This is a genomic window from Streptococcus sp. HMSC078H12, from assembly GCF_001814615.1.
Lineage (GTDB): Bacteria > Bacillota > Bacilli > Lactobacillales > Streptococcaceae > Streptococcus > Streptococcus salivarius_F.
The window spans coordinates 134,569-182,725 of the sequence record NZ_KV817339.1 but is presented as its reverse complement, the minus strand read 5'-3'; the positions used below and the strand labels follow the sequence as shown (position 1 = coordinate 182,725).

The window sequence follows — 48,157 nt, the reverse complement described above, 5'->3', positions numbered from 1 at the left end:
CTTTTCCATGATAATTCTCCTTTCATTTTAAACTTTTTACATACTGCAAAATAAGGGCTGTCATGAGAGTTTATGAAAAGTGAGTATTGGGTAGAGTCCCTAAGGTTGTGGGGCAACCTTTTTTATGACAATCCTTATTTCTCCAAGTCTCCTCAGTTTTTGTATTATGAGACTGTTCAAGGCAAACATGAGTCCTGATGAAATGATTCTAGGAAAACGAGAGTCGTTTAGAATTTTCCTCCTTTCTAAGCACGGAAGATCTCGTTTATTTTGGGTTTCTAAGACACAAAAAACTAGAGCTTACTAGTATGGGCGTCCCCTCTAGAGCTCTAGTTTGAAATGATGCTGTATTTTTAGAAATGAGCCCTAGTTTGATGGTTCAAAGTGACTCAGGAATGGTCATCCTACTATGATTCTTATTTAGACATTAAGCGACTAATGTCAATCTTTTAGATAATCCCCCAAGTGTCCTTTAAAGCAAGATTAAAACGCTTACATGTTCACCTAGCTTCATTATAATCCTTTTTTAAGAATAAACAATAGAAACTAACAGAAATACCTAAAATGTTAAATAATTGACATGATTTTATTGCAAATAAGGATTTTTCAGAGCTAGTGTCAGAGTTTAAGGGTGTATAGGAAAAAATAGAAGCAACAAAAACCCTTTCAATAACCATTGAAAGGGTTGATACTTAGTCAATGCGAAATGATTATCTGGAATTCCATATCTTAAACGGAGAATTAAATCTCTGTAGATTTACCATTTTTATCAAAGGAATAAGTCTTACCATTAATAGTTCGAATGGTATTAGTTAGGAGTTCCCCAGTATTATCATCAAAATAGCGATTGCCATTGTAATCTAAAATAAATTGCCCTTTGACTTGTTTACCTTGCTCATCAAAGTAGTAGTGTTTGCCATCTATGATTTGATCAAAGACCAGTGCTTTGCCGTCAGCACCAAAGTAGTAGGTATTCCCCCGCCAGTTGATGAATTGATTGGTTACGGCAGCACCTGTGTCGGCATCGAAGTAATAATAAGCGTAAGGTTCTGATTTAACAACTTCAGCAGCCGTTGTACCCCTGTGTCGATCATAGTCTTCAGCCTCAGGACTGAGTACTTTGTCTTTAGCGAGATACCCTGAAGTGTAATAGATGGCTCTAAAATTTTCAAAATAGTAGAGTTTGCCATCAATATTTTGGAGATAAAGAAGCTTTTCGCTCTTGTCGTTAATGTAACACCAGTGTCCATTACCAACTTCGACGAGACCAGCTTTATAGACTGCAGCCCCTGTTTTCTTGTCATAATATGGCCCTGTACCAAAGAAATTAAAGTCCCCTCTTCGAGCTGAACCATTTTCTCTGAAATAATATTCCTTCCCATCTATGATTTTCTTACCAGTTAGAGGCTTGCCCTCGCTATCAAAATAGTACAAATCATCATCAATCTCTATGAATTGATTTCGAGGGACTGCATGTGGTGCACCGGTCTCTTTGTCATAATAGTAGCCATTGACAATTGTATTTCTGGCTTGTCGGTGAGTTTTTGGATTAAAGTAAACCTTAATCCCATTAATGGTGTGTTCACCTGAAAGAAGATTGCCTTGATCGTCAGCATAATACCAGTAGCCACCGTCAGTGAAGTAACCCCCTTTGATGAGGGCGCCATTATCTTTGTCATAGTAGTGAATCCCACTATCACTTACATCTCCTGACTCAGTAACAAACTTCCCTTTGACTTGCTTACCATTTGACTTATCAAAGTAGACATCGACACCATCAATAGTGTGCGCACCTTTGAGAATGATTCCGTCAGCATCAGCATAGTACCAATTATCATTAAAATTAAAGTATTGCTGTTTAAGGAGGGCGCCATTATCTTTGTCATAGAATTTAACAGTATTTAGCCCATAATTTGGATTTTCTGCATTACCGTATTCGTTGATGAAAACTCCCTTGGCTTGTTTACCAGTGGTTGTATCAAAATAGACCTCAACACCATCAATAGTTTGTTGCCCTTTGAGAATGGTTCCTGTTGATCCAATATGGTACCAGTCATCATTCACTTGAACATAACGATTAGTGCCCAAATCTGTTTTGGCACCGGTATGTTGGTCGTAATAATAGCCATTCTCAGCAAAGTTACCCTTAACCTGTTTACCACGATAATCTTCGAAGTAAACACGTTCACCGTTGATAGTATGTTCACCTGTTACGGCTTTTCCTTCTTTATCAACATAATACCAATCTTGACCGACTTGGACATAGCTGTTAGTTACGGGGGCTCCGCTTCTAGCATCATAATATTTGCCATTAGATGCAAAGTTTCCCTTAACTTGGACGCCTGTAGTATCGTCAAAATAATACTCTATACCATCAATAACGGTAGCACCCTTGATAGCTTTGTTGTAGGTTCCGATGTAGTAGCTCTTATCACCTACTGTTACCAAACGATTAGTGACAAGGTCTCCATCGTTGATGTCATGGAAATTATTATCGTCATCAAAGCCACCTTTGACTTGCTTACCATCCTTGTCGAAGTAGACTTGAGCGCCATTAATAACTTTACGACCTTTTACAAAAGCTCCGTCGCTACCAACATAGTACCAATTTCCTTTTATATTGACGTAGTGGTTAGTACCAAAATCTTTTAGAATACCATCTTGATCATAGTAGTGACCAGTACTTGAAAAAACATCAAACAGTTGTCGACCGTCTTGAGGGTCGAAGTAGACGTGTTTGCCTTCGATGGTTTGCTCTCCTAAGGTAGGCGTACCTTCAGCGTTAAGGTAATAACGCTCTTTTCTTTGCGTTTGCTTATTGTAGGCTACAAGGTATTGGTTTGTGACTAAAGCACCACTATCGTCACCATAGTAATATAACTTCTTAGGATTAGTAGCATCTTTTACAAAATGGTTTCGAACCTGTTTACCACTTTCTTTTTCAAAATAGACTTTCTTTCCATCTATGATCTGAGGACCCTTGACGATAGCTCCATCACTTCCAGCATAGTACCAATCCTCTCCAATTTGGAAGTAGTTATTTGTGCCGAAATCTACCTGTTCACCTTTCTCATTATAGTATCGGTTGTCTCTCCCAAAGGCATTTTTGAGCATAGCCCCCGTACTGCCTGGCTGCCAATTATCATTGAAATAGACATGGACACCATTAATAACGTGAGGGCCCTTTAGGGCGTAGCCATTTTCATCAATATAGTAGGTGTCATCTTTGTTGGTGACATAGCTATTTGTGACCAAGGCTCCTTTTTCATTATCATAATATTTTCTATCTTCGGCAAATTCACCTCGGGCTTGGGCACCAGTTTTGTAGAAGTAGACCTTAATACCATCAACAGTCTGAGGGCCTACGAGGTCCTTTCCGTTAGCATCTCTATAGTGCCAGCGTCCGTAGTCTCCAAGATAGTATTCTCCACCAGTAATATTGGTTTCACTGGATGTAGCAGGAGTATTCGAATTAGCTTCACTTGTCGCTGTAGAAGTGGCAGTTGATGTTGAAGCAGTAGTGCTTGTAGTGTTTGGACTTTCGCTAGCAGCTTGACTCTGACTCCCTGCTTTTGAGGCTGAGTCACTAGTCGCTTCAGAAGTCGCAAGAAGAGAATTTGCTGTTTCTGTACTGTTTGATGAGACATTTTCAGTCGTAGAAGCAGCACTTGTTTCTGATAGGCCTACAGCACTTGAAGAATGAGTCTCGACCAAATCAGCAGTCGTTTCGACACTCGCAGTCGTAACTGTTGTCGTATCGAGATTTGTAGGTTTATCTGTGGTGACCTCTTCAGCAAAGGCAGGTCTTGCAATCAGAGCAAAACTAGCTAAAACAGTTGCACAAGATAGGGAAACAAGACGCTTTTTAGACGTCAACCTAAAGAAATTAGAATTCACTTTCATAACCCTCCTCCTTTTCTTAATTATTATTATAAATGTTATTATTTTTTAATCAAGAGATTATAAAAGATTTAGACAAAAAGAATGAATACCTTTACATTTTTAATGTTTAAGAGGGAGAAAAAACGAAAAAAGAAGTCGAAACCCGACTTCCTTTTATCTTTATATTTTTTAATTATCCGATAAGTTTACCGTTACCGTCAGCGTCAAATTGGTAGGTCTTACCTTTAATTGTGAGAATGGCGTTTGACACACGAGCGCCAGAGTTGGCATCGTAGTAGTGAGGAACACCGTTGACTTCGATAAGCTCACCTTTGGCCTGTTTACCAGATTTGTAAAGGTAAACCACTTGGTCATCAATAACAGCTTCACCAGATTCTGGGCGGATGGCATTACCATCGTCACCGAAGTAGTACCAATCACCTTGAAGGTAGATATAACGGTTCTTAACGGCTTCGCCAGTGTTTTCGTCGAAGTAGTAGCGCTGTGTTACCTTGTCATTAGTACCAACCCCATAGACAGGTGCGTATTTAGAGTTGTTAACAAAGGAGATAGCTTCCCCTTTAACTTGTTTCCCATATTGGATGTATTTTGATGCACCACTAGCAGTAAAGTAGTAGAGCTTGCCATCAATAGTTTGAAGGCCCATCACCTTGTCACCTTTGTCATCAAGGTAGAACCAGTCACCTAATTTACGTTGAACAAAGCCTTTGTGAGTGACCTTGTCACCAGTTTGGCCGTCGTAGTAGTTGCCGTAAGTAGATGCTTCTGAGTAGTAGCCTGCAAAGTCACCCTTAATTTGGAAACCGTGGTAGGGATGGAAGAAAACTTCCTGTCCGTTGATGGTTTGTGCCCCTGTAACAGGTTTTCCGTCGTTGCCAAGGTAGTACCAGTTACCATTGAATTCGACATAACGGTTAGTCCAAAGGTCACCAGAATCAACGTCGTAGTAGCGGTCCAAGAAACCATTTGATTTAGCTAGGCCACCTTTAACTTGTTGACCATTATCACGGAAGTAAACGTTTTGACCATCAATGGTTTGAGCACCTTTGAGGTTTTCACCATTGGCATCTTTATAGTACCAATTGCCTTGGTCATCACTGTAATAATGACCAGTTGAAGTGCTTGCGTCAGTATTAGTGGCTTGGGCCTCAACTGCGTTCGTTGCTACAGCAGGTTGGTCAGGTGTTTGTTCTTGGCTAACAGTCACTTTAGTAAGAGTTGTGGCTGCGTCAGTGTTGACACTTGCTGCCTCTTCTGAAGTGTTAGCAGTCGCTTCTGTCGCTGGCGTGGCATCGACAACTTTTGTCTCAACGAGATCAGCTGTTGTCTTGACATTGGTGGTTGTCGTAGCTCTAGTGTCGAGGTTGGCAGTGCTGTCAGCTGTAGCTTCCTCGGCAAGGGCAGGTTTAGCGATAAAGGCAAAACCAGCAAGAGCAGTTGCGCATGAGAGCGCAAGAAGACGATGTTTGGACGTCTGTCCAGCAAAATTAGAATGTACTTTCATAATTTTCCTCCTTTTTCCTAAGTTTTATTATAACTGAATGGGTCTGACTTTCCTAGGTTTTTCTGCCAATTTGCGTCAGAATGCAAGAAAATTTAGAAGATTCTTTCAGAAATCTAGAGGATGGAGTAGGTTCCTCTCAAATAATCTCTCTGTGCTTTAATATTCGCTCGCTATAGACAGGATCCAGTCTTAGTCAGATGAAAAAATAGAGTCATTCTATCTAAAATTTTCTTTTCAGAATTGTCTTTTTTGGGTCTGCTTCTCTCATAGTTTTGCTATCTCTTAAGCTTAATTGAAGCTTACTTTAATGATGAAAATCCTTTAAGGATAAGCGCTTGAAGGAGTTTGAGAAGCAAAAAAACTCTATTTAGGACCTTACATATGGTGTAAGGTCTCATTTTTACTAATCAAAGTTAATAATAGGAAGCGTCCGGCAGAGATTTATGAAAAGAAGATGACTTTTTCCTATTTGTAATTTATCTGAATATATCATAGAGTAGAGATAACAACAGAAAAAAGGATGATTGATATAGATGGAAAATAAGGTACGTTTTAAACTACACAAGGTTAAGAAAAACTGGGTAACTATCGGGGTGACCACTCTCTCAATGGTTGCCTTGGCAGGTGGAAGCCTTCTAGCTCAAGGAAAAGTAGAGGCCGATGAGACAAGCACGCCAAATGGTGATGGCTTGCAGCAACTGAGTGAGGATGGGACTGCCAGTCTAGTGACGACAACAACTGTTACTGAGCAAGCTAGTGCTCAAGCAAGTGTGTCAGCAGTAGCAACAGCCAGCGTAAGTTACGAAACAAGCTTCCAGGCGGCGACAAGTGCAGTCAGCCAAGAGGCAACTGTCCAAGCACAAACTAGTCCAGTTGCCAGTCAAGAAGTGGCAGTATCTTCACAAACTCAAGCTAGTGGCCAAGAGACACAGACTACTGAACAGGTGTCACAAGGTCAGACATCAACTCAAGTAGCTGGGCAAACAAGTGCTCAGTCTACTCCAAGTGTGACAGAACAAGCAAGACCTAGAGTATTGACCAATGCAGCACCATCAATTGCCACACGCACTGCTGATAGCACTATTCGTATCAATGCCAACCGCAACACTAACATTACGATTACGGCCAGCGGTACAACACCCAATGTGACCATCATCACAGGGCCAAATACGCCTAAGCCAAATGTGACGGTGACAAGTCCAAATGGAACTACACCCAATGTGACCATTGTAACGCAGCCAAATCAACCAAACAAACCTGTTCAACCAAGTCAACCGTCTCAACCTAATAAGCCGGTCCAACCAAGTCAGCCAAGTTTTGATTATAAACCAGTAGCTTCAAATTTGAAGACTATCGATGGCAAGCAGTATTATGTTGAAAATGGTGTTGTGAAAAAGAACACAGCGATTGAACTTGATGGTCGCCTTTATTATTTCGATGAAACTGGGGCGATGGTAGATCAAAGTAAACCTTTGTATCGTGCCGATGCCATTCCAAATAACTCTATCTATGCGGTTTATAACCAGGCCTATGATACGTCAAGTAAGAGTTTTGAACACTTGGATAATTTCTTGACGGCTGATAGCTGGTACCGTCCAAAACAGATCTTGAAGGACGGGAAAAATTGGACAGCTTCAACTGAGAAAGATTATCGTCCCCTTTTGATGACTTGGTGGCCAGACAAGGTGACACAGGTTAACTACCTCAACTATATGAGCCAACAAGGCTTTAGTGATAAGACCTATACGACTGACATGATGAGCTATGATTTGGCAGCTGCTGCCGAAACGGTTCAACGAGGAATCGAGGAACGTATTGGTCGTGAGGGCAATACCACTTGGCTTCGCCAGTTGATGTCAGATTTCATCAAAACACAGCCTGGCTGGAACTCAGAGAGTGAGGACAATCTCTTAGTTGGTAAAGACCACTTGCAAGGAGGAGCTCTTACCTTCCTCAATAATAGTACGACCAGTCATGCCAATTCAGACTTCCGCCTCATGAACCGCACACCGACTAACCAAACGGGGACACGCAAATACCATATTGACCGTTCAAATGGTGGTTACGAGTTGCTCTTGGCTAACGATATCGACAACTCTAACCCAGCTGTTCAGGCCGAGCAACTAAACTGGCTCCACTACATCATGAATATTGGTTCTATCCTTGGCAATGATCCAAGTGCCAACTTTGACGGTGTTCGTATCGATGCGGTGGACAATGTGGATGCGGACCTCTTGCAGATTGCTTCTGATTACTTCAAGGAAAAATACCGTGTCGCAGACAATGAAGCCAACGCCATTGCTCACTTGTCAATTCTTGAAGCTTGGTCTTACAACGATCATCAATACAACAAGGATACCAAGGGTGCTCAGTTGTCTATCGACAATCCACTACGTGAAACGCTTTTGACGACTTTCTTGCGTAAGAGCAATTACCGTGGTAGCTTGGAGCGAGTGATTACTAACTCTCTTAACAATCGTTCAAGTGAGCAGAAACACACGCCACGTGATGCCAATTATATTTTCGTGCGTGCCCATGATAGTGAAGTGCAAGCTGTTTTGGCTAATATCATCAGTAAGCAGATTAATCCAAAAACAGATGGTTTCACCTTCACCATGGACGAGCTCAAACAGGCCTTCGAAATCTACAATGCGGACATGCGCAAGGCTGATAAACAGTACACCCAGTACAATATCCCAGCTGCCTATGCCACAATGTTGACCAATAAAGACAGTATCACTCGTGTTTACTACGGTGATCTCTTTACCGACGATGGGCAATACATGGCTCAAAAATCACCATACTATAATGCCATCGATGCCCTGCTCCGTGCTCGTATTAAATATGTAGCAGGTGGTCAAGACATGAAGGTCACTAAGCTCAATGGCTATGAAATCATGTCATCTGTGCGTTATGGTAAGGGGGCAGAAGAAGCCAACCAGCTTGGTACTGCCGAAACACGCAACCAAGGAATGCTCGTCCTTACAGCCAACCGTCCAGATATGAAGTTGGCAGCTAATGACCGTCTAGTGGTCAATATGGGAGCCGCCCACAAAAATCAGGCTTACCGCCCATTGCTTCTCAGCAAATCGACAGGTCTTGCGACCTACCTCAAGGATTCTGATGTGCCAGCTGGATTGGTTCGCTATACGGATAATCAAGGGAACTTGACCTTCACGGCAGACGATATTGCTGGTCATTCAACCGTTGAAGTTTCAGGTTATTTGGCAGTTTGGGTGCCAGTAGGTGCTTCTGAAAACCAAGATGCCCGCACCAAGGCTTCGACAACTAAGAAGGGTGAGCAGGTCTTTGAATCATCAGCAGCTCTTGACTCACAGGTCATTTACGAAGGTTTCTCAAACTTCCAAGATTTCGTTAAGACACCAAGTCAGTACACCAACCGTGTCATTGCTCAAAATGCCAAACGCTTCAAAGAGTGGGGAATCACTTCCTTTGAATTTGCGCCACAGTACGTGTCTAGCCAAGACGGCACTTTCTTGGATTCTATCATTGAAAATGGGTACGCCTTCGAGGACCGCTACGATATTGCCATGAGTAAGAACAACAAATACGGTTCACTCAAAGACCTCATGGATGCCCTTCGTGCCCTTCACGCTGAAGGTATCTCAGCCATTGCTGACTGGGTTCCAGACCAAATTTACAACCTTCCTGGAAAAGAAGTGGTAACAGCTTCACGTACCAACAGCTACGGCACACCACGTCCAAATGCCGAAATCTACAATAGTCTCTATGCAGCTAAAACACGTACCTTTGGAAATGACTTCCAAGGCAAGTACGGTGGTGCCTTCCTTGATGAATTGAAGGCAAAATACCCAGCTATCTTTGAGCGCGTGCAGATTTCAAACGGCCGTAAATTGACAACCAATGAGAAAATCACGCAATGGTCAGCCAAGTATTTCAATGGAAGCAATATCCAAGGCACAGGAGCTCGCTATGTCTTGCAAGATAACGCCACAAACCAATACTTCAACCTGAAAGCAGGTCAAACCTTCCTTCCTAAACAAATGACAGAAATCACAGCAACTGGTTTCCGTAGGGTGGGAGATAAGGTCCAATACCTATCAACGAGTGGTTACCTTGCTAAGAATACCTTCATTCAAATCGGTGCCAACCAGTGGTATTACTTTGATAAGAATGGCAACATGGTCACAGGTGAACAGGTCATTGATGGTAAGAAATACTTCTTCCTAGACAATGGGCTTCAGCTACGTCATGTCCTTCGCCAAGGCAGTGATGGTCACGTCTATTACTACGATCCTAAAGGGGTTAAGGCCTTTAACGGATTCTACGACTTTGCAGGTCCTCGCCAAGACGTTCGCTATTTTGATGGCAACGGTCAAATGTATCGTGGTCTCCACGACATGTATGGCACAACCTTCTATTTCGATGAAAAGACTGGTATTCAAGCCAAAGACAAGTTCATCCGCTTTGCGGACGGACGCACACGTTACTTCATTCCAGATACAGGAAATCTCGCAGTCAACCGTTTTGCGCAAAATCCTGAAAACAAGGCTTGGTATTACCTCGATAGCAACGGTTATGCCGTGACAGGCCTTCAAACTATTAACGGTAAGCAATATTACTTTGACAATGAAGGTCGTCAGGTTAAAGGACACTTTGTCACTATCAATAACCAACGTTACTTCCTTGATGGCGATAGTGGTGAAATTGCCCGTTCACGTTTTGTGACGGAAAACAACAAGTGGTACTATGTCGATGGCAATGGTAAGTTGGTTAAAGGTGCTCAAGTCATTAATGGTAATCACTATTATTTCAACAATGATTATAGCCAAGTCAAGGGTGCCTGGGCCAACGGCCGTTACTATGATGGTGATTCAGGTCAGGCCGTAAGCAACCGCTTTGTCCAAGTTGGTGCCAACAAATGGGCTTACCTCAACCAAAATGGTCAAAAGGTAGTTGGTCTCCAACATATCAATGGTAAACTTTACTACTTTGAAGGCAATGGTGTTCAAGCCAAGGGTAAACTCCTGACTTACAGAGGCAAGAAATACTACTTTGATGCCAACAGTGGTGAAGCCGTGACCAATCGCTTTATCCAAATTTCTCGTGGTGTTTGGTATTACTTTAACGCCTCAGGCCAAGCCGTAACTGGTGAACAAGTCATCAACGGCCAACACCTCTACTTTGACGCTTCTGGCTGTCAGATCAAAGGCCGTTACGTCTGGGTTAAAGGCCAACGCCGTTACTATGACGCCAATACTGGAGCTTGGGTCAGAAAACGATAAGTAGGCAGAGAAAATGTATTTTTGGGACTATCCCAGAAGCTTATAGATTGAAAATCAGCAGCTTTCCACATAATTTCAAAACTTTTAAGTACTTGAAGTATTTTCTTTCAAGTACTTTTCTTTTATCATTTCCCTCGAAATGTCTAGTGGATTGTAAGTAAACAATGAGTTTGATTAATAGATTCCTCAATATACCGTTTACTTTCGTTTTAAACTATACTCAGTCCTCTAATGATGGGGGAGCTAAAACGGCTAAACATCGGAATTTCTGTGTAAAGTTAACAAAATCCGAACGTTTTTTTAGTACCGTTTTCTAACATATAAAGGCTATAGGTATATATCTTAGACTTGCTTCTTCAAATGAATTATGGGGAGAAGGTTAGTCTTATGAGACTAGAGTTATGCATCTGTAATTGTATTCGCTTCCAAAATCCCTTAACATAGTATAGAGAAATAAAGTTATATTGAAAGGTGTATGTTATGGAAAAGAAAGTTGGATTTAAGTTACACAAGGTCAAGAAAAACTGGGTGACTATCGGAGTTAGCACGCTGTCGATGGTTGCACTTGCGGGTGGAGCTCTTTTAGCAGATCAATCGGCACAAGCAGATGAAGTGTCACTTCCTAATGGTGACGGTTTTGAACAAACAGATGCAGGCATTGAGTCAAGTGCTTCATTGATTAATGAAAGCTATTCGCCAACCTTGACGGAAGATGCTGGCCATTTGTCAGCGGTGTCATCTAACTATGGCAGTCAAACAAGCTCAGGCTACGAGTCTTCATCATCTGTCTCAACAGGAGGCTCATCACAGACTGTGGTAGGTGGTGGATCTGGTCAAGTCAGCTCGTCACAATCTTCTCAAGTAGTAGGAACACAAACCTCTAATTCATCACAAACGGGTTCTGCTTACCAATCAAGTAGCAGTTCGGCATCAGTAAGTGCTAGTGCGTCAAGTTCTTCAAGCTCATCAAGTTCAGCTTGGTATTCTTACTCGTCTTCATCATCATGGTCATCATCATCGTCAGCTAGCGGTTTTGCGACAATTACGACAAGTTCGTCTGACTCAAACGGCATTCATTGGAATGGTGGTCGAAACACGACAATCACCATCACAGCCTCAGGAACTACGCCGAATGTTACTATCGTTTCGAATTCTAATAAACTGTTTCCAAACGTATCGGTAGGGCATTCGAATGGTTCAAATGCTAATGTCACTATCATTTCACAAGGTAACCAGCAAAATAACTCAGGTTACCAAATCATCACAGGTGAGACTAAACCAAGTGTTGATTCGAACAATGCTAAGTCTTCATTTGTCCGTGTAGGCGAAAATCAATGGTATTATTACGATCAATATGGTCAAAAGGTCAAAGGCGAAAAGGTTATCGATGGAAAGGCTTATTACTTCCTTGAAAATGGTCTTCAAGCTCGTGACTCACTTGTTAAAGGTAGCGATGGTTACACCTATTACTATGATAAAAATGGTGTGAAAGCTATCAACGGCTTCTACGATTTTGCTGGTTACCGTAAAGATGTCCGCTACTTTGATTGTTACGGACACATGGCTACTGGTCTCCTTGAAATGGGGAGCACAACCTTCTACTTTGATACACAAACAGGTATCCAAGCTAAAGACAAGTTTATTCGCTTCTCAGATGGTCGTATCCGTTACTTCATCCCTGATACTGGTAATATGGCTGTAAATACCTTTGTTCAAAATAAAGAAAACCAAGCTTGGTACTACATAGATGAACATGGTTACGCTGTGACAGGAAAACGTATCATCAATGGTAAAGAATACTGCTTTGACTCAGAAGGCCGTCAAATCAAAGGTCAGATGATGCAACAAGGCAACAAGCAATACTACATTTCTGCCCAAACAGGTGAAATGGCTGTGTCACGCTTTATCTTTGAAAACAACAACTGGTATTATGCGGATGCTTTTGGTTACCTCGTTCAAGGTGCAAAAGTGATTGATGGAAAACTTTATTATTTCAATAAAGACCACAGTCAATTAAAAGGTGGCTGGGCTGAAGGACGTTACTATGACGCTGTCACTGGTCAAGCAGTCATCAACCAATTCATTCAAATTGCGGCTAACCAATGGGCGTACCTTAACCAAGATGGTCACAAAGTGACAGGTCTTCAAAATATTAACAATAAAGTTTACTACTTTGGTAGCAATGGTGCTCAAGTCAAAGGTAAGTTGCTCACTGTCCAAGGTAAAAAATGTTACTTTGATGCCCACACTGGTGAGCAAGTGGTAAACCGCTTTGTTGAAGCTGGACGTGGCTGCTGGTATTACTTCAACGCAGCAGGTCAAGCAGTGACTGGAAAACAGGTCATCAATGGCAAACAGCTTTACTTTGACGGTTCAGGTCGTCAAGTTAAAGGACGTTATGTTTATGTTGGTGGTAAACGCCTCTTCTGCGATGCCAAAACTGGTGAATTGAGACAGCGTCGTTAATTAATATGTACTTTAAAATCTAGAGCGAATTTTTCCTTTTCCTATCTAAATTATTATTTTCCTATCATAACTCTAGATGATTAAATAGACGAAAAAGCCAGCATTAGCTGGTTTTTGAGTTGTTTTAGAGAAACTGTCAGTGTACACCCAGATGCTTTTTCACGCTTAAATCCTAATAATTTTGTCCCTCTCATATTCAAAAGAAGGAGTCACAGTCGTGTTATAATGGGTATTATATCTGTATGTAGGAAAAAAGAGGTAAAGGTAGTTATGGGGAACCATCTTCGTTAAGCTCTAGGTGTAACTGACTTCTTAAAGGAGAGAAATTATGGTTATCTTGGCTTGGATTATCATTGTCATATTATTTCTTTTAATTTCGAATTATTACTTTTATAAAACAGACTTCAGAAAACGAAAATACCCATTACTCTATGCCATTATTGAAACCATAGCTGATTTGTTCACTAGGTAATATCTCTAACCCAAGCCTTTATTTCATCTTAGAAATGAAGGTTTTTTTATTTAAAAATAAATTAATATTGTAGGATGATTCTATCGTCTAAAAAAGTCTAAATCCTAAGGATTTTAGCTGGTTTTATGTTATCCTTAGTGCATTTGTTCACAAGGGGTATTTATTAGGCAGATTATTAAAGGACGTTTTCTGAGAAAACGAAGGTAGATACATTAAACTGATATTACAGTTGTGTAATTGTATTCCCTTGTCAAATAGCTTATGATAGAAGTAATATAAGGGAAAAAGGTAAATATTATGGAACAAAAAGTACGCTTTAAAATGCATAAAGTGAAGAAGAATTGGGTGACTATTGGGGTGACAGCACTCTCAATGGTTACTGTTGCTGGTGGAACTTTGTTGGCGGATCAACAGGTTCAGGCCGATGAGCAAAATCCTGCGAATCAGTCAGGTGATAGCAGTCAGAATCTGCTTCAAGAAACGCCAGCTACAACTAATGATGCAGCAACTACAGTAGCACCAACTATCTCAGCAGATGCTAATACTGCGAGCGTGGCTATTCCTGTCGCAGATGCGACTAGCACGACAACCGATGTTACAGATAGGGCAGCGGCACCTGCTGCAAACGCAGCGACAGTGGAAACTAACTCAGGTCAAGCAGCACCAAGTACAAATGTGCAAGCAGCTGCAGCTGATACGAGTGCCACAACAACTGATACAAATACAAATACTAACGCTGCAGTAACTGGAACGGATCGTGCAACAGCTACTACAGACCGTGCAGCAACAACTGATACGGCAAATACAGAAGCTCGTACACGTAGTCGTCGTGCCTTGGCAGAAACTCGTGAAGCCAATACCGATACAGCGACTGGTATCCAATGGATTAACGGCAAACAATACTATGTCAATAGTGACGGTAGTGTGCGTAAGAACTTCGTCTTTGAGCAAGATGGGAAGTCATATTACTTTGATGCTGAAACAGGAGCTCTTGCGACCAAGTCACAAGATGAATTTTCAACAGAACCTATCAAGGCAACTGTGGATTTTTCATCTGGAAATCAGCTCTACAAAAACGATAACAAATCTTTGGACCAACTCGACACCTTCATCACAGCAGATGCTTGGTACCGTCCAAAGAGTATTCTTAAGGATGGTAAGACTTGGACAGCTTCAACTGAAGCGGACAAACGTCCACTCTTGATGGTTTGGTGGCCTGACAAATCAACTCAGGTTAACTACCTAAACTACATGCAAAATCAAGGTCTTGGTGCGGGATCATTTTCAACCAACTCTAGCCAGGAAAGTCTAAATCTAGCTGCTAAAGCTGTTCAGACTAAGATTGAAGAACGTATTGCGCGTGAAGGCAATACCAACTGGTTGCGTACAAGTATCGACCAGTTCATCAAGACTCAGCCTGGTTGGAATAGTAGCACTGAAAATAGTTCATACGACCACTTGCAAGGTGGACAGTTGCTCTTTAACAACAGTAAGGGTGATACTGGTAACCGTACTAGCTACGCCAACTCTGACTATCGTTTGCTTAACCGCACACCGACTAATCAGACGGGTACACGTAAGTACTTCAAGGACAATTCTATCGGTGGTCTTGAGTTCTTGCTTGCCAACGATATTGATAACTCAAACCCAGCTGTTCAGGCGGAACAACTTAACTGGCTCCACTTTATGATGAATATCGGAAGTATCATGGCCAACGATCCAACAGCCAACTTTGACGGTTTGCGTGTCGATGCCTTGGACAATGTGGATGCCGACCTTCTCCAAATCGCTTCAGATTACTTCAAAGCAGCCTATGGTGTTGACAAGTCTGAAGCCAATGCGATCAAACACTTGTCATACTTGGAAGCGTGGTCTGCCAACGACCCATATTACAACAAGGACACTAAGGGGGCACAACTGCCGATTGATAATGCCCTTCGTAATGCTCTTACCAACCTTTTGATGCGTGATAAAAATACACGTATGCAGCTTGGGGACATGACTGCTTTTATGAATAGTAGTTTGAATCCACGAGGTGCTAACGATAAGAACGGTGAACGTATGGCCAACTATATTTTCACCCGTGCCCACGATACTGAAGCGCAAACCATTATCCAACGTATCATCCGTGATCGTATCAACCCAAGTCTGTTTGGTTACAATTTCACCCGTGATGAAATCAAGAAGGCCTTCGAGATTTACAATGCGGATATCAATACAGCTCACAAGACTTATGCGTCATACAACTTGCCATCTGTCTATGCTCTCATGTTGACCAACAAGGACTCTGTAACACGTGTTTATTACGGAGACCTCTACCGTGAAAATGGTCACTACATGGCTAAGAAGACACCGTACTTTGATGCTATCGACACCCTCTTGCGTGCTCGTATCAAGTATGTAGCTGGTGGTCAAGACATGGAAGTTAAGAAAGTCGGAAATGACGGACTCTTGACATCTGTTCGTTATGGTAAAGGTGCCAATAACAGAACTGATTGGGGAACTTCGGAAACCCGTACGCAAGGTATGGGTGTCATCATGACCAATAACTATGATTTCCGATTGGGTAGCAATGAAACCGTAACGATGAACATGGGTAGAGCTCACCGTAATCAGCTTTATCGCCCATTGCTTTTGACGACAAAGGATGGTATAGCAACCTACCTCAACGATTCTGATGTGCCTAAAAACCTTCTTAAACGCACCGACTGGAACGGGAACTTGACTTTCAATGCCAACGATGTTTTTGGTGTGGAAAATGTCCAAGTCTCAGGTTACCTCGGTGTCTGGGTACCAGTCGGAGCTAAGGCTAATCAAGACGCACGTACACAGCCAAGTAACCGTACAAATAGTGACGGTCAAGTTTACAAGTCTTCAGCAGCCCTTGATTCTCAAGTTATGTATGAAGCCTTCTCAAACTTCCAAGCCTTTGCGGACGATCAACCAGAACTTTACATGAACCGTGTCTTGGCTAAAAACACTGACTTGCTCAAAGCTTGGGGAATCACGTCAGTCGGACTTCCACCACAGTATGTTTCAAGTAAGGATGGTACCTTCCTTGACTCAACAATTGATAATGGTTATGCCTTTGATGACCGTTACGATATGGCCTTGAGTCAAAATAATAAATACGGATCACTTGAGGACCTCCTTAACGTCCTTCGTGCCCTCCACAAAGACGGTATTCAAGCTATTGCTGACTGGGTGCCAGACCAAATCTATAACCTCCCAGGAAAAGAAGTGGTAAATGCGACACGTGTTAACGGTTATGGTAACCACCAAATAGGCTACCAAATCATTGACCAAGCCTATGTGGCTAATACCCGTACAGATGGTACAGACTATCAAGGTAAATACGGTGGTGCTTTCCTTGATGAGCTTAAAGCTAAGTACCCATCTATTTTCAACCGAGTGCAAATCTCAAATGGTAAGCAGTTGCCTACGAATGAAAAGATTACCAAGTGGTCTGCTAAGTACTTCAACGGAACTAACATCCTTGGACGAGGCATCAACTATGTCCTTCGTGATGATAAGACCAACCAGTACTTTAATACTTCAGCCAACGGCCAACTCTTGCCAACACCACTTCGTGACACTGGTGCCATCACAAGCACTCAAGTCTTCCAACGTCGTGGACAAGACGTTTACTTCCTTCGTGATAACCAAACCGTTAAGAATGAATTTGTTCAAGACGGAAACGGTAACTGGTATTACTTCGGTGGTGACGGTAAGATGACCAAGGGTGCCCAAAACATCAATAACAAGGATTACTATTTCTTTGACAATGGTATCCAATTGCGTAACGCCCTTCGTCGTGCTAGCAACGGCTATACCTACTATTACGGTCTAGACGGCGCAATGGTTAAGAATGCCTTCGTTGATTTTGATGACAAACATAAGCAGGTTCGTGCCTTTACGACTCAAGGAACAATGGTAGTGGGTAACCTTCATTGGAGTGGCCACCATTTCTACTTTGACCGTGAAACTGGTATCCAGGCTAAGGATCGCGTTGTTCGTACAGATGATGGCAAATTGCATTACTATGTTGCTGAAACTGGCGACATGGGACGTAACGTTTTTGCGACAGACAGCAGCACAGGTAAACGTTATTACTTTGACGCTGACGGTAATACTGTGACTGGTTCACGTGTCATTGATGGTAAGACTTATTACTTTAACCAAGATGGTAGTGTCGGTACGGCCTACAGCAATCGTGCAGATTCTATTATCTTTGAAAATGGTAAGGCTCGCTACATCACACCAGCAGGGGAAATCGGACGTAGCATCTTTGTCTATAACCCAGCAACTAAGGCTTGGAACTACTTTGATAAAGAAGGTAACCGTGTCACAGGACGTCAATACATTGATGGTCACCTCTATTACTTCAAGGAAGATGGTAGCCAAGCTAAGGGCGAAATTATTGAAGAAAATGGCATCAAGTATTACTATGAGCCAGGCTCAGGTATTCTCGCTAGCGGACGCTACCTCCAAGTAGGTGATGACCAGTGGATGTACTTCAAACAAGACGGTTCACTGGCTATCGGCCAAGTTCGTGCTGATCATGGATACCTTAAGTACTTTGATAAAAATGGTATCCAAGTTAAGGGGAAAACTGTTGTCGAAGATGGTAAGACTTATTACTATGATGCCCACAGTGGAGCTCTTGTCACAAGCAGCTTTGCTGAGATTGCACCAAACCAATGGTCTTACTTCAATACTGATGGCCAAGCCCTTAAAGGCAAGTGGACTATCAATGGCAAGGAATGCTACTTTGACGAAAATGGTATCCAATACAAAGGCAAGGCCATTAAGGTCGGCAGTCGTTACAAGTACTATGACGAAAACGACGGTCAACCTGTAACCAACCGCTTTGCTCAAATCGAGCCTAACGTCTGGGCTTACTTCGGAGCAGATGGTTATGCCGTAACAGGCGAACAAGTCATCAATGGCCAACACCTTTACTTTGACCAATCAGGTCGCCAAGTTAAAGGAGCCTACGTCACAGTCAATGGCCAACGCCGTTATTACGATGCCAACACTGGCGAATATGTCCCAGGAAGATAAGCAGTAGTAGGCCCAGTGACTGTCCAGAGAACACAGAGACGAGAATGAGGGAAAATTCTCAAGAAAAAAGATCGTGAAAACGGTCTTTTTTTGTATCTCTATTTCGATTTTTTCGAAATAGTCTTGACAGTAGTCTATGAAAAGCGTAGAATATTTTTCAAAAAAAGAAAATAGGTGTGCTCACCAAGATAGCATTTCTTTCCGAATTCGATGATAGTATAAATCAAATGTTTACCTTGAGAAAAGCAGGATCTATTTAGGGAGTGTTCTAGTTGACAAAAAGTAATAATATCCAAATTGAAGATATCTTAAACAATATCTATAATCTGATTCTAAATCCAGAAACAACTGAAGAAGAGAGAAACTTGCTCGTAACGTTTAAAAACGAAATAGAAGTTGGAAAGAAGGATAATGGTGAACTTCTTGCAGAGTTACGCAGAGCTATTCAAGTTCTAGCTGTCGACAATCTTTCTAAAGGGATTTCACTGAGTTCAGGATTGAGTGAATTGAGTAAGACACTCACAGAATTCCAAAATGAATCAGAACGTAACGCTAATCTAGCAATAGGATTGTCATCAATCGCCATGTTTTTGAGATGATTTATCTGTTTGTGATGCTTAATAATTAAAATGACAAAAAAGATCGTGAAAACGGTCTTTTTTGTGCTCCTATTTAGATTATTTTCGAAATAGTCTTGACAGTGCTTTCAGAAAAGCGTAGAATCTATTTCGAAAAGTATGGAAATAGGTATTCTGACTCAAGTCGTATTGATGCTCCGTTTCAATGAAAGGATAAATCAAATGGAAACATTCCTTTTTATGACAATTCTTACCATGTTAGTTATCGCCGTAATTGGTTTTATCATTCTGAAGAAAAGATGGCAATTTTCAATCAAGCTCTTCTTAGTAGGTCTGATTGGTTTTGCCTTACCTGTCATGATGATTGAAGGACCTATCAATGCTGTGGCTCTTTCTGGTCTTGCTCACTCTTCTAAATGGTTGCCCATTCTTTATGGAGGATTTATGGCTGGCCTTGTTGAAGAAACAACACGCTATTTGGTTTTTAAGATTCTCGAAAAGAAAAGAAGTTTGATGACGTCTGATATTGTAGCCTACGGTTTTGGACATGGTCTTAGTGAATTTATCTTGATTGGAGTGATGGGCTTACTCACTAACATAATTGTTTTACAGGCCATCCATTCAGGTCAGGCCAGTCAGTTACCTTCACTTCTAGTAGGTCAGGTCAAACAATTAACAGGCTTTGCTGTTGTTATGTCTCTCTTTGAAAGACTAGTTGCCTTACTACTACAAGTCTTGCTTACAGCTTGGGATTTTCTAGCAGTCACTAAGCATAAGCTCTCATTCTATTTTGTGGCGATATTACTTCATGCTACCATCGATTTTTTGGCAGGTGCTTATCAACAAGGAATAGTTAGCAATCTCTTACTAATCGAAGCCATTTTAGCTATTTATGTTCTAGGTGTAGGACTCCTGACAAGCAAAATTTGGAAGAAGGAGGGAAGTCATGGGATTATCAGAAACACTTAAAGCTATCTCTGCCCCTGTGAGGAGAGAAATTTTAGACTATCTAAAGTCTGGGCCCAAGTCTGCAGGTGAAATCAGCCAGCAGTTTGACTTGGCTCCCGCAACAGTTTCTCATCATTTGTCTACCTTGAGAAAAGCAGGACTTATTGAAGAAGAAAAGCAGAAGAATTTTATTTACTATAGTTTGAACTTGACTGTTTTTGAAGAAATTCTAACCTGGATTCAGTCACTTGGAGGAAAAGAAGATGAAAAATAATATGCAAAGAGTCATTGGCAATCTAGTAATACTCACACCGGTTATTGTCGGACTAGTCTTTTACAATCAACTCCCAAACCGGGTGGCTATCCATTTTAATGTGGAAGAACAAGCCAATGGTTTTATGGATCGTAATCTAGCAATAGTTTTCCTTCCCTTTATTGCTCTTGTCATTTATAATCTCTTATTTTCATCTTTTAAACAAATAACCATTTCATTCTTAAAAGAGTTTATGTTATGGCTTATTCCGTTTTCTGCAGTCATCATTCAAGGTCTCATATTGACTTTTGCCTTAGGAGGCCAAATTCAAGTTCGATTGACTGTCATTTGGTTAGTGGCACTCATTTTTCTAGTGATTGGAAATTATCTTCCTAAAAGTATTGGTCTAGCTACTAAAAATCACAGTGAGAGCAGTAACTCAGTAGCGAGAAAGTTAGGTTATCTAATGGTTGCAATGAGTCTTGCCTTGTTAATCAGTCTATGCTTTAACCCCTATACTACAATTATTATTTTAGGTATTTTTGTAGTTCTCATCTGGAGTGTCTTGTTACCCAATTTTCGCAGTTTAAGAAAGTAATCGTCTGATTACTTTTTTTGTACGTCTGTGTCATAGATTGGACCATATATGGCAGAAGGATATTTTTAGTCTTGAATTTGATATGCTAGATGTGTATAATGATGTCACAGCGAACTATTAAAAGAGGTCGTTGCTCATGACAACACAAACAATTACCCAATTTAATTCACTTGCTCGACCTAATCTTGCTACAGGTTATAGGAGGTAATCTAGATGACAAAAAGCAATAACACGCAAATTACGGATATCTTAAACAATATCTATAATCTGATTGTAAATCCAGAAACAACTGAAAAAGAGAGAAAGTTGCTCGTAACGTTTAAAAATGAAATCGAAGTTGGAAAGAAGGATAATGATGAACTTCTTGCAGAATTATGCAGAGCTATTCAAGTTCTAGCAGTCAGCAATCTTTCTAAAGGCAAATCACTGAGTTCTGGAGTAAGTGACTTGAGTAAGACGCTCACAGAATTCCAAGAAAAATCAGAGCGTAACATTAATCTAGCAAGAGGATTAGCATCAATCTGCTTGTCATTTAGATGATCTTTTATGTTTTTTATCTTGAGTGTCATGATATTTAATTTTAGCAGTGTAAGAAAATACATAGAAGTAATCGACTGATTACTTCTTTTTGTCTCCCAAAAACATCTTGCTAAAACCAGTGTTCTAATGATATAATACAAGTATATTAATCTAATTTTCTAAGGAGTATTTATGAAAAAGCGTAAGAAAATTATTCTTGGTTCCATAACGGGAGCTTTGGCCTTGGCTCTTGCTGGAGGCGGTTTTTGGGCCTATAAAACCTTTGTCCCACAAGAGACACCGATTGACAAGAATGCTACGGTAGCCTCAAATTTTTATCAGGCTGTCAACAAGGAATGGCTCCTAAAAGCAAAAATTCCTGTTGATTCTCCAAGCATTGATAGTTTTTATACATTAGATGAAGATGTAAAAGGGAAGCTAAAGAAGGATATCAAAAATTTAGGGGAAGGAAAGGAATCTTCAGACATTACGGGAATGTCTGAGTTTATCACTTTTTACAAGGCTGCTAGTGATTACAAGCAGCGTGAGAAAGATGGACTAGAACCTCTCAAACCTTATCTAAAAGAAATTGAGGATATCAAGGATCTAAATGATTTGGCCAATAAATCTGCTAGCTTGACTGATAAGGGTATTCCTCTTCCATTTGGTTATGACGTAGGAACTAACGCAGAGAATACCAGCCAAAAACAAATCCAATTGAGTCCCCCAAGTATCTTATTGCCAGATGTGTCTATTTATAAAGACGAGGCCAGCAAGAAACAATATTTAACTCCAATCGAAACAGCCACGAAAAAAGCCTTGGAAAAGCTTGGATATAGTGAAAAAAATAGTAAACGCATTGTCAAAGAAGCACTGGAGTTCGACGAAATCATTGCTAAGTACAGTCTCAGTAACGAAGAGATGTCTGAGAGTAAGAATTTGGTTCATCCTAAAACTGCAGAAGAGATTAATGCCTACTCAGGTTCCTTCAAATTATATGATGTCATCAAAGGCATTATGGGACGTGATTTAGAAACCATCAATGTCCCTAATACCAAGTATTTTGAGAATTATAGTAAGGTCGTTAATCAGGACAATTTTTCTAAAATAAAATCATGGATGTTGGTGCAAGAAGCTATGGCAGCGTCAAATTCTCTAACAGAAGATTACCGCTTAAATTTTCAATCGATTAGCATGGCTATTATGGGCACACAGAAGCCAATTTCTAAGGAAGATACGGTTTACGAGATGAGTGTCAATCTGTTTAGCGATGTCATGAGTGTCTATTATGGACGTAAATACTTTGGTGAGGAAGCCAAGACGGATGTGACAGGCATGATTGATAAAATCAAAAATGTCTATCGTGGCCGTCTCCAACAGAATGATTGGTTGACGGAAGAAACACGTAACAAGGCCATCGAAAAGTTGGATAAAATGAAGGTTTTTGTAGGTTATCAGGAAGATGTGGATCCTGGAACCAAAGAATTACATCTTGAACCTAACAAGTCCTTCTTTGAGTTGTCAGAAGACATTGCCCAGTTCGGAAAACGTTATACCATTGACCATTTTGATGAGCCTATTGATAAGAATAAATGGTCTGGTTCTGCTTTTGATATCAATGCCTATTACAACCCAGAAAGCAATAGCATCAACTTCCCAGCTGGCATTTTGCAAGCGCCGTTTTATGACAAGAACCAAAGTACTGAAAAGAACTATGGTGGTATCGGTGTCGTGATTGGACATGAAATTACCCATGCCTTTGACTCCAATGGTGCCGACTATGATGAGAACGGCGACATGCACAATTGGTGGACAAAAGCTGATAGCAAAGCTTTTGACAAGAGAATCAAAGCCTTTGAAGACCAGTGGAATGGTTTGGAAATTTACGGGACTAAGGTAAATGGAAAACTCACAGTCACTGAGAATGTCGCAGATGCTGGCGGTCTCTCATCCACACTACAAGTTCTCAAAACAGATATGACAAAACCTAACCTCAAGGATTACTTTGAGAACTACGCAGATATCTGGAAACAAAAGGCCAGCCTACAGTACAATAAATATACCATGGTACAAGACGTCCACGCACCAAATGAGTTGCGTGTAAACCAACAACTTAAAAACCTTCCTGAGTTTTATGAGGCCTACCCTCAGATTAAGGAAGGAGACGCCATGTATCTAGCACCAAGCAAACGCATTAGTTTGTGGTAAGATGTGTTGATATTTTGTAAATCAACAAGAAGAGAATTTGGAATGGAAACATCCCAGGTTCTCTTTTTATGTTGTCACTTTGGAGAATCATTTTCTAGTGTTATAATGTTGCTATTAAGGAAAGGATTCAAGAATGAAGCATAAAAGGAATCTGATAGAAGATAATAAAAGAGGTGAGAATCAGAGCTTTCTCTATTTCCTACACGAGGAGAAAAAATTTGACGTAAAGGCACTTGATGATTTGTGTCACTACATCATAGAATTGGATACAATCAGTCTCGAGCAGTTGAGAGATATCCATTATATTGAAAATCAAATACTACGCCATCTCGTGTATCATTTTGATGATAATGATCTAAGTAAGATTACAAATCTCCCTTTTGACTATTGGGAGTATATAGAACCCTTTGAGCGTTTGGTGGCATGTTTGTATGAGGGTGGTGGCAAGAAATGACAATTATCCAGGCCATAATAAAAACTTGCTCGAGCGTTTAAACCAGCAGTATGGCTATGCTAAGGATGTCAAGGAATATTTTGATTTGAAGTAGATTTATGAAAGAGATTTTGCAGGTAGCTTTACTAGGTTTTAGAAAACAAAAAGAAAACACCAGAAAAAATGATTTCTGGTGTTTTTGAATACATTTTGGCAAAAATGAAGTGTTTTTCAAATGGTTGCTGTTTTTAAATTATTGTTGAATATTAATCCTTTTTCTCTGTAGCTACGCCATTTTCGTCAATAATATAGGTTTTTCCATCTTTTTCAAGCGTAGTGTTAGTGGTAATTGGAGAACCTTTTGACTCTGGACTAACTGATATCGGCTTTTCAAAATGATAAAGTTTACCATCAAACTCTGCCCATTCGCCACTCAAAGGAGTAGTCATATAAATTTCAGGGTTGAAATAATAAAGTCTATTATCTTCTAACCGAATGACACCTGTTTTTACAACTCCATTTTCATCAGAGATACAGAAACCATTCCAAGAGGTCGAGGTGTCTGTAGCTGTATTCCTTAGAAGTCGTCCTTTAGGGCCCAAAAGATAGGTCTTTTCATTGATAGTTTTTAGATATGTTCGGTCTTCAGCTCCCCATGGTGGGCTAATATAGTAGGTTTCATTATTGTGATTAACCCACCCGAACTGTAGATGACCGTCCTTATCAGCATAATAGTATTTGTAGTTGCCGTCAATATCATTAGCAAGCATACTACCGTCTTTTTTGAAGAAATAATCGAAACCACCTATCTTGTATGTATCATTTCGAACTTGGTAGCCATCTTCTTTAAAATAAACACGTTTACCGTCAATAGTTGCCCAACCAAATATCTGGCTTCCATCCTCGCCAAAATAAGTATATTTTTTAGAAAAGTAATCGCCTGTTTCATGGAATTTATTTACGAACATAGCACCAGTATCTTCATCGAAGAAATAGTACTTTCCATCAAGCAGAAGTTGTTTTCCTTTGGCTTGTTTTCCAGTTGGATCAAAGTAGTATTTTTGATGATTAATAATTTGAAGTCCAGTGGCTAACTGTCCATTTTCTTTAATATAAGCCCAATCACCATCTTTATCTTGAATAAATTGTCCAGGTTTGTTCATCGTTACATAACCATTTTGGTCAATGATATAACGAATACCATTAAGTTCAAGTGTTCGGTTAGTCCACATAGCTCCGCTGTCTCTATCGAAATAATGTGTTTGACCGTCAATTTCGACAAGTCTTCCCTTAGCTTGTTTGCCCTCTTTATCAAAGTATAGAGTGACATTATCTATTGAATGGAGTCCGGTGACAGCTTTTCCCTCGTTATCAAAGTAGTACCAATTCCATGCATCATCGTGTTCGAAACGATTTGTTAGTTTAGTTTCGGTCGCTACTCCTTTATCATCAATGAGGTAGGCTTTTTTATTGTAAACTAAGGTCTTGGAAACTGTGAGAGGGGAAGTTTCGGAAAGCGAACTTGTTCTATTGAAAGCATAGAATTTATTGTCACTTTGAATTACAGTTTCTTCAATTTTAGTTAAATCTGTGTTTTCTGGAAGTAGATGTCCGATGTAAAAATCATTGTTTTCATCAAGATAGTATAGATTACTATAATTATCACCAATAATACGTTTAATCTTATCGGTCTTTGTTCGTACTCCGTGGTCAATAATGTCTACTTCTTCCCTGACGGTATCGGTATAACTTCTTCCACCATTCTTGTAAGTTCTGTTTATGCTAGGCTCTAAGTGGTATAGCTTACCATCAATCGTTTTCCAAGTAGGTGTTGTAACTGTAAACATTTTGGGGATATTGCTATTATCAAAATATCTATTATTTTCAAAATAATAGAGTTTACCATTATTTGCAGTGCTAACACCAGTAAGTAAAACCCCATCCTTATCTGTACCTACGATGCCAGAGTAGACTGCATCATAATCCAGTTCCTGACGTTTGAGTAAAGGTCCGAGATAGTTTTTTAGAAGTTTGCCTTCAAAATAGTAATAGTCCTTGCCACCTTTTTTGACTATATCAGTGACTGGTGAACCAGAATTTGAAAAATAGTAGTCATCACCATTAATATGATGTTCTCCGGTTAGTACTTGGCCAAATTTATTGGAGCGATAGCTAGTATTTAAAGTTCCAACAAAGACACGTAATGACTGAATATAAAAGGCATCTTTTACCAATTTTCCATGATTATCAAAGAGGTAGTTTTGTCCTTTGAAGATAGTAAGATCATTTTCAACTCGACCATTATAATCAAAATAATAAAGTTGATCGCCAACTCGATGCCATCCATAGTAACGTCGACCATCAGAACCATAATATTCGTTATACGTTTTAGCAAATGGTTCCTGTCTTCTGATTTCAATAGACCAAGTATGCCAATAGTTGGTTTTTACAGCACCTGAATAGTGACTAAAATAGTAATGGGAGCCGTCAATGATTCTTTCCCCATTTTTCGCTTGACGACCTTCTTTGTCAAAGTAAAGAGTTACTCCATCTACATTTTGCCATCCTTTTAGTTTCTCTCCTGTTGCGGTGTAATAGTACCAGTTGCCTGAGGAATCTTCTTGGAAATGGCCACCAGAAACAAGTGGACGTTGAGGAAGTTTCTGTTCAGTTTCAATCAAAAGTCCATTAGCTTCTGCGTGGTAAGTTTTTCCATTGATAGTAATGTCGGTATTTATGACCTTATGACCACTATCCTTATCGAAGTAATAGGGTTCGATACCTATTGTAACGATTTCACCCTTAGCCTGAACACCGTCTGGGTAGAAATACATATCGAAGCCATCTATAGACTGTTCGCCTGTGACAAGTTTTCCTTCTTTATCGCTATAGTACCAGTTTCCATCGTCATCTGACCAAAAACGGTCACGAACCATTTGGCCACTATCTTTTTGAAAATAATAGGAATTTCCATCTAGGACGACAAAGGCATCTTTAGCTTGGACACCATTAGGGTAAAAGTAGAGTGGTATATTGTCAATAACTTGTTTACCTATAAGTGCTTTCCCATCTTGGCCTAAGTAGTACCAATTTCCATTCTTATCAGATGCAAAAGCATTGCGAGTAAGTTGTCCGCTATCTTTCTCAAAGTGATATGTTGCTCCGTTAACTTGACGGGTGTCTCCTTTGACTTGCTTACCATCGGCATCGAAGTAGACATTCACATTATCAATATTTTGCATACCAGTAAGTGCTTTCCCATCCTTAATATAGTACCAGTTGCCCTGATCATCGCTAGTGTAATGACCGCCGGATATTACGGGACTTTCTTCTACTTCATGGGCTGTATTTGTTTCAGAATGTGATGTTTCAGAGCTTACGACTTCACTGCTAGTAACAGTAGAGACTTCCGAACGAAGAGCTTGTTGAGAGTTAATTTCAGAAGTACTTGTTTCTGGAACAGTTGCTTCAGTGGTACTTAGGTCAGATTCAGTAGAAGTAGTTTCAGTGATGTTTTCTCTTGTATTGGGGGCGTCGAAAGATTTGTTTTCTTCTGGTTTAGTAATAACTTCATTAGTTGACGAGCTTACGACATCAATTGCGTTTTCTTGGATGCTGTTTTCAACAGTTGGTTCTGAGGTGGGGTGAGTCTGTTCAGCTGCGGACACATAGCCCAAGCTTGCAAAACTAAGTCCTAGAGCTAGACCAGTTACTGCAATGGTTACCCATTGTTTTTTTACTTTGTGAAGTATAAAATATACTTTCTTTTCCATGATAATGCTCCTTTCATTAAACTAAACAATAGTAGTAAGGATAAAGTTAACTTATGAGTGAAGTTAAATTAGTATTACAGAATTCTTGTTTACGTATTAAGTTTATCACCACATTCTAATAAAATCAAAGGATTATGTAAACGTTTTCGTCTTTTATAGAAATCTCTCTCCAACTCTTTTCTAAACAAAAGGGATAGGTTATGGAATGATAATTTTTCATTGTGTTTCTTCTTAAAGAGTGTTAGTGATGTATTTGCTTTAAGTTAGCAGCGGATAGATCCTTGAGTAGGGTATTTTTGATATTCATAATATGCTATCCACTGATTTTAGAACGCCACCAAAAAAGCCACTGGCATACAAAAACCAATGGCTTTCAACAATTTATTTTTTCTTCCCTAGGACAAAATAGCGGCTAGGGATTTGTTGTGTCAAGCTGACTGCGATGGCGATGGTAAATGAGGCCAGGAAACAAGCACGTAGGAAGCTGAGGCCGAGGTCTGCATTTCCAATCAAGAGGAAGTAGACCGCACGGTAGAAGCTCATCCCTGGGATGAGTGGGAACATGCTTGAGGCTAGGAAGACTGTAGCTGGACATCTACGGTAGTGAGCCAAAAAGCGTGAGGTGATAGTAACTAATAGGGCTGGGAAGAGGATGGCGAGGACCTCGTGATGGGTATTGTTCCAAATCAAGAGGTAGAGGAGCCATGAGCCGGCACCTAGGGTCCCAAGGTCTAGGAAGTATTTCTTAGGCACTCGGTAAAGCACGGAGAAGGCTGCTGTCCCTAGTCCTGCCATGAAGGTCTGAATCGAGACCCCCAGCCATGAGGTTGACGGTGTTGAGAACATGCCTGATAACTGTTCCGCAAAGGGGAGGATGGAAATCATGGCAAGAACACCGACAGAGATAGATAGACAAGTGGAGACCCCTGACAACATCAGGGCTAGACCGCTATAGTAGTTATTCTGCGTGAATTCTCGAATGGCATTTACAAAGTAGGCCCCAGGAATCAAAATCATCAAGGTGCCCAGAATAATCACGCTACGATGTTGCCCGATACCCAAATAATAGAGAATGTTAGCTAATAAAGCGGCAATGGCACTAGAAAGGATAATCTGCAAGAAACTGGTATGAATAAAACGGGAAAAGAGTTGCATGCCAATCCCTACAAAAACTCCCGATATAGCCGCAGCAGTTCCATCAATCCAGCTACTTCCAAGGGCTAGCGAGAAGCTCCCTGCACCAATGACACAGGCTGTAATATCCTCTAAAGGACGATAGAAAGTCTTCTGCTCAATGGTTTTCAGCTTTTGGAAAATGCTAGATACAGGCTGATTTGGCTGTTCTGCCAGTTCACGAGACAGGCGGTTTACTTCCTCTAGTTTACCTAGATGGATAGACGGGACTGAGGTAGCTAGGACACGAGACTCTTTAAGACCTGAGCGGTTGAGTCCAGAAATCATGACTCCTCGATTGACCACATAAGTGGAGAAGTCTCTGATACCAAGAGACTTGGCCATGTGTCCCATGGTGTCCTCGATACGGTAAATCTCAGCACCGCTCTCCATAAGGACACGGCCTGCCTGAAGGACGGCATCCATTTCATTTTTGGTTTCTATTTCTGTCTCTCTTGGAAAATCGATGGTCATTTGAACCTCCTTAGCGCTTAATTCGTCATTCCATTATAAGGCTTGAATGGTGGTTTTTCAATAGCTTTGGCGACTAAAATAGGACTTTCTATGAGATTTTTCTTCTACTTAATGATAGGGGGCAGGAAAATGGAGGGCTTGCCTTTTGCCTTGCTATTGGTAGAGGCAAATGCTACAATTAAATTATAAAATGTATGCGTTTACATATTTTTACGCTACCTTTCTCAAAAAGCGTTTAAGTCCTTTATTTATAGGGGTCTTAGCAATTAAAGAAGGGAATAAATGTAAGTGCAAATAGATGATACCTTTGAAAAGGAGACAATTCCATGAAAAAAATTATCAATAAACCTGAAAATGTTGTGACAGAGATGCTAGATGGTTTGGCTTATGTTCACAGTGATTTGGTGCATCGTGTTGACGGCTTTGACATCATTGTAAGAAATGAGCAGGCTGCTGGTCAGGTTGGTCTCATTTCTGGTGGTGGAAGTGGTCACGAGCCAGCTCATGCAGGTTTTGTAGGTGATGGTATGCTTTCTGCAGCCATAGCAGGTGCTGTCTTCACGTCACCAACGCCAGATCAGATTTTGGAAGCTATCAAGGAAGCGGACCAAGGAGCTGGTGTCTTCATGGTTGTTAAAAATTATTCTGGCGACATCATGAATTTTGAGATGGCTCAAGAATTGGCTGAAATGGAAGGCATCGAGGTTGCTAGTGTTGTTGTAGACGATGATATTGCTGTGGAAAATAGCCTCTATACACAAGGTCGTCGTGGGGTTGCAGGTACTATTTTCGTTCACAAAATCCTAGGTCATGCGGCTCGTGAAGGTAAGTCTCTGGCTGAAATCAAAGACTTGGCTGACAAGATCGTTCCTAACATCCACACCATTGGTTTGGCCCTTAGCGGTGCAACGGTTCCTGAGGTTGGTAAGCCTGGTTTTGTCCTAGCTGAGGATGAAATCGAGTACGGTATTGGTATCCATGGTGAACCAGGTTATCGCAAGGAGTCTATGCAGCCATCTCGCCAGTTAGCTGAAGAATTGACAGGGAAACTCCTTGAAGCCTTTGAGGCTAAGGCAGGTGAACGCTATGCCCTTCTCATCAATGGTATGGGTGCGACACCTCTCATGGAGCAGTATGTCTTTACTAACGATGTAGCAAGCATTCTTGGAGATGCTGGACTTGATGTAGCCTTTAAAAAATTAGGTAACTACATGACATCGATTGATATGGCAGGTCTCTCATTGACGCTCATGAAGATTGCAGAAGACGCTTGGCTTGAGGCCCTTGAGAGTCCTGTTAAGACCATTGCTTGGTAGTCTGACATGAAAACTAGAAATTAGGTATATTATGGATAAAACAGTTGCAGTAAAATGGATGCAATGCTTTGATCAAAGGGTTGAAGCAGAAAAAGACCACTTGTCTGAATTAGACGGTCCTATTGGAGATGGTGATCATGGTGCTAACTTGGCACGTGGTATGGCGGCAGCCATTGAGGCTATTAACAGTACTGAACCACAAAGTACGGCAGAAGTTTTTAAGGCAGTGTCTATGGCCTTGATTAGTAAGGTTGGTGGTGCTTCAGGTCCGCTTTATGGGTCTGCATTTATGGGCATGATGAAGGCTGAACAAGCTGGTCAAGATTTGGCAGGAGTGCTTGAGGCAGGTCTCGAGATGATTAAAAAACGTGGTCATGCACAAGTTGGTGAAAAGACCATGGTGGATGTTTGGCACCCAGTTGTTGAAGCTGTCAAACAAGGTCAATTAACCAATGACCTTATTGATCAAGCTGTTCTTTCAACCAAGGAAGTTGTGGCTACCAAGGGGCGTGCCTCTTATGTAGGTGAGCGTTCTATTGGTCACATTGATCCAGGCTCTTATTCGTCTGGTCTACTCTTCAAAGCCTTGCTAGAAGCGGAGGGCTAGGATATGCCAGAACTTGGAATTGTGATTGTGTCCCACTCTGCGGATATTGCTAAAGGTTTGGTGAGCCTGATTCGTGAAGTCGCTCCAGATATCCCTTTGACGGCTACAGGTGGTCTGGAAGATGGTGGCTTGGGATCTAGTTTTGACCATGTCCAAGTGGCTGTGGAAAGTCAGCCCGCCAACCGACTCTTGGCCTTTTACGACCTAGGCAGTTCCCGTATGAATTTGGAAATGCTTGAGGAATTTTCAGACAAGGAAATCCTTATTCAACAGGTACCTCTCATTGAGGGGGCTTATGCGGCTGCAGCCTTGCTTCAGGCAGGAGCGAGTGAGGTTGAAATCTTATCTCAGATTAATGAATTGACTATTCAAAAATAGAATAAAGGAAAATTATGACAAATCAAATTAAGTATAACTGGGCTAGTCTTGGAACTGGCGTTATCGCCAACGAATTGGCACACGCCTTGGAAGCTCTTGGTGGGAAACTCTATTCCGTTGCCAATCGTACCTATGACAAGGGTGTAGCCTTCGCTGAAAAATATGGCATTGAAAAGGTTTATGAAGAGATTGACCAAGTCTTTGAAGATCCTGAAGTGGATATTATCTACATCTCAACGCCTCACAATACGCATATTAATTACCTTCGCAAGGCCTTAGCAGCTGGCAAGCACGTCCTCTGTGAAAAATCCATCACCCTAAATAGTGAGGAATTGGCAGAAGCTATTCAACTGGCCGAAGAAAATCATGTCAAACTGGCAGAAGCCATGACCATTTTCCATATGCCTATCTATCGAAAACTCTCTGAAATCGTGGAAAGTGGTAAGTTGGGACCTCTTAAGGTTATCCAGATGAACTTCGGTTCTTATAAAGAATATGACATGACCAACCGCTTTTTCAATCGTAATCTGGCTGGTGGTGCCCTACTTGATATCGGTGTCTATGCACTTTCCTTTGTACGTTGGTTCATGACGTCGCAACCGACAGAGATGGTTTCACAGGTTAAATTAGCTCCAACTGGTGTTGATGAACAAGCGGGTATTCTCCTTACCAATGCAGAAGGGGAAATGGCAACGGTGACGCTAAGTCTTCACGCCAAACAGCCTAAACGTGGTACTATCGCCTATGACAAGGGCTATATCGAACTTTATGAATACCCACGTGGGCAAAAGGCGGTCATCACCTATACGGAAGATGGCTCACAAGAAGTCATCGAAGCAGGAGAAACCGCTAAAGCCCTCCAGTATGAGGTCCTCGATATGGAAGCAGCTGTTGCAGGCCAGGATAATCATACTTACCTCAATTACAGCCGAGATGTCATGGATCTCATGACACAACTCCGTAAAGACTGGGGTTTGACCTACCCAGAAGAAGAGTAGGAGTTTTGAAAACAGAGAAAAAATTAGACTTATGTACTGACTCCAAATAGATATGCTGTCAATTAAAGTGAGTTTTTAGCTCTATATTCCATAGAACTAAGGTCGTTTAATTGATTCTATATAAATACATTTATGTCAAAGGAGAAAGACTATGAGAAATTTTGCAAGTCCGTCGCGTTACATTCAAGGTGAAAATGCCTTATTTGAAAATGCAAAAACCATTTTGGAACTAGGAAGTCATCCTGTACTATTGTGTGATTCAGTAGTTTATGACATTGTGGGTCAACGTTTCGAAGAATACCTCGTTCAAAATGGACTTACAGTTGTTCCAGTCTTCTTTAATGGTGAAGCTTCAGATAATGAAATTAATCGTGTGGTAAGTTTGGCCAAAGAAAAGGGCTGTAATTTAGTCATTGGTTTAGGTGGTGGTAAGACTATTGATAGTGCTAAAGCCATCGCAGATCTTCTAAAATCACCAGTAGTGATTGCTCCTACCATTGCATCTACAGATGCTCCGGTTTCAGCCTTGTCTGTTATCTATACGGACGAAGGTGCCTTTGAACGCTACATCTTCTATTCTAAGAACCCAGAATTAGTTTTGGTTGATAGTAAGGTTATCTCTCAAGCGCCAAAACGCTTGCTTGCTTCTGGTATCGCAGATGGCTTAGCAACTTGGGTAGAAGCTCGAGCAGTTATGCAAGCAAATGGTAAAACCATGCTAGGCAAACACCAAACACTTGCTGGTGTTGCCATTGCTGAACGCTGTGAAGAAATCCTTTTTGCAGATGGTTTACAAGCCATGGCTGCCTGTGAAGCAAAAGTGGTAACGCCTGCCCTTGAAAACATCATTGAAGCCAATACCCTTCTCAGTGGTATCGGATTTGAAAGTGGTGGCTTGGCTGCGGCTCACGCCATCCATAATGGTTTCACAGCCCTCACTGGCGATATTCACCATTTGACTCATGGTGAAAAAGTAGCTTACGGAACTCTTGTACAATTGTTCCTAGAAAATCGTCCAAAAGAAGTTTTGGATAAATACATTCGTTTCTATCAACAAATTGGCATGCCAACCACTCTTAAAGAAATGCATCTTGAAAATGCAAGCTACGAAGATCTTCTCAAGGTTGGTCAACAAGCAACAATCGAAGGAGAGACTATTCATCAAATGCCATTTGAAGTGAAAGCTTCTGATATTGCTCAAGCCATCGTTGCTGTAGATGCTTATGTTCATGGATTAGCCTAAGTGAATTTGGTCTTTTGTAGGGGAAGTGCCACTATTCCCGTATAGGAATATTATCCCCCTCTGGCACTTATCCAAACAGGATAGACAAATTCTTATAGGAAAGGGTTCAGTTCTGTATTAGATAGGACTAAGCCCTTTTTATGATATGGTTTTAAGTCGGAAAAAAACACCCCAAGAGTTAGCTAAAATTACTGACTCTTGGGGTGTTAATCGAATTTAAAGATTTGTTAACTTCTATTATTTAAAACTGAAGCCCTCATAAACAAGCTCAGCTTTTGGATTATTTGCTTTAAAGGTTTTAGCAAATGCTTCCATCATTTTTACTGGACCACACATAAAGACCGTTGTGTCATCAGTGAGAGGATAGTCAGTGAAGTCTAGATAACCATCTACTTGGCTATTAATAGTGTGAAGTTTGAAATTTTTATTTTTCGCAGCATATGCAGTCAACATCTCCAGATAGACAGCATTCTGTTCACCTGTATAGGCGTAGTAGAAGTCGACATCCTTATCAAGGACTGGATTTTCACGGATATAGGAAATGAAAGGGGTGATGCCGATACCACCTGCAATCCAAACTTGCTTGTCACGACCTTGATTTAGCAACATGTGACCATAGGCACGGTCGATTGCTACAGGACTTCCGACTCTGAGCTTCTTGTAGATTTGTTTGGTATGATCACCTGAGGCCTTAACGGTAAAATAGATAATATTACCATGTCCACCTGAGATAGAGAAAGGGTGAGGTGCCTTTTCAAAACCGGCTTGAAGGATCTTAATAAAGGCAAATTGACCAAACTGATAATCCATTGGACGTGTTAGCCTAATGGCTATTTCTGTTGTATCATGGTTAATATGTTTTAATCCTACAATCTTCCCACGATTTTTAAAACCAATAATTTGGTAGAGGAAGATGATATAAAAACCTGAGCTTAAACCAAGAACAGCGAAGACCCCCACTACAAAGGATAAGAGACTTGGCTTAGTCAATACTTGTCCTAAAATTAAGTAGACGTGGGAGAGACCAAAAATATAGGCCAAGTAGACCAAACGATGAAGCCAACGCCAAGTTTCATATTTGAGACGTTTACCAAGAAAGGCCAGAATCACAATAGTCAAGAAAGTATAAATACCAAGGTTTCCTAACTGGGCAGCCAGACGGGAACCCCATAGACTCCCCATACCGATGTTGTGGAAGACTAGAAGAACAACTGATAAGATGGCAAGAAACTTGTGGACAGCGTACATGCTTTCAATCCCGTTAAAGAGTTTTTCTAAAACTCGTGATCGGGTTGCCAACATAAAAGTCCATGATAGGGTAGTTAAAGCTAAACCAGGTGCGACAAAGTTTGTCATACCTGCTGCTTGCCAAGCATAGACCGTCAGCCCCAGACTTGCAATTAGTAGGAGAATTCCTTTATATGATTTCATGTAACCTTCTTTCTATACTGAAATATTACTAATTAGTTGTAAATGATATTGTTACATTATATCTTATAAAAGATTTCCTGTCAAAAATAATTAATTTTTTGAAGATACAAGCTGATATTGGTATAGTAATCAAGGTATCCGAGAATGTTTGAAAAGACAAAATGATTTTCAAGAAATCCTGATTTAACAGTCATTTCACTTGTGTAAGCGTTTTAAAAAGTGTATAATATAGGTAGAAAGATAGGAAAAGGAGATGGCTAGTGGCTAGTATAACAATTGAAGCGAGCAAGGTAGCTAGAAAGAGTCCTATTCGCGTAGACAGTAGTCTTGTGGGGACAGTTTCTGGAGTGGAAGACGTGAGCGTTTCCCTACCATCGTCAAAAGCTCGTTTGAGTGTCGGAAAATTGGGTTACAAGTCTAACACTATTACGGTGGAGGATGGGCAAATTGTCCGTGTTACTAGCAATTTTCTAAATCGCTTTATAGCGATAGCGCCATTGTTACTTTATCTTGTTGGAGGTCGTTATCTCCCACTTGTTGCTGTCCTATCTACTATAATTTTGCTTTTTAGCTTACCTTTTCTCAAGATAGAAATCGTAGGCTGATTAGAATCGGGAGTGGCTTAGCCCTCTGTTTGATACCTTTAACTCACTTTTTCATAATAATGCTAGGCCACTCCCTTTTCATTGGGAACGGGTCGAGACGAAAGAGTGGGTTATCAAAAAGGGAACTCGATAGAGTTTCCCTTTTTTCTTTTTCCAGCTAAATTACATTCTAAAAGACCTCAGTTGCTAAAACTGAGGTCTTTGATGTTTCTAGTGATTTATTACTTACGATACAATTTGTCGTATTGATAGTAAGGGTCGAAGGTCACATTGATACCAAGCTTACGGAGAACATTTTTATCTTCATCAGTAAGGATGATAGTTGAGTGGGCTTCAGAACCCTTGAGGTTACCAAGTTCCTCCATGGCACGCGCCGCATCCGCATTGTTGGCAGCTGTGATAGCCAAAGCAATGAGGATTTCGTTTGAGTGGAGGCGAGGGTTACGGCTACCCAAATGGTCAATTTTCAGACCTTGGATAGGTTTAACCACTTCAGGCTCGATAAGTTTAGTATCCTTATCAATACTTGCAGAAGTCTTGATAGCGTTGATCAAAGCAGCCGCAGTTGGACCAAAGAGATCTGAATTTTTACCAGTGACGATTTGACCATTTGGCAATTCAAGTGCAAGAGCAGAACCACCTGTTTCTTCAGCCTTAGCGCGTGCTGCAACGACCACTTGGCGATCTTCAGGAGTAATGCCAAGATCGTTCATGAGCAACTCAATCTTCTTGACAGCGGTCTCAGGAACACGTTCATTTTTGAAATCAAGTACAGTTTGATAGTAGCGACGGATGATTTCTTGTTTAGAAGCTTCTTTGGCGGCCTCATCATCCGTAATGGCAAAACCAACCATGTTAACACCCATATCCGTAGGTGAAGCGTAAGGAGACTCACCAAGGATACGCTCAAGCATACGTTTGAGGACTGGGAAAATCTCGATGTCACGGTTGTAGTTTACTGTAGTCTTGCCATAAGTTTCCAAGTGGAATGGGTCAATCATATTGACATCATCAAGGTCGGCAGTGGCAGCTTCATAGGCCAGGTTAACTGGGTGATGAAGCGGCAAATTCCAAACTGGGAAGGTTTCAAATTTAGCATAACCTGACTTGATACCATTGATTTGGTCGTGGTACATGTTAGACATACATGTCGCCAATTTACCAGAACCAGGACCAGGAGCAGTAACAACGATAAGGTTACGGCTAGTCTTGATATAGTCGTTTTTCCCCATACCCTCAGGAGAAATGATATGGTTCATATCCGTTGGGTAGCCCTTGATAGGGTAGTGGATGTAAGGCGTGATGCCATTTTTTTCCAATTGGTTACGGAAAGCATCGGCTGCAGGTTGACCAGAATACTGCGTAATAACAACAGAACCCACATAGATATTGAGCTCGTTGAATTTATCAATCAGACGAAGCACCTCTTGGTCGTAGGAAATGCCAAGGTCACCACGAGCCTTAGAATGCTCGATATTGCTGGCATTAATAGCAATAACCACTTCGACCTGATCTTTGAGCTCTTGAAGGAGCTTGATTTTATTGTCAGGTTCATAACCAGGGAGGACACGGGCAGCATGGAAATCTTCCAACATCTTACCACCAAACTCCAAGTAGAGCTTGCCGTCAAACTGGTTAATACGCTCCAAAATATGGTCGCGTTGCAGATTCAAATACTGTTCAGAACTAAAAGCTTGTTTCTTCATAAATAAAAATACCTCTGAGAAAAATTATATCAAATGCCGAGGGTAAATGCTATTGGCGAAAGACGATTTATGGGAGAAAAAGAGGTGAAGTCAATCATGAAACGAATTTTTTATGATAGTCCTTTAGAGTTATTATTTAATTGGAGTTCTCATCTCAGCAGTTAGATTTTTAGATAACAATCACTTCAGAATATTGAATTTCATAAAGGTTTCACATTTGTCGTCTATAATTAGGATAAGAAAAATGAAGAGTCCTCATTTATCTTTGGTGTAGCTGAGGGCCAATGTCTTAAATGGAGGTGGAAGATGGTTCTCTTACAACAGGCAGTTGCTTATATTTTCCGCAAAAAAACGCGGAATTTTATCCTTTTTCTTATTTTATTTTTGATATTATCTTGCTTGTATTTTTGTTTTTCTCTTATGCAAGTTGGTGGAGGAATGGAGGCACAAATCAGGAAGTCAAGTGGGGCCAGTTTTGATCTGGTAAGTAAAGAAAGAGGGAGTGCCTTTTCCTGGAAAGAGGGGGCAAAGATTAGTCATCTATCTGATGTGATTTCAACGATACCTCAATATGTAAGTCCGGTGCGACTTATCGATAAGAAGGTAGTTACAGGAAAACAAACGGTGGAACGTGATGATCTTGATAATGAGGCTAATCAAGCCTTGGGAGCCACTTTTACTAAGGAAACAGGCCAAAGTGTTGATTTTAGGAGTGGTGCTTTTCAACTCATTAAGGGGAAGCACATATCTGCTAAAAGGCAAATTATGATTCATGAATCGCTTGCTAGGAAAAATAAGCTAAGCGTCGGAGATAAGCTGACCTTGTCCAATTTCCAGATGACTGAAAGTGGAGCTAGGGAAATGACCTTTGATATCGTTGGTATTTTTTCTGGCAAGAAGGAGGAGACTTTTACTGGAATGTCCTCAGATTTAAGTGAAAATCAAATCTTCCTCCATTATGACGATAATAGCCAACTGCTTAATTTGACTGATAAGTTAGTGACAAAATTATCCTTTGGTATTAAGAATCCAGATAGAATCAATCAAGTCATTAAACAAGTGGAACAATTGAATATCGATTGGAATCGTCTACGTTTAGACGAGGACCGTAAGGCTTTTGATTCCTTGAAGGAATCGTCTAAAGCGCTACAAGGAATCGTCAGAACGATGATGATTAGTTTAATTGTTACAGGAGCAGGGATCCTCTCATTTTTAATGGCACTATGGACGCGTGAGCGAAATCATGAGATAGGTATTCTTTTAGCAATTGGGAAGAGCAAGGGACGTATTTTTGCTCAATTTCTTGTGGAGATATTGTTGGTGTCCCTTATGTCTTTGCTACCAGCCCTTGCTAGTGGACGACTACTAAGTCGACTGTTTTTGCAAGAATTTATAGGACAGCAAGGACAGCAAGGACAGCAGCAGGCTCTTCAGTTATTAGATCATATTCCTCAGGGACTACCTTTAGGCCTATCTTATCTAAGTCTTCTTGTCTTGGTAATATTATCGCTCGGTGTGACAACAGGTCTCATATGGCGCAAAACTCCAAAAGAAATCTTATCTAATATGAGTTAAGGAGAAAGGAACACTATGTTAGAACTCAAAGATGTTACGTATAGTTATCAAAATAAAAGTGAAGCTATCTTCTCGAAGGTGAATTATCGTTTCGAGAAAGGTAAATTTTATAGTATTATTGGGCAATCTGGAGCGGGAAAAACGACCTTACTTTCCCTTTTGGCAGGTCTTGATTATCCCAAGAAGGGGCAGGTCTTGTTTAACGGAGAAAATATCAAGAAAAAAAGCTCTAGTTATCATCGTAGACACCATGTTGCTCTTGTTTTTCAAAATTACAATCTCATTGATTATCTTACACCTTTAGAAAATGTACGACTTGTTAATAAAAATGCTGATAAGAAGATACTTTCTGAATTGGGATTAGATGAAAAACAAATTAATCGAAATGTCCTGCAACTTTCAGGTGGGCAACAACAACGCGTAGCTATTGCACGGGCTTTGGTTTCAGAGGCTCCGATTATCTTAGCAGATGAACCGACAGGAAATCTAGACGAGGAAACTGCCAAGGATATTATTACTATCCTTAAAAGAATGGCTTTAGATCGCCAAAAATGTGTCATAGTTGTCACGCACAGTAAGGAAGTTGCTCAGGCATCTGATGTGGTTTTAGAGTTGAAGAAGAAAAAACTCATAGAAAAGAAAAAATAAAGAAAGGACTCTTATGTTTCGAAACGCTTTTGCATATATTACACGAAAATGGTCAAAGTCACTATTACTGTTAACTATTATTCTTTTGATGAGTACTCTTAGTTTGTTAGGACTTGCTATGCGAAGTGCAACCCAAGAAGCAGCCTCCAAGAGTCTAGGGTCAATTACCAATAGTTTTTCAATGCAGATTAATCGTAATACGAATCCTGGAACTCCTCGAGGGGCTGGAAATCTTAAGGGAGAAGATATTAAAAAGATTAGTGAGACTAAAGGGATTGTTTCGACGATTAAACGGATAAATGGTATTGGTGATTTACTAGATCATGAGATTATCGAAACAGAGCAAACGCTACAAAATCAGTCGCCAGAACGTGCTAAAAATTTTAAGTCTACCTTGATGTTGACAGGAGTCAATGACTCATCAAAAGAAGATAAGTTTGTCTCTGGAGCCTACAAACTAGTCCAAGGAGAACATCTAACCGATAAGGACCATAATCAAATCTTGATGCACGAAGATTTAGCTAAAAAGAATGGTCTTAATGTAGGAGATAAAGTAAAGCTTAGATCTAATCTCTATGATGCTGATAACGAAAAAAGGGCTGATGAAACAGTAGAAGTGACTATCAAAGGTTTATTTTCTGGTAAAAATCAAGCAGCCGTTACCTATGCTCAGGAGTTGTATGAAAACACCCTCATCACTGATCTAGACACAGCAGCAAAACTCTATGGTAATACCGTAGAAACTGCCACTTATGAGGATGCCACTTTCTTTGCTAAAGGCGATCAAAATCTTGATTCCTTGATAGCAAAGATTCAAAAGTTGGACATTAACTGGACACTCTACGATCTTGTTAAGAGTTCATCAAACTACCCTGCTTTACAGGAATCTATTCTTGGGATGTATCGTGTGGCAAATCGTATGTTTATTGGAAGTCTCATTTTTACAAGTTTATTGCTAACCCTTCTGTTGATTTTATGGTTAAATGCTCGTCGTAGAGAAGTTGGTATCTTTTTGGCCTTGGGACTTAAAAAGACACAGGTTGCGGGTCAATTTTTAATGGAATTACTGATGATTGCCTTACCAGCCTTTCTTTTATCATATGGTTTAGCGAGTTTCTTTGCCGAAAAAGTTGGTAAAACAGTCCTTTCCAATGTTACGAAAGGTATCAATAAGCAAATGACAAAAGAATCTCTAGCTGCAAATCTCGGTGGAGGGGCTGAGGCAGAGAGCTTCAGTAAGACTCTGACTCAGATTCATATGACAGTCCAACCTAAGCAACTTTTAGTAGTTATTCTAGTCGGTGGCTTTATCTTAAGCTTGGTATCCTTAATTTCTTCTCGCTGGCTTCTTCACAAGAAACCCAAAGACCTCTTAGTTGATGTTGAATGATAAGTTTGCTGCACCTATAAAAAACGGTATAATGAAAGAAAGCGACTATATATAGATGAAAAGGATAATGTATGAAGATACTAATCGTAGAAGATGAAGTCCTGATTCGAGAAGGGATGAGCGACTATCTCATGGAATGTGGCTATGAGGTCTTTGAAGCAGGCGATGGGCAGGAGGCCCTGGACCTCTTTCACAAAGAAGCGCCGGATCTAGTCTTGCTGGACATCCAGCTTCCTATCCTCAATGGCTTGGAAGTCCTCAAGACCATTCGCAAGACCAGCTCAGTCCCTGTCCTCATGCTAACGGCCTTCCATGACGAGGACTATAAGTTGACAGCCTTTGGAGAGTTGGCAGATGGCTACCTGGAAAAACCCTTCTCCTTGTCCCTCTTGAAGGTCCGTATCGAAGCTATTTTTAAAAAGCTTCAACCTTCACGGGTCTTCACCTATGGAGAGGCACGGGTGGATTTTGAGAGTTATACAGCCAGCCTAGCTGGGCAAGCTATTTCCATGAATGCCAAGGAGTTGGAAATCTTGGAATACTTGCTCCAGCATGAGGGCAAGGCCCGGACCCGCTCTCAGATCCTCGATGCCGTCTGGAAGGAGACGGAAGAGATTCCTTTTGACCGGGTGATCGATGTCTATATCAAGGAACTACGAAAAAAACTGGAGCTAGACTGTATTGTTACGGTACGCAATGTCGGCTATAAATTGGAGAGACCATGACCAAACGGAGTATCTTTGCAAAAATCTTTCTGATCACCTTTGCCCTTTTTAGTAGCTTAGTTATCCTTCTCCATGCTTCGGTTTACTTTATTTTTCCATCGAGCTATATCGAGTCCCAGCGCCAGACGATTTTGAAGAAATCGCAAGCACTGGCTAAGAGTTTCCAGGGTCAGGAAGAAGGGACCATTGAGTCGGTCATCGACCTTTATTCCAAGACCAATGATATCAAGGTGTCTATCAAAGGAAAGCAAAAACAAAATGCCATAGAGGTAAAGGATGACCTGCTCGTGAACCCTGATAGCCAAAATAATTCGGTGGTTATTGAAGAGCGAAAGATTCAGACCAAGGAAGGGAAAGACTTAACCTTGCAATTCTTAGCGACCGTCGATTCGCAAAAGGAAGCGCGGGACATCAGTCTGGGCTTTCTTCCCTATAGTCTCCTTGCTTCCTTTGTTCTATCGCTAATTGCCTCCTATCTCTATGCCCGCTTGATTTCCGCTCCGATCCTTGAAATCAAGCAGATGACCAAGCGGATGAAGCGGCTGGATCGGACAGCCAGTCTTCCCATCCATTCGCAGGATGAGATCGGCGTCCTCAAGCAACAGATTAACGATCTCTATCACCATCTTTTAGAGGTGATCGACAATCTAGAGCAGCAGAAACAGGAAAATCTGAAGTTGGAGCAGATGAAGGTCGAATTCCTACGGGGAGCTTCGCATGAGCTCAAGACGCCTCTGGCCAGCTTGAAGATTATCCTAGAAAATATGCGAGATAAAATTGGTCGCTACAAGGATCGGGACCGCTACCTATTAGTTTCTCTTGACATCGTCGATGAGATGAACCAGATTGTCCTAGAGATCCTGTCTTTATCTTCTGTTCAAGAATTAGGTGGTGATAAGGAGTGGATTCAGTTAGATGATGTGGTAAATCGGATACTCACTCAAAATCAAGTGTTGGTTGAGAATCGCTCCCTATCAATTGACAATTATCTTCCGGCAACTAGTATTTTCATGAATTTACCTATTTTGAAATTGGTTCTCTCAAATATCATCAGTAATGCAGTCAAGCATTCTGATAAGGGTGGAGTGATTCGAATAGGTTTAGAAAATGAAGGAACTGATTTTGTCATTGAAAATACGAGTGTATCTAAAGAAAATATTTCAACTAAAGCTCAGTCTAAGAAAGAAGGAGGATTAGGCCTTTTTGTGGTCAAATACCTTTTAGAGCATGAGGAACTTAGCTATAGATTTGAAGAAAGTTCTACGGGGAGGCGCTTTGTTATGGTCTTGCCCAAAAAGTAAAAAGCGATGGTTAAGGTATTAACCATCGTTTTTTTTGTATTGTTAAATAAGCAAAGGCTGACCTTACATTTCAACTCTATTATTTTTTAATATTACCAAAAGTTTAAGGAGTCTGGAGTATAGATCATTGAAATGTTTTAAACAACAAAAAAAACGCTTGCATAACTTCTAGAAAAACGTAAAATAGAACTATCAGACTCACGATAATAATAACTACGAGGAGTAGAATTATGCAAAAATACTGGTGGCATAAAGCTACAATTTATCAAATTTACCCCAAGTCGTTCATGGATTCCAACGGTGATGGCATCGGTGACCTCAAGGGGATTACAAGTAAGTTAGACTATCTTCAAAAGCTAGGAATTACAGCTCTTTGGCTTTCTCCTGTTTATGATAGCCCGATGGACGACAATGGTTATGATATTGCTAACTATGAGGCTATTGCGGATATTTTTGGGGATATGAGTGACATGGATGAGCTTTTGGCGGAAGCCAAGAAGCGTGATATTCAAATTGTTATGGACTTGGTGGTTAACCATACGTCTGATGAGCATGCATGGTTCATCGAAGCGCGTGAAAATCCAGAAAGTCTTGAACGAGATTTCTACATCTGGCGAGACAAACCTAATGAGTTAGTCTCTATCTTTAGTGGATCTGCTTGGGAATATGATGAGACCTCAGGTCAATATTATCTGCATTTCTTTAGTAGGAAACAGCCAGACCTCAACTGGGAAAATCCACAGTTGCGCCAGAAAATTCATGACATGATGAATTTCTGGATTGATAAGGGAATCGGTGGTTTCCGCATGGATGTGATTGATATGATTGGTAAGATCCCAGATCAACTGATTGATACAAACGGTCCAAAACTTCACGATTACATCAAGGAGATGAACCAGGCAAGCTTTGGAAAGCACGACCTTCTAACCGTTGGTGAAACCTGGGGAGCAACACCTGAAATTGCTAAACAGTATTCAAATCCAGATAATCAAGAACTTTCCATGGTTTTCCAGTTTGAACATATTGGACTTCAGCATAAGCCAGATAGCCCTAAATGGGAATATGAGAAGGAGTTGGATGTTTTAGCACTTAAGACTATTTTTAATAAATGGCAAACCGAGTTAGAGTTGGGACAAGGGTGGAACTCACTTTTTTGGAATAATCATGATCTGCCTCGTATTCTCTCAATGTGGGGGGATACTGGTGTCTATCGTGAGAAGTCAGCCAAGGCCTTGGCTATCCTCCTTCATCTGATGAGAGGAACACCTTACATTTATCAAGGTGAAGAAATCGGCATGACCAATTATCCTTTTAGAACTTTGGAAGAATTGAATGACATTGAATCTCTCAACTATGCCAAAGAAGCCCTTGAAAAAGGGACACCACTGGAAGTGATTATGGACCAGATTCGTCATGTTGGACGTGATAATGCCCGAACACCAATGCAGTGGGATGCGTCTAAAAATGCTGGCTTTAGCTCAGCAGATAAAACATGGCTAGCTGTTAACCCTAACTATAAGGATATCAATGTTGCCTCAGCCCTAGCTAATCCAGATTCGATTTTTTATACTTATCAGAAACTGGTTGAGCTTCGCAAAACACAGGATTGGTTGATTGATGCTGACTTTGAACTTTTAGAGACTGCTGATAAGGTTTTTGCCTATATCCGTAAGACTCAAGATAGTAGCTATCTGGTTGTGGTTAATCTATCAGACCAAGAACAAGACTTTGATTATGATTTTGATGTCGCAGAAGTCGTCATCGCAAATACCGAACTGAAACCAATCGCTGACCAAGGCAAACTCCAAGCCTGGGATGCCCTTTGTGTCAAGGTGAAATAGAAAGAAAAATGGTTGTCAACTAACTGTTGATGACCATTTTTTATCTTCTTTCCCCTTACTTAACTCAGGTTAGTCCTGTAGACTAGAATTATGTTATAATAATAGAAAAATAAGAAAAAGGTAAATTTTATGGCAATCTTAGTTTTAGGTGGGGCTGGTTACATCGGTTCTCACATGGTGGACCGTTTGGTTGAAGCGGGCCAAGAAAAAGTCGTTGTCGTGGATAACTTGGTGACGGGTCACCGTGCGGCAGTCCATCCAGACGCGGTATTCTACGAGGGAGATTTGGCAGATCAGGACTTTATGCGTAAGGTCTTTAAGGAAAATCCTGATGTCGATGCCGTTATTCACTTTGCAGCATACTCACTTGTGGCTGAGTCTATGGAAAAGCCACTTAAGTATTTCGACAATAACACTGCTGGTATGGTGAAGTTGCTTGAAGTCATGAACGAATGCGGTGTCAAATACATTGTCTTCTCATCAACAGCTGCAACTTACGGTATCCCAGAAGAAATTCCAATTCTTGAAACAACACCACAAAATCCTATCAACCCATATGGTGAAAGTAAGTTGATGATGGAAACTATCATGAAGTGGTCTGATAAAGCTTATGGTATTAAATATGTGCCACTTCGTTACTTCAACGTCGCTGGTGCAAAACCTGATGGATCTATCGGTGAAGACCATGGTCCAGAAACTCACCTTCTTCCAATTATCCTTCAAGTAGCTCAAGGGGTTCGTGAGAAAATCATGGTTTTTGGTGACGACTACAATACTCCAGATGGTACAAATGTTCGTGACTATGTGCATCCATTCGACTTGGCGGATGCCCACCTCTTGGCAGTGGAATATCTCCGCAAAGGAAATGAGTCAACAGCCTTCAACCTAGGCTCTTCAACAGGTTTCTCAAACCTTCAAATTCTTGAAGCAGCTCGTAAGGTAACTGGTAAAGAAATTCCAGCTGAGAAGGCTGATCGTCGTCCTGGTGATCCAGATACATTGATTGCATCCTCTGAAAAGGCTCGTACAGTGCTAGGCTGGAAACCACAATTTGACAATATCGAAAAAATCATCCAAAGTGCCTGGGCATGGCATTCAAGCCATCCAAAAGGCTATGATGATAAAGATTAATTATAAGGGATAGAAGCTCCATCTGGTCATAAACTATCACTTGGAGTTTTTTCCTACACATCGTAGCAAATCTTTGCATTTTTGACTTATCTTTTTTAAGATAGTACTATTTAAAAAAAGAAAAGGAGAACAGGATGGAAACATATACACTTTCAAATGGCGTTACGATTCCTAAAATTGGTTTTGGGACTTGGCAGATTCCAGAAGGGGAAGAAGCTTATAACAGCGTTAGTTTCGCACTTAAGGCGGGTTACACACATATTGATACGGCGCAAATCTACGGTAACGAGGTTTCTGTAGGTAAGGCGATTACAGATAGTGATGTGGCGCGTGAGGATATTTTCCTAACGACTAAACTCTGGAATGACAAGCACGATTACGATTTGGCTAAGGCTTCTATCGACGAGTCTCTTGAAAGACTAGGTGTGGATTATTTGGATCTTTTGCTCATCCACTGGCCTAATCCAAAGGCTCTTCGTGAGAATGATGCTTGGAAGGTTGGCAATGCAGGTGCTTGGAAGGCAATGGAAGAAGCCTACAAAGATGGTAAGGTGCGTGCTATCGGTGTGTCTAACTTTATGCAGCATCATCTTGATGCTCTCCTTGAAACGGCTGAAATTGTGCCACATGTCAATCAAATTCTTTTGGCTCCAGGTTGTGCCCAAGAAGATTTGGTTGCCTATTGCCAAGAGCGTGACATTCTTCTTGAAGCCTATAGCCCACTAGGTACTGGTAGCATTTTTGGAAATGAAGACGTTGAAGCAGTAGCTGAACGAAACGGAAAATCTGTTGCTCAAGTTGCCTTACGTTGGAGCCTTCAAAAAGGTTTCTTGCCACTACCTAAGTCAGTGACAGCAAAAAATATCGAAGCCAACTTGAATATTTTTGACTTTGATTTGTCAGAGGAAGATATGGCAGTATTGGATAAGATTCAAGGTATTAAAACTCAGGATGATCCTGATACAGTTAATTTTTAATAGGATAGAAGCAACTCGTGAGGGTTGCTTTTTCTATTGTTTTACGAATAAAAGTATGAACCTATTATCAAAATTGACAAAAAAGAGGAGTGGTAATACAATGGTGTTACAAAAGAGAACGAGGTTAAGGATATGACAACAATTACATTGAAGGTTTCAGAGGCAGATAAGAAGTTCATGCAGGCCATTGCGAAATTCGAAGGCGTATCCTTGTCAGAATTAATTCGTACCAAGACTTTAGACGCTATTGAGGATGAATACGACGCTAGAGTAGCCGATTTGGCTTTGGCAGAATATGAAGACTATCTTGAAAACGGTGGGGAGGTGCTAAATTGGGATGACCTATAAGATAGTACCCACCCCTAAATTTGCCAAAAATTTTAAAAAGTTGGATTCTTTCGTCAGAAAACAAATTAAGTCTTATCTCAATCGTGTCACAGATAATCCAAGAGCCAAGGGTAAGGCCTTTGTTGCCAATCGCACTGGACAATGGCGCTATCGTATTGGTGCCTATCGTGTTATTGTCAATATTCAAGACAATGAACTAATCATACTTGCCCTCGAAGTCGGTCATAGACGTGATATCTATTAGCATCAACACATAGAATATCCTAGGTTCCGTTAATTTTTAATAGGATAGAAGCAACTCGTG

Annotated in this window: 32 protein-coding genes; 26 read left to right on the top strand and 6 right to left on the bottom strand. The window is 40.8% G+C overall.

Annotation, left to right across the window (positions count from 1 at the left end; translation table 11 throughout):
• Positions 1-741: 741 nt before the first annotated feature.
• Both HMPREF2979_RS07500 and HMPREF2979_RS07495 read right to left on the bottom strand, forming a co-directional pair.
• Positions 742-3,903 (bottom strand): hypothetical protein, encoded by a 3,162-nt coding sequence (locus HMPREF2979_RS07500; protein WP_070655951.1) that lies wholly within the window; start codon positions 3,901-3,903, stop codon positions 742-744.
• Positions 3,904-4,075: 172 nt separating this feature from the next.
• Positions 4,076-5,407, bottom strand: coding sequence for a hypothetical protein (locus HMPREF2979_RS07495; protein ID WP_083312374.1), 1,332 nt, complete (start codon positions 5,405-5,407; stop codon positions 4,076-4,078).
• Between the two features lie 533 nt (positions 5,408-5,940).
• On the opposite strand from HMPREF2979_RS07495, the gene HMPREF2979_RS07490 reads away from it, so the two are divergent.
• The 10 genes from HMPREF2979_RS07490 to HMPREF2979_RS07440 all read left to right on the top strand — a co-directional run bounded on the left by HMPREF2979_RS07490 (position 5,941) and on the right by HMPREF2979_RS07440 (position 24,234).
• Positions 5,941-10,674, top strand: coding sequence for a glycoside hydrolase family 70 protein (locus HMPREF2979_RS07490; RefSeq protein WP_070655949.1), 4,734 nt, complete (start codon positions 5,941-5,943; stop codon positions 10,672-10,674).
• Between the two features lie 480 nt (positions 10,675-11,154).
• The gene (locus HMPREF2979_RS07485) at positions 11,155-13,140 is read left to right on the top strand and encodes a KxYKxGKxW signal peptide domain-containing protein (protein ID WP_070655947.1); all 1,986 of its coding nucleotides are present in this window, start codon (positions 11,155-11,157) and stop codon (positions 13,138-13,140) included.
• A gap of 769 nt (positions 13,141-13,909) precedes the next feature.
• Positions 13,910-18,676, top strand: coding sequence for a glycoside hydrolase family 70 protein (locus HMPREF2979_RS07475; protein WP_070655945.1), 4,767 nt, complete (start codon positions 13,910-13,912; stop codon positions 18,674-18,676).
• A 272-nt stretch (positions 18,677-18,948) separates the two neighbouring features.
• Entirely contained in the window at positions 18,949-19,275 is a 327-nt protein-coding gene (locus HMPREF2979_RS07470; protein WP_021143892.1) for a bacteriocin immunity family protein, read from the top strand.
• 201 nt (positions 19,276-19,476) lie between these two features.
• Positions 19,477-20,223, top strand: a complete 747-nt coding sequence (locus HMPREF2979_RS07465; protein WP_060934009.1) for a YhfC family glutamic-type intramembrane protease — start codon at positions 19,477-19,479, stop codon at positions 20,221-20,223.
• Complete coding sequence (locus HMPREF2979_RS07460; protein ID WP_002891308.1) at positions 20,201-20,476, top strand: autorepressor SdpR family transcription factor; 276 nt, start codon at positions 20,201-20,203, stop codon at positions 20,474-20,476. The genes HMPREF2979_RS07465 and HMPREF2979_RS07460 overlap by 23 nt, the downstream gene beginning before the upstream one ends.
• Positions 20,466-21,053: a DUF1648 domain-containing protein gene (locus HMPREF2979_RS07455; protein WP_070655943.1), complete on the top strand. Its 588-nt coding sequence runs from the start codon at positions 20,466-20,468 to the stop codon at positions 21,051-21,053. The genes HMPREF2979_RS07460 and HMPREF2979_RS07455 overlap by 11 nt, the downstream gene beginning before the upstream one ends.
• A gap of 213 nt (positions 21,054-21,266) precedes the next feature.
• Positions 21,267-21,593 (top strand): bacteriocin immunity family protein, encoded by a 327-nt coding sequence (locus HMPREF2979_RS07450; RefSeq protein ID WP_070577001.1) that lies wholly within the window; start codon positions 21,267-21,269, stop codon positions 21,591-21,593.
• 171 nt (positions 21,594-21,764) lie between these two features.
• Positions 21,765-23,780, top strand: a complete 2,016-nt coding sequence (locus HMPREF2979_RS07445) for a M13 family metallopeptidase (RefSeq protein ID WP_070655941.1) — start codon at positions 21,765-21,767, stop codon at positions 23,778-23,780.
• A 133-nt stretch (positions 23,781-23,913) separates the two neighbouring features.
• Positions 23,914-24,234, top strand: coding sequence for a hypothetical protein (locus HMPREF2979_RS07440; protein WP_060973041.1), 321 nt, complete (start codon positions 23,914-23,916; stop codon positions 24,232-24,234).
• A 245-nt stretch (positions 24,235-24,479) separates the two neighbouring features.
• Here HMPREF2979_RS07440 and HMPREF2979_RS07435 read toward each other — a convergent pair whose 3' ends face one another.
• Together HMPREF2979_RS07435 and HMPREF2979_RS07430 are read right to left on the bottom strand one after the other, a co-directional pair.
• Entirely contained in the window at positions 24,480-27,986 is a 3,507-nt protein-coding gene (locus HMPREF2979_RS07435; RefSeq protein ID WP_070655939.1) for a glucosyl transferase, read from the bottom strand.
• Positions 27,987-28,367: 381 nt separating this feature from the next.
• Complete coding sequence (locus HMPREF2979_RS07430; RefSeq protein ID WP_037601115.1) at positions 28,368-29,633, bottom strand: threonine/serine exporter family protein; 1,266 nt, start codon at positions 29,631-29,633, stop codon at positions 28,368-28,370.
• Positions 29,634-29,959: 326 nt separating this feature from the next.
• Between HMPREF2979_RS07430 and dhaK the strand changes: the two genes are divergently transcribed.
• The 5 genes from dhaK (at position 29,960) to HMPREF2979_RS07405 (ending at position 34,175) form a co-directional block, all read left to right on the top strand.
• Positions 29,960-30,949: a dihydroxyacetone kinase subunit DhaK gene (dhaK, locus tag HMPREF2979_RS07425; RefSeq protein WP_070655937.1), complete on the top strand. Its 990-nt coding sequence runs from the start codon at positions 29,960-29,962 to the stop codon at positions 30,947-30,949.
• Positions 30,950-30,980: 31 nt separating this feature from the next.
• Entirely contained in the window at positions 30,981-31,556 is a 576-nt protein-coding gene (gene dhaL / locus HMPREF2979_RS07420) for a dihydroxyacetone kinase subunit DhaL (RefSeq protein WP_002885240.1), read from the top strand.
• A 3-nt stretch (positions 31,557-31,559) separates the two neighbouring features.
• Positions 31,560-31,934: a dihydroxyacetone kinase phosphoryl donor subunit DhaM gene (dhaM, locus tag HMPREF2979_RS07415; protein ID WP_002885319.1), complete on the top strand. Its 375-nt coding sequence runs from the start codon at positions 31,560-31,562 to the stop codon at positions 31,932-31,934.
• A gap of 14 nt (positions 31,935-31,948) precedes the next feature.
• On the top strand, positions 31,949-32,932 hold the full coding sequence (locus HMPREF2979_RS07410) for a Gfo/Idh/MocA family protein (protein ID WP_070655936.1): 984 nt from the start codon (positions 31,949-31,951) through the stop codon (positions 32,930-32,932).
• A 151-nt stretch (positions 32,933-33,083) separates the two neighbouring features.
• Positions 33,084-34,175 carry a glycerol dehydrogenase gene (locus tag HMPREF2979_RS07405; protein WP_004182244.1) on the top strand — a complete coding sequence of 364 codons (1,092 nt, stop codon included), beginning with the start codon at positions 33,084-33,086 and terminating at the stop codon, positions 34,173-34,175.
• A 237-nt stretch (positions 34,176-34,412) separates the two neighbouring features.
• Here HMPREF2979_RS07405 and HMPREF2979_RS07400 read toward each other — a convergent pair whose 3' ends face one another.
• A complete protein-coding gene (locus HMPREF2979_RS07400; protein WP_070655934.1) occupies positions 34,413-35,606 on the bottom strand; it encodes a ferredoxin reductase family protein in 1,194 nt (397 codons plus the stop codon).
• A 260-nt stretch (positions 35,607-35,866) separates the two neighbouring features.
• Between HMPREF2979_RS07400 and HMPREF2979_RS07395 the strand changes: the two genes are divergently transcribed.
• Positions 35,867-36,211, top strand: a complete 345-nt coding sequence (locus tag HMPREF2979_RS07395) for a hypothetical protein (RefSeq protein ID WP_037601098.1) — start codon at positions 35,867-35,869, stop codon at positions 36,209-36,211.
• 221 nt (positions 36,212-36,432) lie between these two features.
• Here HMPREF2979_RS07395 and HMPREF2979_RS07390 read toward each other — a convergent pair whose 3' ends face one another.
• Positions 36,433-37,917, bottom strand: coding sequence for a DUF1846 domain-containing protein (locus tag HMPREF2979_RS07390; RefSeq protein ID WP_070655932.1), 1,485 nt, complete (start codon positions 37,915-37,917; stop codon positions 36,433-36,435).
• Between the two features lie 306 nt (positions 37,918-38,223).
• On the opposite strand from HMPREF2979_RS07390, the gene HMPREF2979_RS07385 reads away from it, so the two are divergent.
• The 10 genes from HMPREF2979_RS07385 to HMPREF2979_RS07340 all read left to right on the top strand — a co-directional run bounded on the left by HMPREF2979_RS07385 (position 38,224) and on the right by HMPREF2979_RS07340 (position 48,097).
• On the top strand, positions 38,224-39,492 hold the full coding sequence (locus HMPREF2979_RS07385) for an ABC transporter permease (protein ID WP_070655930.1): 1,269 nt from the start codon (positions 38,224-38,226) through the stop codon (positions 39,490-39,492).
• A 15-nt stretch (positions 39,493-39,507) separates the two neighbouring features.
• A complete protein-coding gene (locus HMPREF2979_RS07380; RefSeq protein ID WP_070655927.1) occupies positions 39,508-40,140 on the top strand; it encodes an ABC transporter ATP-binding protein in 633 nt (210 codons plus the stop codon).
• A gap of 13 nt (positions 40,141-40,153) precedes the next feature.
• Entirely contained in the window at positions 40,154-41,530 is a 1,377-nt protein-coding gene (locus HMPREF2979_RS07375; protein ID WP_070655925.1) for an ABC transporter permease, read from the top strand.
• Positions 41,531-41,601: 71 nt separating this feature from the next.
• The gene (locus HMPREF2979_RS07370; RefSeq protein WP_002891287.1) at positions 41,602-42,255 is read left to right on the top strand and encodes a response regulator transcription factor; all 654 of its coding nucleotides are present in this window, start codon (positions 41,602-41,604) and stop codon (positions 42,253-42,255) included.
• Positions 42,252-43,556: a sensor histidine kinase gene (locus HMPREF2979_RS07365; RefSeq protein ID WP_002891285.1), complete on the top strand. Its 1,305-nt coding sequence runs from the start codon at positions 42,252-42,254 to the stop codon at positions 43,554-43,556. The genes HMPREF2979_RS07370 and HMPREF2979_RS07365 overlap by 4 nt, the downstream gene beginning before the upstream one ends.
• 230 nt (positions 43,557-43,786) lie before the next feature.
• Positions 43,787-45,397: a glucan 1,6-alpha-glucosidase DexB gene (dexB, locus tag HMPREF2979_RS07360; RefSeq protein ID WP_070655924.1), complete on the top strand. Its 1,611-nt coding sequence runs from the start codon at positions 43,787-43,789 to the stop codon at positions 45,395-45,397.
• A gap of 129 nt (positions 45,398-45,526) precedes the next feature.
• Positions 45,527-46,528 carry a UDP-glucose 4-epimerase GalE gene (galE, locus tag HMPREF2979_RS07355; protein WP_070655921.1) on the top strand — a complete coding sequence of 334 codons (1,002 nt, stop codon included), beginning with the start codon at positions 45,527-45,529 and terminating at the stop codon, positions 46,526-46,528.
• Between the two features lie 134 nt (positions 46,529-46,662).
• Entirely contained in the window at positions 46,663-47,505 is an 843-nt protein-coding gene (locus tag HMPREF2979_RS07350; RefSeq protein ID WP_070655919.1) for an aldo/keto reductase, read from the top strand.
• Positions 47,506-47,637: 132 nt separating this feature from the next.
• Positions 47,638-47,853: a type II toxin-antitoxin system RelB family antitoxin gene (gene relB, locus HMPREF2979_RS07345; protein WP_013990356.1), complete on the top strand. Its 216-nt coding sequence runs from the start codon at positions 47,638-47,640 to the stop codon at positions 47,851-47,853.
• Complete coding sequence (locus tag HMPREF2979_RS07340; protein ID WP_070655918.1) at positions 47,843-48,097, top strand: type II toxin-antitoxin system RelE family toxin; 255 nt, start codon at positions 47,843-47,845, stop codon at positions 48,095-48,097. Before relB ends, HMPREF2979_RS07340 begins: the two co-directional genes overlap by 11 nt.
• Positions 48,098-48,157: the final 60 nt, after the last annotated feature.

What these genes read in the sequence shown, in the direction of transcription:
- HMPREF2979_RS07410 (WP_070655936.1), top strand. Translation starts at nt 31,949, where the DNA reads ATGACAAATCAAATTAAGTATAACTGGGCTAGTCTTGGAACTGGCGTT.
- HMPREF2979_RS07385 (WP_070655930.1), top strand. Translation starts at nt 38,224, where the DNA reads ATGGTTCTCTTACAACAGGCAGTTGCTTATATTTTCCGCAAAAAAACG.
- dhaM (WP_002885319.1), top strand. Translation starts at nt 31,560, where the DNA reads ATGCCAGAACTTGGAATTGTGATTGTGTCCCACTCTGCGGATATTGCT.
- HMPREF2979_RS07450 (WP_070577001.1), top strand. Translation starts at nt 21,267, where the DNA reads ATGACAAAAAGCAATAACACGCAAATTACGGATATCTTAAACAATATC.
- HMPREF2979_RS07390 (WP_070655932.1), bottom strand. Translation starts at nt 37,917, where the DNA reads ATGAAGAAACAAGCTTTTAGTTCTGAACAGTATTTGAATCTGCAACGC.
- HMPREF2979_RS07475 (WP_070655945.1), top strand. Translation starts at nt 13,910, where the DNA reads ATGGAACAAAAAGTACGCTTTAAAATGCATAAAGTGAAGAAGAATTGG.
- HMPREF2979_RS07485 (WP_070655947.1), top strand. Translation starts at nt 11,155, where the DNA reads ATGGAAAAGAAAGTTGGATTTAAGTTACACAAGGTCAAGAAAAACTGG.
- HMPREF2979_RS07435 (WP_070655939.1), bottom strand. Translation starts at nt 27,986, where the DNA reads ATGGAAAAGAAAGTATATTTTATACTTCACAAAGTAAAAAAACAATGG.
- galE (WP_070655921.1), top strand. Translation starts at nt 45,527, where the DNA reads ATGGCAATCTTAGTTTTAGGTGGGGCTGGTTACATCGGTTCTCACATG.
- HMPREF2979_RS07350 (WP_070655919.1), top strand. Translation starts at nt 46,663, where the DNA reads ATGGAAACATATACACTTTCAAATGGCGTTACGATTCCTAAAATTGGT.
- HMPREF2979_RS07465 (WP_060934009.1), top strand. Translation starts at nt 19,477, where the DNA reads ATGGAAACATTCCTTTTTATGACAATTCTTACCATGTTAGTTATCGCC.
- HMPREF2979_RS07405 (WP_004182244.1), top strand. Translation starts at nt 33,084, where the DNA reads ATGAGAAATTTTGCAAGTCCGTCGCGTTACATTCAAGGTGAAAATGCC.
- HMPREF2979_RS07370 (WP_002891287.1), top strand. Translation starts at nt 41,602, where the DNA reads ATGAAGATACTAATCGTAGAAGATGAAGTCCTGATTCGAGAAGGGATG.
- dhaK (WP_070655937.1), top strand. Translation starts at nt 29,960, where the DNA reads ATGAAAAAAATTATCAATAAACCTGAAAATGTTGTGACAGAGATGCTA.
- relB (WP_013990356.1), top strand. Translation starts at nt 47,638, where the DNA reads ATGACAACAATTACATTGAAGGTTTCAGAGGCAGATAAGAAGTTCATG.
- dexB (WP_070655924.1), top strand. Translation starts at nt 43,787, where the DNA reads ATGCAAAAATACTGGTGGCATAAAGCTACAATTTATCAAATTTACCCC.
- HMPREF2979_RS07500 (WP_070655951.1), bottom strand. Translation starts at nt 3,903, where the DNA reads ATGAAAGTGAATTCTAATTTCTTTAGGTTGACGTCTAAAAAGCGTCTT.
- HMPREF2979_RS07495 (WP_083312374.1), bottom strand. Translation starts at nt 5,407, where the DNA reads ATGAAAGTACATTCTAATTTTGCTGGACAGACGTCCAAACATCGTCTT.
- HMPREF2979_RS07460 (WP_002891308.1), top strand. Translation starts at nt 20,201, where the DNA reads ATGGGATTATCAGAAACACTTAAAGCTATCTCTGCCCCTGTGAGGAGA.
- dhaL (WP_002885240.1), top strand. Translation starts at nt 30,981, where the DNA reads ATGGATAAAACAGTTGCAGTAAAATGGATGCAATGCTTTGATCAAAGG.
- HMPREF2979_RS07340 (WP_070655918.1), top strand. Translation starts at nt 47,843, where the DNA reads ATGACCTATAAGATAGTACCCACCCCTAAATTTGCCAAAAATTTTAAA.
- HMPREF2979_RS07375 (WP_070655925.1), top strand. Translation starts at nt 40,154, where the DNA reads ATGTTTCGAAACGCTTTTGCATATATTACACGAAAATGGTCAAAGTCA.
- HMPREF2979_RS07430 (WP_037601115.1), bottom strand. Translation starts at nt 29,633, where the DNA reads ATGACCATCGATTTTCCAAGAGAGACAGAAATAGAAACCAAAAATGAA.
- HMPREF2979_RS07455 (WP_070655943.1), top strand. Translation starts at nt 20,466, where the DNA reads ATGAAAAATAATATGCAAAGAGTCATTGGCAATCTAGTAATACTCACA.
- HMPREF2979_RS07445 (WP_070655941.1), top strand. Translation starts at nt 21,765, where the DNA reads ATGAAAAAGCGTAAGAAAATTATTCTTGGTTCCATAACGGGAGCTTTG.
- HMPREF2979_RS07400 (WP_070655934.1), bottom strand. Translation starts at nt 35,606, where the DNA reads ATGAAATCATATAAAGGAATTCTCCTACTAATTGCAAGTCTGGGGCTG.
- HMPREF2979_RS07490 (WP_070655949.1), top strand. Translation starts at nt 5,941, where the DNA reads ATGGAAAATAAGGTACGTTTTAAACTACACAAGGTTAAGAAAAACTGG.
- HMPREF2979_RS07365 (WP_002891285.1), top strand. Translation starts at nt 42,252, where the DNA reads ATGACCAAACGGAGTATCTTTGCAAAAATCTTTCTGATCACCTTTGCC.
- HMPREF2979_RS07440 (WP_060973041.1), top strand. Translation starts at nt 23,914, where the DNA reads ATGAAGCATAAAAGGAATCTGATAGAAGATAATAAAAGAGGTGAGAAT.
- HMPREF2979_RS07380 (WP_070655927.1), top strand. Translation starts at nt 39,508, where the DNA reads ATGTTAGAACTCAAAGATGTTACGTATAGTTATCAAAATAAAAGTGAA.